This window comes from Methylobacterium soli, assembly GCF_008806385.1.
Classification (GTDB): domain Bacteria; phylum Pseudomonadota; class Alphaproteobacteria; order Rhizobiales; family Beijerinckiaceae; genus Methylobacterium; species Methylobacterium soli.
The window spans coordinates 112,155-167,609 of the sequence record NZ_VZZK01000006.1; the positions used below are offsets into that span (position 1 = coordinate 112,155).

At 71.3% G+C, this 55,455-nt stretch carries 54 protein-coding genes (2 of these 54 running past the window's edge); 29 read left to right on the top strand and 25 right to left on the bottom strand.

The window, feature by feature from the left end:
* From gmk to mutM, 4 genes are all read right to left on the bottom strand, one after another.
* Positions 1-99, bottom strand: the 5' end (the start) of a protein-coding gene (gene gmk / locus F6X53_RS07655; RefSeq protein ID WP_244965540.1) for a guanylate kinase. Its footprint begins 576 nt before the window's first position; only the first 99 of its 675 coding nucleotides appear in the window; the start codon lies at positions 97-99; its stop codon lies beyond the left edge, outside the window.
* Between the two features lie 13 nt (positions 100-112).
* Entirely contained in the window at positions 113-976 is an 864-nt protein-coding gene (locus F6X53_RS07660) for a YicC/YloC family endoribonuclease (protein ID WP_238297219.1), read from the bottom strand.
* A 108-nt stretch (positions 977-1,084) separates the two neighbouring features.
* The gene (gene mltG / locus F6X53_RS07665) at positions 1,085-2,461 is read right to left on the bottom strand and encodes an endolytic transglycosylase MltG (RefSeq protein WP_150999143.1); all 1,377 of its coding nucleotides are present in this window, start codon (positions 2,459-2,461) and stop codon (positions 1,085-1,087) included.
* Positions 2,462-2,642: 181 nt separating this feature from the next.
* The gene (gene mutM / locus F6X53_RS07670; protein ID WP_150999145.1) at positions 2,643-3,554 is read right to left on the bottom strand and encodes a bifunctional DNA-formamidopyrimidine glycosylase/DNA-(apurinic or apyrimidinic site) lyase; all 912 of its coding nucleotides are present in this window, start codon (positions 3,552-3,554) and stop codon (positions 2,643-2,645) included.
* Positions 3,555-3,756: 202 nt separating this feature from the next.
* On the opposite strand from mutM, the gene ubiE reads away from it, so the two are divergent.
* The 4 genes from ubiE to F6X53_RS07690 all read left to right on the top strand — a co-directional run bounded on the left by ubiE (position 3,757) and on the right by F6X53_RS07690 (position 9,377).
* Positions 3,757-4,530 carry a bifunctional demethylmenaquinone methyltransferase/2-methoxy-6-polyprenyl-1,4-benzoquinol methylase UbiE gene (ubiE, locus tag F6X53_RS07675; RefSeq protein ID WP_150999148.1) on the top strand — a complete coding sequence of 258 codons (774 nt, stop codon included), beginning with the start codon at positions 3,757-3,759 and terminating at the stop codon, positions 4,528-4,530.
* A 27-nt stretch (positions 4,531-4,557) separates the two neighbouring features.
* Positions 4,558-6,114 carry a 2-polyprenylphenol 6-hydroxylase gene (gene ubiB, locus F6X53_RS07680; RefSeq protein ID WP_150999150.1) on the top strand — a complete coding sequence of 519 codons (1,557 nt, stop codon included), beginning with the start codon at positions 4,558-4,560 and terminating at the stop codon, positions 6,112-6,114.
* A gap of 47 nt (positions 6,115-6,161) precedes the next feature.
* A complete protein-coding gene (locus F6X53_RS07685; protein WP_150999153.1) occupies positions 6,162-7,433 on the top strand; it encodes a phosphopantothenoylcysteine decarboxylase domain-containing protein in 1,272 nt (423 codons plus the stop codon).
* A gap of 246 nt (positions 7,434-7,679) precedes the next feature.
* Positions 7,680-9,377, top strand: coding sequence for a cache domain-containing protein (locus tag F6X53_RS07690; protein ID WP_191970738.1), 1,698 nt, complete (start codon positions 7,680-7,682; stop codon positions 9,375-9,377).
* Positions 9,378-9,392: 15 nt separating this feature from the next.
* Here the strand turns inward: F6X53_RS07690 and F6X53_RS07695 are convergent, their stop codons facing one another.
* Together F6X53_RS07695 and speB are read right to left on the bottom strand one after the other, a co-directional pair.
* Complete coding sequence (locus tag F6X53_RS07695) at positions 9,393-10,031, bottom strand: glutathione S-transferase family protein (RefSeq protein WP_150999158.1); 639 nt, start codon at positions 10,029-10,031, stop codon at positions 9,393-9,395.
* Positions 10,032-10,096: 65 nt separating this feature from the next.
* Positions 10,097-11,035, bottom strand: a complete 939-nt coding sequence (gene speB, locus F6X53_RS07700; protein ID WP_238297238.1) for an agmatinase — start codon at positions 11,033-11,035, stop codon at positions 10,097-10,099.
* Positions 11,036-11,359: 324 nt separating this feature from the next.
* Between speB and rpsT the strand changes: the two genes are divergently transcribed.
* From rpsT to F6X53_RS07755, 11 genes are all read left to right on the top strand, one after another.
* Positions 11,360-11,635, top strand: coding sequence for a 30S ribosomal protein S20 (gene rpsT / locus F6X53_RS07705; RefSeq protein WP_150999164.1), 276 nt, complete (start codon positions 11,360-11,362; stop codon positions 11,633-11,635).
* 537 nt (positions 11,636-12,172) lie between these two features.
* Positions 12,173-13,666 carry a chromosomal replication initiator protein DnaA gene (gene dnaA, locus F6X53_RS07710; protein ID WP_150999167.1) on the top strand — a complete coding sequence of 498 codons (1,494 nt, stop codon included), beginning with the start codon at positions 12,173-12,175 and terminating at the stop codon, positions 13,664-13,666.
* A gap of 216 nt (positions 13,667-13,882) precedes the next feature.
* On the top strand, positions 13,883-15,004 hold the full coding sequence (dnaN, locus tag F6X53_RS07715; RefSeq protein WP_150999169.1) for a DNA polymerase III subunit beta: 1,122 nt from the start codon (positions 13,883-13,885) through the stop codon (positions 15,002-15,004).
* A 20-nt stretch (positions 15,005-15,024) separates the two neighbouring features.
* The gene (gene recF, locus F6X53_RS07720) at positions 15,025-16,206 is read left to right on the top strand and encodes a DNA replication/repair protein RecF (protein ID WP_150999350.1); all 1,182 of its coding nucleotides are present in this window, start codon (positions 15,025-15,027) and stop codon (positions 16,204-16,206) included.
* Between the two features lie 446 nt (positions 16,207-16,652).
* Positions 16,653-17,063 (top strand): cupin domain-containing protein, encoded by a 411-nt coding sequence (locus F6X53_RS07725; RefSeq protein ID WP_150999171.1) that lies wholly within the window; start codon positions 16,653-16,655, stop codon positions 17,061-17,063.
* Positions 17,064-17,659: 596 nt separating this feature from the next.
* Entirely contained in the window at positions 17,660-19,519 is a 1,860-nt protein-coding gene (recQ, locus tag F6X53_RS07730) for a DNA helicase RecQ (RefSeq protein WP_150999172.1), read from the top strand.
* Positions 19,520-19,661: 142 nt separating this feature from the next.
* Positions 19,662-20,831 (top strand): hydrolase, encoded by a 1,170-nt coding sequence (locus tag F6X53_RS07735; RefSeq protein ID WP_150999174.1) that lies wholly within the window; start codon positions 19,662-19,664, stop codon positions 20,829-20,831.
* 163 nt (positions 20,832-20,994) lie between these two features.
* Entirely contained in the window at positions 20,995-23,220 is a 2,226-nt protein-coding gene (purL, locus tag F6X53_RS07740; RefSeq protein WP_150999175.1) for a phosphoribosylformylglycinamidine synthase subunit PurL, read from the top strand.
* Positions 23,221-23,255: 35 nt separating this feature from the next.
* Positions 23,256-23,492 (top strand): BolA family protein, encoded by a 237-nt coding sequence (locus tag F6X53_RS07745; protein WP_150999177.1) that lies wholly within the window; start codon positions 23,256-23,258, stop codon positions 23,490-23,492.
* Between the two features lie 177 nt (positions 23,493-23,669).
* On the top strand, positions 23,670-24,008 hold the full coding sequence (grxD, locus tag F6X53_RS07750; RefSeq protein ID WP_150999179.1) for a Grx4 family monothiol glutaredoxin: 339 nt from the start codon (positions 23,670-23,672) through the stop codon (positions 24,006-24,008).
* A 160-nt stretch (positions 24,009-24,168) separates the two neighbouring features.
* Positions 24,169-25,068: an NAD(P)/FAD-dependent oxidoreductase gene (locus tag F6X53_RS07755; protein ID WP_150999181.1), complete on the top strand. Its 900-nt coding sequence runs from the start codon at positions 24,169-24,171 to the stop codon at positions 25,066-25,068.
* A 117-nt stretch (positions 25,069-25,185) separates the two neighbouring features.
* Here F6X53_RS07755 and F6X53_RS07760 read toward each other — a convergent pair whose 3' ends face one another.
* Entirely contained in the window at positions 25,186-26,124 is a 939-nt protein-coding gene (locus F6X53_RS07760) for a DUF817 domain-containing protein (protein WP_238296315.1), read from the bottom strand.
* Between the two features lie 182 nt (positions 26,125-26,306).
* On the opposite strand from F6X53_RS07760, the gene F6X53_RS07765 reads away from it, so the two are divergent.
* Both F6X53_RS07765 and F6X53_RS07770 read left to right on the top strand, forming a co-directional pair.
* On the top strand, positions 26,307-27,191 hold the full coding sequence (locus F6X53_RS07765) for an SMP-30/gluconolactonase/LRE family protein (RefSeq protein WP_150999183.1): 885 nt from the start codon (positions 26,307-26,309) through the stop codon (positions 27,189-27,191).
* A 270-nt stretch (positions 27,192-27,461) separates the two neighbouring features.
* Positions 27,462-27,680 (top strand): hypothetical protein, encoded by a 219-nt coding sequence (locus F6X53_RS07770; protein ID WP_150999184.1) that lies wholly within the window; start codon positions 27,462-27,464, stop codon positions 27,678-27,680.
* Between the two features lie 27 nt (positions 27,681-27,707).
* On the opposite strand, the gene F6X53_RS07775 is transcribed toward F6X53_RS07770, so the two are convergent.
* From F6X53_RS07775 to F6X53_RS07785, 3 genes are all read right to left on the bottom strand, one after another.
* Positions 27,708-28,583 (bottom strand): hypothetical protein, encoded by an 876-nt coding sequence (locus F6X53_RS07775; protein ID WP_150999186.1) that lies wholly within the window; start codon positions 28,581-28,583, stop codon positions 27,708-27,710.
* Positions 28,584-28,681: 98 nt separating this feature from the next.
* Complete coding sequence (locus F6X53_RS07780; protein WP_373875895.1) at positions 28,682-30,757, bottom strand: M3 family metallopeptidase; 2,076 nt, start codon at positions 30,755-30,757, stop codon at positions 28,682-28,684.
* Positions 30,758-30,878: 121 nt separating this feature from the next.
* Complete coding sequence (locus F6X53_RS07785; protein WP_191970739.1) at positions 30,879-31,589, bottom strand: alpha/beta hydrolase family protein; 711 nt, start codon at positions 31,587-31,589, stop codon at positions 30,879-30,881.
* On the opposite strand from F6X53_RS07785, the gene F6X53_RS07790 reads away from it, so the two are divergent.
* The 3 genes from F6X53_RS07790 to F6X53_RS07800 all read left to right on the top strand — a co-directional run bounded on the left by F6X53_RS07790 (position 31,588) and on the right by F6X53_RS07800 (position 34,125).
* The gene (locus F6X53_RS07790; protein WP_191970740.1) at positions 31,588-32,544 is read left to right on the top strand and encodes an extensin family protein; all 957 of its coding nucleotides are present in this window, start codon (positions 31,588-31,590) and stop codon (positions 32,542-32,544) included. The genes F6X53_RS07785 and F6X53_RS07790 overlap by 2 nt on opposite strands.
* Positions 32,545-32,626: 82 nt before the next feature.
* Positions 32,627-33,760 (top strand): L,D-transpeptidase family protein, encoded by a 1,134-nt coding sequence (locus F6X53_RS07795; RefSeq protein ID WP_238296317.1) that lies wholly within the window; start codon positions 32,627-32,629, stop codon positions 33,758-33,760.
* A 110-nt stretch (positions 33,761-33,870) separates the two neighbouring features.
* Positions 33,871-34,125 (top strand): DUF6894 family protein, encoded by a 255-nt coding sequence (locus F6X53_RS07800; protein WP_150999189.1) that lies wholly within the window; start codon positions 33,871-33,873, stop codon positions 34,123-34,125.
* Here the strand turns inward: F6X53_RS07800 and F6X53_RS07805 are convergent.
* The 3 genes from F6X53_RS07805 to F6X53_RS07815 form a co-directional block, all read right to left on the bottom strand.
* Entirely contained in the window at positions 34,112-34,834 is a 723-nt protein-coding gene (locus F6X53_RS07805; RefSeq protein WP_373875896.1) for an ABC transporter permease, read from the bottom strand. The two genes, F6X53_RS07800 and F6X53_RS07805, sit on opposite strands and share 14 nt — an antisense overlap.
* A complete protein-coding gene (locus F6X53_RS07810) occupies positions 34,831-35,988 on the bottom strand; it encodes an ABC transporter permease subunit (RefSeq protein ID WP_244965537.1) in 1,158 nt (385 codons plus the stop codon). The genes F6X53_RS07805 and F6X53_RS07810 overlap by 4 nt, the downstream gene beginning before the upstream one ends.
* A gap of 128 nt (positions 35,989-36,116) precedes the next feature.
* Positions 36,117-37,049, bottom strand: a complete 933-nt coding sequence (locus tag F6X53_RS07815; protein ID WP_150999191.1) for a glycine betaine ABC transporter substrate-binding protein — start codon at positions 37,047-37,049, stop codon at positions 36,117-36,119.
* A gap of 302 nt (positions 37,050-37,351) precedes the next feature.
* Between F6X53_RS07815 and F6X53_RS07820 the strand changes: the two genes are divergently transcribed.
* A complete protein-coding gene (locus F6X53_RS07820) occupies positions 37,352-37,741 on the top strand; it encodes a response regulator (RefSeq protein WP_150999192.1) in 390 nt (129 codons plus the stop codon).
* Positions 37,742-37,746: 5 nt separating this feature from the next.
* Here F6X53_RS07820 and F6X53_RS07825 read toward each other — a convergent pair whose 3' ends face one another.
* A complete protein-coding gene (locus F6X53_RS07825) occupies positions 37,747-38,139 on the bottom strand; it encodes a YraN family protein (RefSeq protein ID WP_238298475.1) in 393 nt (130 codons plus the stop codon).
* A complete protein-coding gene (gene rsmI / locus F6X53_RS07830; RefSeq protein WP_150999362.1) occupies positions 38,126-39,085 on the bottom strand; it encodes a 16S rRNA (cytidine(1402)-2'-O)-methyltransferase in 960 nt (319 codons plus the stop codon). The genes F6X53_RS07825 and rsmI overlap by 14 nt, the downstream gene beginning before the upstream one ends.
* A 142-nt stretch (positions 39,086-39,227) precedes the next feature.
* Here rsmI and F6X53_RS07835 point away from each other — a divergent pair, with 142 nt between their 5' ends.
* A complete protein-coding gene (locus tag F6X53_RS07835; RefSeq protein WP_238298473.1) occupies positions 39,228-40,457 on the top strand; it encodes a penicillin-binding protein activator in 1,230 nt (409 codons plus the stop codon).
* Between the two features lie 7 nt (positions 40,458-40,464).
* Here F6X53_RS07835 and hemW read toward each other — a convergent pair whose 3' ends face one another.
* The 4 genes from hemW to F6X53_RS07855 form a co-directional block, all read right to left on the bottom strand.
* On the bottom strand, positions 40,465-41,643 hold the full coding sequence (gene hemW, locus F6X53_RS07840; protein WP_150999196.1) for a radical SAM family heme chaperone HemW: 1,179 nt from the start codon (positions 41,641-41,643) through the stop codon (positions 40,465-40,467).
* A 65-nt stretch (positions 41,644-41,708) separates the two neighbouring features.
* Positions 41,709-42,341 carry an RdgB/HAM1 family non-canonical purine NTP pyrophosphatase gene (rdgB, locus tag F6X53_RS07845; RefSeq protein WP_150999198.1) on the bottom strand — a complete coding sequence of 211 codons (633 nt, stop codon included), beginning with the start codon at positions 42,339-42,341 and terminating at the stop codon, positions 41,709-41,711.
* On the bottom strand, positions 42,338-43,051 hold the full coding sequence (gene rph / locus F6X53_RS07850) for a ribonuclease PH (protein WP_150999199.1): 714 nt from the start codon (positions 43,049-43,051) through the stop codon (positions 42,338-42,340). Before rph ends, rdgB begins: the two co-directional genes overlap by 4 nt.
* A gap of 242 nt (positions 43,052-43,293) precedes the next feature.
* On the bottom strand, positions 43,294-43,590 hold the full coding sequence (locus tag F6X53_RS07855; protein ID WP_191970741.1) for a hypothetical protein: 297 nt from the start codon (positions 43,588-43,590) through the stop codon (positions 43,294-43,296).
* 68 nt (positions 43,591-43,658) lie between these two features.
* Between F6X53_RS07855 and F6X53_RS32230 the strand changes: the two genes are divergently transcribed.
* The gene (locus F6X53_RS32230) at positions 43,659-43,826 is read left to right on the top strand and encodes a hypothetical protein (protein WP_191970742.1); all 168 of its coding nucleotides are present in this window, start codon (positions 43,659-43,661) and stop codon (positions 43,824-43,826) included.
* Positions 43,827-43,861: 35 nt separating this feature from the next.
* Complete coding sequence (gene hrcA / locus F6X53_RS07860) at positions 43,862-44,959, top strand: heat-inducible transcriptional repressor HrcA (RefSeq protein WP_150999201.1); 1,098 nt, start codon at positions 43,862-43,864, stop codon at positions 44,957-44,959.
* Positions 44,960-44,998: 39 nt separating this feature from the next.
* On the opposite strand, the gene F6X53_RS07865 is transcribed toward hrcA, so the two are convergent.
* On the bottom strand, positions 44,999-45,868 hold the full coding sequence (locus F6X53_RS07865; protein WP_150999203.1) for a DUF1236 domain-containing protein: 870 nt from the start codon (positions 45,866-45,868) through the stop codon (positions 44,999-45,001).
* A gap of 220 nt (positions 45,869-46,088) precedes the next feature.
* Between F6X53_RS07865 and F6X53_RS07870 the strand changes: the two genes are divergently transcribed.
* Both F6X53_RS07870 and F6X53_RS07875 read left to right on the top strand, forming a co-directional pair.
* On the top strand, positions 46,089-46,976 hold the full coding sequence (locus tag F6X53_RS07870) for an alpha/beta fold hydrolase (RefSeq protein WP_150999205.1): 888 nt from the start codon (positions 46,089-46,091) through the stop codon (positions 46,974-46,976).
* A 125-nt stretch (positions 46,977-47,101) separates the two neighbouring features.
* Entirely contained in the window at positions 47,102-48,457 is a 1,356-nt protein-coding gene (locus tag F6X53_RS07875) for an MFS family transporter (protein ID WP_150999206.1), read from the top strand.
* Between the two features lie 57 nt (positions 48,458-48,514).
* On the opposite strand, the gene F6X53_RS07880 is transcribed toward F6X53_RS07875, so the two are convergent.
* Positions 48,515-49,063 carry a superoxide dismutase family protein gene (locus tag F6X53_RS07880; RefSeq protein ID WP_150999208.1) on the bottom strand — a complete coding sequence of 183 codons (549 nt, stop codon included), beginning with the start codon at positions 49,061-49,063 and terminating at the stop codon, positions 48,515-48,517.
* Positions 49,064-49,173: 110 nt separating this feature from the next.
* Between F6X53_RS07880 and F6X53_RS07885 the strand changes: the two genes are divergently transcribed.
* The 3 genes from F6X53_RS07885 (at position 49,174) to F6X53_RS07895 (ending at position 51,586) form a co-directional block, all read left to right on the top strand.
* On the top strand, positions 49,174-49,944 hold the full coding sequence (locus F6X53_RS07885; RefSeq protein WP_150999210.1) for a TlyA family RNA methyltransferase: 771 nt from the start codon (positions 49,174-49,176) through the stop codon (positions 49,942-49,944).
* Positions 49,922-51,238 (top strand): class I SAM-dependent RNA methyltransferase, encoded by a 1,317-nt coding sequence (locus tag F6X53_RS07890; RefSeq protein WP_150999212.1) that lies wholly within the window; start codon positions 49,922-49,924, stop codon positions 51,236-51,238. The genes F6X53_RS07885 and F6X53_RS07890 overlap by 23 nt, the downstream gene beginning before the upstream one ends.
* A 72-nt stretch (positions 51,239-51,310) precedes the next feature.
* The gene (locus tag F6X53_RS07895) at positions 51,311-51,586 is read left to right on the top strand and encodes a hypothetical protein (protein WP_150999214.1); all 276 of its coding nucleotides are present in this window, start codon (positions 51,311-51,313) and stop codon (positions 51,584-51,586) included.
* A 3-nt stretch (positions 51,587-51,589) separates the two neighbouring features.
* Here F6X53_RS07895 and F6X53_RS07900 read toward each other — a convergent pair whose 3' ends face one another.
* From F6X53_RS07900 to F6X53_RS07915, 4 genes are all read right to left on the bottom strand, one after another.
* Positions 51,590-52,354, bottom strand: a complete 765-nt coding sequence (locus F6X53_RS07900) for an SOS response-associated peptidase (RefSeq protein ID WP_150999216.1) — start codon at positions 52,352-52,354, stop codon at positions 51,590-51,592.
* A gap of 68 nt (positions 52,355-52,422) precedes the next feature.
* A complete protein-coding gene (locus F6X53_RS07905; RefSeq protein ID WP_150999218.1) occupies positions 52,423-53,511 on the bottom strand; it encodes a sensor histidine kinase in 1,089 nt (362 codons plus the stop codon).
* Positions 53,508-55,016: an ATPase domain-containing protein gene (locus F6X53_RS07910; RefSeq protein WP_150999220.1), complete on the bottom strand. Its 1,509-nt coding sequence runs from the start codon at positions 55,014-55,016 to the stop codon at positions 53,508-53,510. Before F6X53_RS07910 ends, F6X53_RS07905 begins: the two co-directional genes overlap by 4 nt.
* 194 nt (positions 55,017-55,210) lie before the next feature.
* Positions 55,211-55,455, bottom strand: partial view of a magnesium transporter CorA family protein gene (locus F6X53_RS07915; protein WP_150999221.1) — the 3' portion only. 760 nt of this gene lie beyond the right edge of the window; only the last 245 of its 1,005 coding nucleotides appear in the window; its start codon lies off the right edge, out of view; its stop codon occupies positions 55,211-55,213.

The following is a 55,455-nucleotide window of genomic DNA, read 5'->3' on the forward strand; positions in this document are numbered from 1 at the left end:
CAGCGTCGTCTTGCCGGCGCCCGAGGGCGAGGACAGGATCAAGATCAGGCCGCGCCGACCGACCGGGTCACGGGGCGCTGCGTTCGTGCCGGTCATCATCGTGTCCAAGGGCCTACTCGACGTTCTGAACCTGCTCGCGGAATTGCTCCACGACGGCCTTCAAGTCGAGTCCGATCCGCGACAGGCTGACATCGTTGGCCTTCGCGCACAGGGTATTGGCCTCGCGCCCGAGTTCCTGGGCCAGGAAGTCGAGGCGCCGGCCGACGGCGCCGCCGGTCGCGATCAGCTCGCGCGCGGCGGCGAGATGTGCCCTCAGGCGATCGAGCTCCTCGCGGACATCGGCCTTGGCGGCAAGCAGCACCGCCTCCTGGTGCAGCCGGTCCGGGTCGAAGGTGCTGGCCTCCATCAGGGTCGCGACCGTAGCGGCGAGGCGGGCGCGCACGGCCTCCGGCTTGCGGGCGGGGCAATCCTCCGCCGCGTGGGTCAACTCGGCCATCGCCCGGAGCTGGCCGGAGATGATCTCCTGCAACTGGCGCCCCTCGGCCCGGCGCGCCTCCACGAGATCGGTCACCAGAAGCACGACGCCCTCGGCAAGGTCGCGGGCGAGGGAATCGGTCTCGGCGGAGACGTCCTCGTCGGCCTCGATCACGCCGCGCACGCCGAGCAGCCCGTCCATGGTGGCGGGCGCGAGGCCCTCGGGACGGGGAACCCGCGCCACCGCCTCGGCCAGGGACGCGAGCAGCGCCTCGTTCACCCGGATGCGCGCCGCGGTCTCGGGCCTCGTCAGGGCGAGGGAGACCTGGCACTGGCCGCGGGTCAGCGTCTTCTGCAGCGTCGTGCGGGCGACCTCGCCGGCGGCATCGCTGCCGCTCGGCACCCGCACGCGCACGTCGAGCCCGCGCCCGTTGACGCTGCGGACCTCCCAGGCCCATTGCACCGGGCCGGTCGCGCCGGCGGCTCGGGCGAACCCGGTCATGCTCGCGATCATGGTCAGATACGTGCTCCCGCCCCTCAGGGCTTCGATCGCGCCCCCGCCGGGGCGCGTCGCCCTCGATCATCGCGCCCCGGATGGGGCGCATCGCCCTCACGGCTGCTTCAGGACCGGCACGGTCTTGGCCGAGTTGAGGTCGAAGGTCTTGTTCTTCAGCGGGTCGAGCTTGGTGCCTTCCGACGCGTCGAAGGCCCGCGACCGGCCGCCGGGCTGGCCGGCGCCGCCGTCGAGCGCGAAGGCCGCGTTGGATCCGGGCGCGTAGGCCGAGGCGCGGCCGGGCGTCGCGCCCGCATCCACCGGCTCGACCTTGTCGACGCCGTTGCCGTCCGGCGCCGGGCTCTGGCGGGCCCGCTCGACCTGGCGCCAGCGCGCGACGTTCTTCTGGTGGCCTTCGAGGCTGTCCGCGAAGGCGTGCCCGCCGGTGCCGTCGGCCACGAAGAAGAGATCCTTGGTGCGCGACGGGTTGGCGACGGCTTCCAGCGCGGCGCGGCCCGGATTGGCGATCGGGCCCGGGGGCAGGCCCTCGATCACGTAGGTGTTGTAGGGGGTGGGGCGCTCGATCTCGGAGCGCTGGATGCCGCGCCCGAGGGTGCCCCGGCCGCCGACGAGCCCGTACACGATGGTCGGGTCCGATTGCAGCTTCATGCGCTTGTTGAGGCGGTTCACGAAGACGCCGGCGACCCGTGGGCGCTCGTCGGCGCGGCCCGTCTCCTTCTCGACGATGGAGGCGAGGGTGACCATCTCGGCGGGGGTGCGCACCGGGACCTCGGCGCTGCGGCGCAGCCAGATCTGGTTCAGGACCTCGCGCTGCTTGGCGCGCATCAGGTTGACGATCTGCTGGCGAGTGGCGCCGCGCTCGAACTTGTAGGTGTCGGGCAGGAGTGAGCCCTCGGGCGGGATCTCGCCGATCTCGCCGGTGAGAATGTCGTTCTCGTTGAGGCGCCCGACGATCTGCTCGCTCGTCAGGCCCTCCGGGAAGGTGATGGCGTGCTGGACCTGGCGCCCGGTCGTCACCGTGTCGATGGCCTCGCCGATGCTCGCATGGGCCTTGAAACTGTACTCGCCGGCCTTGAGGGGCGGCTTGCCGCCGAAGCGGGCGGCGAGCTCGAACAGGCCGGTATGGGCGATCACGCCCTCGCGCTGCAGGATCTCGGCGATCTCGCTGGTGCCGCTGCGGGTCGGGATGACCACGACCTTGTCGGCCCCGAGCGGGCCCGGCTCCTGCACCTGCCGCTGGAACAGCGTCAGGCCGATCATGGCGCCGATGGCGAGCACCACCGCGAAGGTGAGGAGGCCGCTGATCGTGGCGAGCAGGCCGCCGCGCTCGCGGACGGGCTCCTCGGGCGGCGGCAGGGCGGCGGTGGGCTTGATCGCCTCGCCGGGCGAACGCGGCGACAGGCGGTTCGGGAGGGCCGGCTCGTCCGAGGTGATCGGCGTCGGCGCGGGCGTCTTGCGTCTGCGGAAGAACATCGAAATCCTGCTCGGGCTCGCGCTCCCTGACCTGGGCCCGTTCGTCGGCCCTTCTGCCCGTCGCCGGACGCGGCGCCAGGACGGAGAGGTCAGGATGGCACGGTTGCCTGCGCGTGTCAGGTGATCGCGCGGAGGGGCGACCCTAGCCGGATTTGTGGCGAAAATGCCGTGAGGCGCGACCTCAGCGTGCGGAGATGCGCCCCGGCGCGGGCTGGCAGGCGGCGCAGTAGAAGGTCGAGCGTCCGGATTGCACGATCCGGGCGACGGTGCCGTCGCAGCCGGGCCGGGTGCAGGCGGCGCCGCTGCGGTCATAGACCCGGAAGGCGTGCTGGAAGGCGCCGGCGCTGCCATCCGGGTGGGCGTAGTCGCGCAGGGTCGAGCCGCCCGCCGCCACCGCCTCGGTGAGGACCTCCGCGATCACCCGGGCGAGGAGCCGCGCCTTCGGGGTCGGCTTGCCGTCGGTGCGGGCGAGCGCCCCGGCGGGGGTCTCCGGATGAAGTCCGGCCCGGTGCAGCGCCTCGCAGACATAGATGTTGCCGAGCCCCGCGATCAGGCGCTGGTCGAGGAGCGCGCTCTTCAGCGGGGTGATCTTGTGGCGGAACAGGCGCGCGATGGTCTCGCCGGTCAGCGCCTCGCCGAGGGGCTCGATCCCCATCCCGGCGAAGTGCCGGCAGGCGGCGAGTCCCTCCGTCGGGACGAGGTCCATGAAGCCGAAGCGGCGCACGTCGTTGTAGGTCACGGTGGCCCCGCTCCCCATCGCCATCACGACGTGGTCGTGCTTGGGCTGGCCGAGAGCGCCCTCGAGGTAGAAATCTCCTGGGGACAGATTCCGGCCGTCCGGGAGCTTCACGTCGAAGCGCCCGCTCATGCCGAGATGCATGATCAGGGTCTCGCCGGAATCGAGGGCGGCCGTGAGATACTTGGCGCGGCGCGCCAGCGCCGTCACGGCCCGGCCCTCCAGCCGCTCGGCGAAACGATCCGGGAACGGAAATCGCAGGTTCGGCCGCCGGAGCGTGACGCGGGAAAAGCGCGCGCCCACGAGGGCGGGCGCGAGCCCGCGCCGCACGGTCTCGACCTCGGGAAGTTCGGGCATGGTCACCGGTTCGCGTGGGTCTCTCGGCCCTGCATATCGGGGCGGAGGGGCGGCCGGGCAATCCGGGCGCGTCGTCGCGCCGGGCGGGCCGATCGCCGGACGAGGACGGGCCGATGGTTGAACGCGCCCGGGCCTGCGGGTTTGGACGCATGGCGGTTTGCGCGCGCCTTCGCTATGGAGGCCGGGCAAAAGGTGGATCTGCATGAGCGCTGGCGAGCGGCCTTCGAACGACGACACGACGAATTTCGGCTTCGAGCGCGTGGCGCTCGCCGAGAAGCAGGGGCGCGTCGACGACGTGTTCCGGTCGGTCGCGAAGCGCTACGACCTGATGAACGACCTGATGTCGGCGGGCCTGCACCGGGCCTGGAAGGCGCAGCTCATCGCCATACTGCGCCCGCCGCAGGCCCGCGCCTTTCGGCATCTCGATGTCGCCGGCGGCACCGGCGACATCGCCTTCCGGGCCCTCGCGGCGGGCGGCGCGGGCACCCATGTCACGGTCCTGGACATCAACGAGGCGATGCTGCGGGTCGGTGCCGAGCGGGCCGGCCACCGCTTCGACGGCCGGATCGACTTCGTCACCGGCAATGCCGAGACCCTGCCGCTGCCCGCCGCCACGTTCGACGCCTACACGATCGCCTTCGGCATCCGGAACGTGCCCCGGATCGACGCGGCCCTGGCCGAGGCGCACCGGGTGCTCAAGCCCGGCGGGCGCTTCCTCTGCCTCGAATTCTCGAAGGTGGACCTGCCCCTCCTCGACAAGATCTACGACGCCTATTCCTTCCACGTGATCCCGCGCCTCGGCGCCCGGGTGGCGGGGGATGCCGATTCCTACCGCTACCTCGTGGAATCGATCCGCCAGTTCCCGACGCCCGGCGCCTTCGCGGGCATGATCGAGGCGGCGGGCTTCCGCCACGTGACGCACCGGCTGCTCTCGGGCGGGATCGTGGCGATCCATTCCGGCTGGAAGGTCTCCTGATGGCCGCGGCCGGGGAGGCGTGACTCCGTGCTCGGCGCGATCATCCACCTCCTGCGGGGCGTCCATGTCGGCTTCGTGCTGGCGCGCGAGGGCGGCCTCGCCTTCGTGGACCCGTCGCAGCTGCCGCCGCACCTGCGCTTCGCCCTCCGGATCGGCCGCCTCCTGGAGCGCCCGGGCCTCGGCGACGGGGCCGCGCGCCTCTCGAAGGCGCTGACCCGGCTCGGCCCCTCCTACGTGAAGTTCGGGCAGTTCCTGGCGACGCGCCCCGACCTCGTCGGAATGGCCGCCGCGATCGACCTGGAGAAGTTGCAGGACCGGGTTCCGCCCTTTCCGCAGGGGCAGGCGATCCGGGTGGTCGAGACCGCCTTCGGCCAGCCGCTGCGAAGCCTGTTCGCCTCCTTCAGCGAGCCGGTCGCCGCCGCCTCGATCGCCCAGGTCCACCGGGCGACGGTGATCGATCCGGACGGCACGCAGCGCGCCCTGGCGGTGAAGATCATGCGGCCCGGCGTGCGCGAGCGCTTCCAGCGGGATCTCCAGGCCATGCGCTTCATGGCGCGGGTGGTCCACGCCCTCTCGCCCCAGGCGGAGCGCCTGCGCCCGCGCGAGGTGGTCGAGATCCTGGCCCGCTCGGTGATGATGGAGATGGATTTCCGGCTCGAGGCGGCCGCCATGTCCGAGCTCGCCCAGAACACCCGGGACGACACCGATTTCCGCGTCCCCCGCCCCGAATGGGAGCTGACCGGGCGCGACGTGCTCTCCAGCGAGTGGATCGAGGGCATCCGCCTGTCCGACCGCGCCGCGATCGTGGCGGCCGGCCACGATTCGCGCCTGCTCGGGCGGACCGTGATCCAGTCCTTCCTGCGCCAGGCCATCCGGGACGGCTTCTTCCACGCCGACATGCATCCCGGGAACCTGTTCGTGGACGCGCAAGGGCGCCTCGTCGCGGTGGATTTCGGCATCATGGGCCGGCTCGGGGTGAAGGAGCGCCGCTTCCTCGCCGAGATCCTGCTCGGCTTCATCCTGCGCGACTACAAGCGCGTCGCGCAGGTGCATTTCGAGGCCGGCTACGTGCCCCGGCACCATTCCGTCGACGATTTCGCCCAGGCGATCCGGGCGATCGGCGAGCCGATCCACCAGCGCCGCGCCGACGAGATCTCGATGGCCAAGGTGCTCACCCTGCTCTTCGACGTCACCGCCCTGTTCGACATGAGCACGCGCACCGAACTCGTGATGCTGCAGAAGACCATGGTGGTGGTCGAGGGCGTCGCCCGCTCCCTCGACCCGCAGCTCGACATGTGGACTGGCGCCGAGCCGGTGGTGCGGAGCTGGATCACCCGCAACCTGGGGCCGATCGGCCGGATCGAGGGGGCCGGCCGGGCGGCCCTCACCATCGCGGATGTCGTTACCGACATCCCGGACCTCGCCGTGCGCCTGAAGCGCATCATGATCCGCCTCGACGAGGCCGGGACCGGCGACGCGCACCGGATCGAGAACTTCGCCCGGCAGGAGCGTCGCCGGGCGATCTGGTCGACGCTGGCACTCTGGGGCATCGCCATCGGTGCGCTCGTGATGGCGTTCCGCTAGGATAACGGCGCCCTTTCAGGATGACGGCGCCCTTTCAGGATGACGGTATGGATCGTCCCCTCGCCCACCGCCGCATCCTCCTCGTCATCGGCGGGGGCATCGCGGCCTACAAGTCCCTCGACCTGATCCGCCGCCTGCGCGCGCGCGGCGCCGCGGTGCGCCCGCTTCTCACCAAGGGCGCCCAGGAATTCGTGACGCCCCTCGCGGCCGCCGCGCTCGCGGGCGAGCGGGCCCATACGGACCTGTTCGACCGGGAGGACGAGGCCGATATCGGCCATATCAAGCTCGCGCGGGACGCCGACGCCGTGGTGGTGGCGCCCGCGACCGCCAACCTGATGGGCCGCATGGCCGGCGGGCTTGCCTCCGACCTCGCCTCCACGGTCCTGCTCGCCACGACGCTGCCGATCCTGATCGCGCCCGCCATGAACGTGCGGATGTGGCAGCACCCCGCCACCCGCCGGAACCTCGCGCTCCTCCAGGGCGACGGCGTGCGGGTGGTCGGCCCGAACGAGGGGGCGATGGCGGAGGCCGAGTTCGGCCCCGGCCGCATGGCCGAGCCCGGCGAGATCGCCGACGCGGTCGCGGCGATGCTGGCCGAGACGGAGGCGCAGGCCGCGGCGAAGCCCGCGGGCTTCGGCTTCCTTGCCGGGCGGGGGCCGGGCGGTTCGCTCGCGGGCCGTCGGGTGCTCGTCACGTCCGGGCCGACGCACGAGCCGATCGACCCCGTGCGCTACATCGCCAATCGCTCCTCGGGCCGGCAGGGCCACGCCATCGCGGAGGCTGCCGCCGCGGCGGGCGCCGCCGTGACGCTGGTCTCGGGGCCGGTCTCGCTGCCCGACCCGCCGGGCGTGGCGGTGGTGCGGGTCGAGACCGCGCGGGAGATGCTGGCGGCGGTCGAGGCGGCGCTGCCGGCCGAGGTCGCGATCTTCACCGCCGCCGTCGCGGATTTCCGACCCGCGGAGGCACGCGGCTCCAAGATCAAGAAGGACGGCGCGGCGCCCGCCCCCCTCGGCCTCGTCGAGAACCCGGACATCCTGGCCACGATCGCGGGGCGCGCGTCCGGCCGCCCGGCCTTGGTGGTCGGGTTCGCGGCCGAGACCGATACGGTGATCGACCACGCCCGCGCCAAGATCGCCCGCAAGGGCTGCGACCTCCTCGTCGCCAACGACGTCTCGCCCGCGGGCGGCGTGATGGGCGGGACGCGCAACACGGTCCACCTCGTGTCCCGCGACGGCTCCGTCGAGACCTGGCCGACCCTCGACAAGGACGAGGTCGGGCGACGCCTGGTCGAGCGCTTCGCCCGGATGCTCGCCGGCTGAGGGACCGGAAGGCTTGAATTGGGGGCTTTACCGGGCACGGCCGGAGGATGACGGCCCGTGCTCGTCTGTCTCGGAAGGTCGGCCTCGGCGAGCCGCGCGCCGTGAGGTCTTCGGCCGTCACGATTGAACAAAAAGTGATCTGAATTCAATCCGGATCATCGGCTGTTAACGACCTTTTGCTGGAATTGGCATGTTGGCTCGCGCCGCTGGGGCGGCCGGATGCAGATTTCGCGTCAGGATCGATCGATGAAACTCGGACTCGGCGTGAAGATCCACGCCATCACGGTCGCGGCCCTGATCGGGGTTCTCGCCATCATCGGCCTCGCCTCCCACGGGCTCTACCGCGAGATCACGGCGGCGCGGGCGACCCGGACCCAGCAGGCGGTCGAGGTGGCCCGCGGCGTGCTCACGCATTTCGAGGGAGAGGCCCGGGCCGGCCGGATGCCGGAGGCCGAGGCGCGCCGCGCCGCGCTCGCCGTCCTCAAGGGTTTGCGCTTCGCCGGCGAGGAATATTTCTACGTCATCGACGAGACGCACCGGATGGTGATGCACCCGATCAAGCCGGCGCTCGAGGGCAAGGACATGAGCGGCTTCGCCGATCCGGCCGGAACCCGCCTCTTCGTCGACATGGGCGACGTCGTGCGACGCGACGGCGCGGGCTTCGTCTCCTACCTGTGGCCGAAGCCCGGCGCCGAGGAGCCGGTCGGCAAGATCTCCTACGTGGCCGGCTTCAAGCCCTGGGGCCTGATCATCGGCACCGGCGTCTACACCGACGACACCCTGGCCTACCTGCGCGGCACGCTGATCACGCTTCTCGCCGGCATGGCGGCCGTGCTGGTCCTGATCGGGCTCGTCGCGGCGGCGATCGGCCGCCACGTGGCGGGGCCGGCCCTCGGTCTCGCCGAGACCATGGACCGCCTCGCCAAGGGCGACCGCGCCATCGCGGTCCCGGGGCTCGCGCGCGGCGACGAGATCGGCACCATGGCGCGCGCCCTCGACGTCTTCCGGCGCGACGCGATCCGCACGGCGGAACTCGAGACCGAGGCCCGCGCCCTGACCGACGCGCGATCCGTGCAGGCCCGGCACGTCGAGAGCGGCGTCGAGACCTTCCGCACCGTGATCCAGGACGCCCTGACGACGCTCGGGCGCGATACGGGCGCGATGCAAACGACGGCCCGCACCCTGTCCGGCATCGCCGCCAACTCGGCCTCAGAGGCGAAGGCCGCGATGTCCGAATCCGTGAGCACGGCCGGCCACGTCACCGCGGTGGCGGGGGCGACCGAGGAATTGTCGAGCTCGATCCGGGAGATCGCCCGGCAGGTCGGCGGGGCCGCGGAGGTGGTGCGCCGGGGCGCCGCCATGGCGGGGCGCTCGGCCGAGCAGGTCGAGACCCTGAACCAGGCCGCCGGCCGGATCGGGGCCGTGGTCGCCGCGGTCCAGGCCATCGCGAGTCAGACGAACCTGCTGGCGCTCAACGCCACCATCGAGGCGGCGCGCGCGGGCGAGGCGGGGCGCGGCTTCGCGGTGGTCGCCGCCGAGGTGAAGGGCCTCGCGGCCCAGACGGCGCAGGCCACCGAGGAGATCGTCGGCTACGTGGCGGAGATCCAGGCCTCGACCCGCACCGCCGTGGAGGGCATCCACGATCTCGCCGCCGTGATGGCCGAGATCGACGGCGTCACGGTGGCGGTGGCCGATGCCGTCGGCCAGCAGGACGGGGCGACGCGCGAGATCGCCGGCAGCATCGGGGCGGCGGCGGCCGGCACCGAGGCTCTCGCGGCGGCGATGCGGATCTCGACCCGGGCCGCCGGTGAGACCAGCGAGGCCGCGGGCTCCGTCCTCACCGTCTCGGAGAGCCTCGCGGCCCAGACTCGGCGCATCGAGACCGAGGTACAGGACTTCCTCGCCGCGCTTCGCGCCGGCTCCGCGGAGCGGCGCGCCGCCTGAGGCCGGGGTGGCGCGTCAGGCCGCGGCGGCGGCCTCGTGCTCGGCGGCGAGGCGGGTCTCCGCCTCGGAGACCCGCTGGACCGACGGACGCTCGCGGATGCGCGCCACGTAGGCCGCGATGGTGGGATCCTCGGGGATCAGCTTGAAGCCCGTGGTCCAGCCGAGCGCCGAGCCCCACAGGATGTCGGCCGCCGAGAACCGCTCGCCCAGGAGGTAGGGGCCGGGCTTCAGCGCCGCGATCACCTGCGCCAGCACCGTGTCGAAATCCCCGTAGGCCGACATGGCCCGGGGCCCGGGTGCCCGCTCCAGCGCGCGGTCGATCACGGCGGGCTCGAAGCAGGAACCGTAGAAGATCATCCAGCGCAGGTAGGGCCCGCGCAGCGGATCGCCGGGCGCGGGCGCGAGGCCGGCTTCGGGGAAAAGGTCGGCGAGGTAGAGATAGACGGCGGCCTGCTCGGTCACGAGCGCCTCGCCGTGCCGGATCGCCGGCACCTTCCCCATCGGGTTGACGGCGAGGTAGCCGGGCTCCCGGTGCGCGCCGGCCTTCATGTTCAGCGCCTCCATCCGGTGCGGCGCCCGCAACTCCTCCAGCAGGATGCGCACGCCCGTCGAGCGGGTGTTCGGGGCGTGGTAGAAAATGATCTCGGGTTGCATCTCGATCTCTCGATTCTCGGGTTCGGAGGTCTGGCCGGCAGGCTTGTGGCCGGCGGGCCGGAGGGTCAAGCGGCGCGGCGCTCCGCGACGGCATCGGCCAAGAGGCACAGGATCTCGAAGGCGAGGCTGCCGCCGGCCAGGGCCGTGATCCCGGCGGCGTCGAGGGGAGGCGCCACCTCGACGAGATCCGCCCCGACGAGATCGAGGCCCCGCAGGGAGCGCACGAGATGGAGCGCCTCCCGCGTGGTGAAGCCGCCGATCTCGGGCGTGCCGGTCCCGGGGGCGTAGGCCGGATCGAGGGCGTCGATGTCGAAGCTCAGATAGGTCGGATGCGCGCCCACGATCGCCCGCGCTTCGGCCACGATCTCCGGCAGCCCGCGCACCAGCGTCTCCTCCATGGTGATGACGCGCAGGCCCTGGCCGCAGGCCCAGTCGCGCTCGTCCGCCGCATCGATGCTGCCGCGGATGCCGATCTGCACGCTGCGGCGCGGGTCGAGCACGCCGTCCTCGATCGCCCGGCGGAACGGCGTGCCGTGGGTGAGCCGCGTGCCCCCGTACTGGCTGTCGTCGGTGTCGCTGTGCGCGTCGATATGGATGAGGCCAAGCGGCCGCCCCGCTCCGAGAGCCCGCAGAACCGGATAGGTCACGAGGTGGTCGCCCCCGATCGAGAGGGGCACGATGCCGCCTGTCCTGAGCCCCGCGTGAAAGGCCTCGATGCGCCGGCAGGTCTCGGCGGCGTCGATCGGGTTGACCGGCACGTCCCCGAGATCGGCGCAGGCCGCGAGCGCGTAGGGCGCGATGCCGCTGGCCGGGTTGAGCATCCGGGTGCCGGTGGAGGCCTCCCGCACGGCGCGGGGGCCGAGCCGGGCGCCCGGCCGGTTGGTGGTGGCGCCGTCGAAGGGAATGCCGACCAGCCCGATCTCGATGGTTCCGGCGGCCTCCTCCGGCGTCAGGACCGGGAGCCGCATGAAGCTCGGCACGCCGGAGAAGCGCGGGCTGAGCATCCCGGAGGCCGGGCGATAGCGGGCGATGCGCGCCGCGTCCGTCTCGCTGACCCTGTGCGGCACGCGCCCCTCCCGGCTCTTGGTCCCTGCGAATGCTTCGCCGCCCGCGATCATCCGGGCGGGTTCCGGCGAGATCAAGCGCGCCGGACGCCACCGCTTTTGCCTGCGTTGACGACTCACGGCCGCGCGACTATAGAACCGGCTCCGCCGAGGGCTCGCGCTTGATCGCGAACCCTCGGCTTCGCCATTGCCTGATAACCTGCACGCGTTGACCGACCACGGCCGAGAGGCCCATCGGTATCGCCAGACGAGACGAGGATGCCCATGGCCAACACCGTGTCGGCCAAGAAAATGACCCGCAAGATCGCCAAGCGTACCGCGATCAACCGCTCGCGCCGCTCGCGGATGCGTACCTTTGTCCGCAAGGTCGAGGAGGCGATCGCCACCGGCGACCAAGCCAACGCCCTGACGGCGCTCCGCGCCGCGGAGCCCGAGATCATGCGGGCCGCCCAGCACGGCATCGTGCACAAGAACAACGCGTCCCGGAAGGTCTCGCGCCTCGCCGCGCGGGTCAAGCTGCTCAGCGCCGCTGCCGCCTGAGCCCTCCGACTCACGGACGTTGACGATCGAGCCCGGCCTTCGCGCCGGGCTTTTTCGTGTCTGCATGGCCGGTGCCGCTGCGCCCTCCCCCGTCTCCACGCGCATCGGCCGGGCGCCGCCCTCGGGTGGGGCCGCGCCTTCGCGCGCCTCCGGAGGGCACGCTCCGTTAACGCTGTTCGGAAATCCGCACCGTTGCGGAGTCTAGGGGCCGAGTGTAGCTTAACAAAAACTAACCAAACTCCAGCAACGGCGATGTTTGCGACAGGCGATGGCGAATCGTTTGCAAGATCAGCGGCGTGCCTCGACTCGCGTTCTCGATTCTCCCAGGCGTCAGCTCCCTATTTCGGCTATCCCCGCAAGTCCCACTGTTAGGAGAACCGTAGCGAATTGTTGATAGGGTCGATCGATCGGCAAAAGCCCGCTGTCGAGGGGTTGACTCTGCCGAAGATTCGCGTCTCGCAAATTCCTGCGGGGCCGCAAGCTTAGTGTGCGTACGCTCCGATTGGCGGATTCCGTCCTCGGTGCGAGGAGAGCGAAATGCAAGTCGACGGAAGCTTGGCGGACGGCGGCGGAAACAACGGCAACGGCACGAGCGCCGCCGAGACGGCGGCGGCCTGGGCGCGGGTGAAGCGCCGGCTGCGCGCGGAGCTCGGCGAGGACGTGTTCGCGAGCTGGTTCGCCCGCCTCGAACTCGAGGACGTCTCCGCCGGAATCGCCCGCCTCACGGTCCCCACCCGCTTTCTCAAGAGCTGGATCGAATCCCATTACCTCGACCGCGTGCTGAACACCTTCCGCAGCGAGGTCGAGGCGGTGTCGCGCATCGAGGTCGGCGTGCGCGGGCCGGCGGCCCCGGCGCGCCCCGTGGCGAGCCCGGTCAAGACGCATCCCGCCAGCGGCCCCCTCGCCCGCCTGCACGCGGCCGGTTCTCAGACGCCCGTCCCGGCCGCCCTGGCGGAGCCGGAGAATGCGACGCGCGGGGAGGGCGGCGACCTCAACGGCGCTCCGCTCGATGTCCGGCTGACCTTCACGAGCTTCGTGGTCGGGCGCTCGAACGCCCTGGCCCACGCGGCGGCCGAGCGCGTCGCCCGCCATGACGGCGAGGGCGCGCTCTACAACCCGCTCTACTTCCACGCGGGCGTGGGCCTGGGCAAGACGCACCTGCTGCACGGGATCGGCCACGCCGCCCGCGAGGCCGGGCGCCGGGTGATCTACCTCACCGCCGACCGCTTCATGTACGGCTTCGTCAACGCCCTGAAGACCCAGAACGCGCTGGCCTTCAAGGAGCGGCTGCGGGCGATCGACCTCCTGATCCTCGACGACGTCCAGTTCATCCAGGGCAAGTCGATCCAGGCCGAGTTCGGCCACACCATCAACGCGCTGATCGATGCCGGCCGTCAGGTCGTGGTCGCCTCCGACCGGCCGCCGACGGAGCTCGAAGCCCTCGACGAGCGCGTGCGCTCGCGCCTGGCCGGCGGCCTCGTCGTCGAGATCGGCAGCCTCGACGAACAGCTGCGCGCCTCGATCCTCTCGGCCCGGCTGGCGGCGGTGCGGGCCTCGCACCCGAATTTCGAGGTCTCGCCGACGGTCGCGGCCTATGTCGCCAAGGCGATCACGGCGAATGGGCGCGACCTCGAAGGCGCGGTGAACCGGCTCCTGGCCCACGCGACCCTGACGGGCGCCACCGTGACGATGGAGACCGCCGAGACCGCGATCCGCGACCTCGTGAAGAACCGCGAGCCGAAGCGCATCAAGATCGAGGACATCCAGAAGCTGGTGGCCTCCCGCTACAACGTCTCGCGCTCCGACATCCTGTCCGAGCGGCGCACCGCCGCGGTCGTAAAGCCGCGCCAGATCGCCATGTACCTCTCGAAGGTGCTGACCCTGCGCTCCCTTCCCGAGATCGGCCGCCGCTTCGGCGGGCGCGATCACACGACCGTGCTGCACGCGGTCCGCAAGATCGAGAAGCAGATCGGCGAGGACGCGGTGCTCGGCGATGAGGTCGAGCTGCTGAAGCGCATGCTGCAGGATTGAGAGCGGCGGCCGCGCCCTTGGCGGGCATCGGAACTCTCGCTCGGGCGGGGGCCCCAATCGCGTCTTGGGGGTCCGCCCAGGTCGTCGCGCGGCCGCGATAGCACGGGAGCCGGGCGATCGGCCGCTTGCCATCCTGGCGGCCGTTCGCCAAGCTGTCCGGCCCCGATCCAGGCTGCCGGCCGCGGCAGGATTTTTCGAAGACCAGAGTATTTTGCGATGAGAGTCACTGTCGAGCGCGCGGCCCTCCTTCGGTCGCTCGGCCACGTGCACCGCGTCGTCGAGCGGCGCAACACGATCCCGATCCTCTCGAACGTGCTCCTGCGCGCGGGCGAGGCCGGCCTCCAGCTCAAGGCAACCGACCTCGACATCGAGGTGACGGAGACGATCCCGGCCGACGTGGTCGATGCGGGCGCCACCACGGTGCCGGCCCACGTCATCTACGACATCGTCCGCAAGCTCCCGGACGGGGCCCAGGTTTCCCTGGAAACGGGCGCCGATTCCGGCCAGATGACGATCCGCTCCGGCCGCTCGCGCTTCTCCCTCGGGGCGCTGCCCGAGGGTGATTTCCCGGACCTCGCCGCGGGCGAGCTGCCGAACGGCTTTTCCCTGCCCGCCGCGGACCTGAAGCGCCTCATCGACAAGACCCAGTTCGCGATCTCGACCGAGGAGACGCGCTACTACCTCAACGGCATCTACCTGCACACGATCGAGGTCGAGGGCAGCCTCAAGATGCGGGCGGTCGCCACCGACGGGCACCGCCTCGCCCGGGTCGAGATGGACGCGCCCGACGGCAGCCGCGGCATGCCGGGCATCATCGTGCCGCGCAAGGCGGTGGCGGAGATCCAGAAGCTCGTGGATGACGGGGGCGAGAGCGTCGCGATCGAGCTGTCGCCGGCCAAGATCCGCCTGCAATTCGCCAGCGGCGTCACCCTGATCTCGAAGCTGATCGACGGCACCTTTCCGGATTACCAGCGCGTCATCCCGACCGGCAACGACAAGCGCCTCACGGTCGAGCGCGACCCCTTCGCCAAGGCGGTGGACCGGGTCTCGACGATCTCGTCGGAGCGCGGCCGCGCCGTGAAGCTCGGGCTGCAGGAAGGGCGCCTCGCGCTCTCGGTGAACAACCCGGATTCGGGCAGCGCCACCGAGGAGCTCGACGTCGATTACGAGGCCGCCGGCCTCGATATCGGCTTCAACGCCCGCTACCTCCTCGACATCACGAGCCAGCTCGAGGGCGACACCGCCCTGTTCAAGCTCGCCGATCCGGGCTCGCCCACCGTGATCCAGGACCGTGAGGGGGCGTCTGCCCTCTACGTCCTGATGCCGATGCGGGTGTGAGCGGGGCCGAGGCTTCGCCGATCCCGTCCGGGCCGGATCCCGAGACAGACCTCCCGGCGGGCGGACAGCGCCTGAGCCGGCTGATCGCGCGCGACTTCCGCAACCATGCGGAACTCGATCTCGCGATCGGCCGGCGCTTCGTCGCGCTCGTCGGCGAGAACGGGGCCGGCAAGACCAATCTGCTCGAGGCGATCTCCCTGTTCTCGCCGGGCCGGGGCCTCCGGCGCGCGGACTTTGCCACGATGGCGCGCGTCGGCGGCCCCGGGGGCTTCGCCGTCTCGCTGACGCTGGCGCGCGACGAATCCGAGCATCGCCTCGGTACCGGCTGCGAGCCGCCGGGCTACGAGGCGCGCGCGAGCCGCCTCTGCCGGATCGACGGCGCCACCGTGCCCTCGCCCGTGGCCTTCGCGGAGTTCCTGCGGATCGTCTGGCTGACCCCCGATTTCGACGGGCTGTTCCGGGGCCCGGCCGGCGACCGCCGCCGCTTCCTCGACCGTCTGGTCCTCGCGGTGGATGCCGCCCATGGCAGCCGCGTCAGCGCCATGGAGCGGGCCCTGCGCTCGCGCAACCGCCTCCTGGAGGAGCGGCCGGGGGATTCGCAATGGCTCGACGCGATCGAGCGGGAGGTGGCCGAGCTCGGCGTCGCCGTGGCGCTCGCCCGCCGCGAGACGGTGGAGCGCCTCGACCGGCTCATCGCCGAGACCCGCGACGATGCCGAGCCCTTCCCCTGGGCGAGCCTGCGCCTCGAAGGGGATCTCGACGACCTCGTGGCGGTGTGGCCGGCGATCGAGGCGGAGGACCGCTTCCGCCTCGCCCTGCGCCAGGGCCGGCACCGCGACCGGGCGGCGGGGCGGACCCTGACGGGGCCGCAGACCACCGACCTCGTGGTGCGCCACGGGCCCAAGGACGTGCCGGCCGCGACCGCGTCGACGGGCGAGCAGAAGGCCCTGCTGATCGGGCTGGTGCTCGCCCATGCCCGCCTCGTCCAGGCCATGAGCGGCATCGCGCCCGTGATCCTCCTCGACGAGGTCGCGGCCCATCTCGACCCGCGCCGCCGCACCGGCCTGTTCGATGCGCTGGAGGCGCTGCCGGGCCAGGTCTGGATGACGGGGGCGGACCCGGCGCTGTTCGCGGAGCTGAGCGGGCGCGCCGATGTGGTACGGGTCGCGGATGGGCGGATCGTGCCGCCCGCCGCCCCCTGAACCGCGGGGCCGGCGCCGTCCAGGTCATCGCGGCACGCTAGGGTTCCGGACCCATGAGGCCGGTGCGCCCGGCCGCACTCTGGTTCAGGCTCTCGTGCGAGGAGCCCAGGGATCAGTTGTGACGACGGACGATCGGTTCGCGAAGATCGCGCCGCATCGCCGCACGCGACAGCGGCTCGGCCATCGACTCCCGCTCTGCACTCTGCCTTGACACCCCTCCGATACTGCTCGTGAGTACGGAATGCTGCCCGAATCTTGGATAGTCTGATAATTTGCTGCGCTGCGCGATAATACTGATAATATACTGTACAGTCGAAAAAGCGTTCATTGATGCAGGGTGGAGCCGGATATCGCTGTGTCGAGCTGGCTGAGGCGGCCATGATCGATTGTGGCTGGACTTTTCTAGGTTCAATGGCGCTGCGGCACGCACGAGGGAAGGAGGGCGCATGTTAAGCAGGCGAATGTTCACCGGTTGCGCGATCTGCGCAGCGATTGGATTCGTGGCGGATGACGCTTCGGCGCAGACGCCGAGTGGGATAAAGCGAACGATCACTGCGCGGATCGACGGTCCGGTCGAGGGATACGAGACGCTGGAAGTGATCGTCGATCTCGAGCCGGATTTTGTCCTTGGCTGGCACACCCATCCAGGCACCGAGGCGGGCTATACACTCGAGGGCGCCGGCGAATTGCTCATCAAGGGCGAAGCGACGAAGATGATAAAACCCGGCTTTTCCTGGATAACGGCGCCGGAAACCCCGCACACGCTGAAGAATGGATCGCAGGCAACCAAGCTGTTCGTCACATTCACGGTCCAGAAGGGAAAGCCTCTGGCGACTCCCGTTCCAGCGCCGACGTGAGCGCCCCCGTGATGGGTCCGGAGCCCGGAGCGCTTCGCTGAGGTGGTTGCCGGTTTGGCGCAGGTGAGCGCGTCGAAGGCTTGAGGTCGTTCCCGCTCGCGACGCGATCGGAAAACGGCTCTCGGGGAACGCCGCGCGGATGCCTGTCCGGGAGAGGTCGCATCCGACGAAGGGCAGCGGCTCGTCATCGGCCTGCGCGCAGGCATCGGCGCAGCGCGGCCCCTGCTGAGTCGGATGGCCCTGGCCGTCGCGGCGGAACGCCGCGAGCGCCCCGGTGCTTTCCGGCTCGGCGACGGCCACAATCCTGATATGCGACCATGCCAGAAACTCCTGGACCTGCGCGCCCGAATCCGCGACGGACTGCGCCGTCTCTCGCGAGAGGGCGTGCCCGCGCCCCCGGTGCGTCGGCGAGGGCCGTTCGAACCGCTTCCGTCCCGCTCACCCGCGCGACGGATTCCAGCGTGTCGGTCGGCCCCTTGACCGTGTCGCCGCGGGTGTCAGGACCCAGGGTGACCGCCCGTGTGTCGACAAAATTGCGTGAGGTCGACACGAGCGCCCTTCAACCCGTCACGCCGCCGGATAGTCCTGAGATTCCCATGACCTCACGCCTCGACGAGGCCCGCGCCGCCCTCCGGAAAACCTTCGGGTACGATGATTTCCGGCCCGGTCAGGCCGAGGTGATCGGCAGCGTCCTCGACGGCGCGGACGTGTTCGCCGTGATGCCCACGGGCTCGGGCAAGTCGATGACCTACCAGCTGCCGGCGCTGGTGGAGGATTCATTGACGGTGGTCGTGTCGCCGCTGATCGCCCTGATGCACGATCAGGTGCAGCAGATGCTCGGCTTCGGCCTGGCGGCCGCCACCCTCAACTCGACGGTGCCGGAGGCGGCCTCGCGCGAGACCTGGCGGCGCATCCGCTCGGGCGATCTGCGGCTGCTCTTCGTCTCCCCGGAGCGGCTGCTGATGGAGGGCTGCATGGATGCCCTGCGCAGCGCCGGCGTGCGCCGCCTCGCCGTGGACGAGGCGCATTGCGTCTCGCAATGGGGGCATGATTTCCGGCCCGAATACCGGGATATCGCCCGCGCCCGCGAGGCCCTCGGCAACGTTCAGGTGCTGGCGCTGACCGCGACCGCCGACAAGGCGACGCGGGCCGACATCGCCGAGCGGCTGTTTCCGGCGGGCCGCGAGACGCGGACCTTCGTCCATTCCTTCGACCGCCCGAACATCCGCCTGACCTTCGTGCCGAAGGACAACCCGACCCGGCAGATCGAGCGGTTCCTGAAGCACCGCCGCTCCGAGAGCGGGATCATCTACTGCTCCTCGCGCAAGCGCACCGAGCAGCTGGCCGAGAGCCTCGCGCGCGACGGCTTCAACGCCCTGCCCTACCATGCCGGCCTCGACCAGGGCACGCGGATGAGGAACCAGGACACCTTCCTGCAGGAGGACGGAGTCGTGATGACCGCGACGGTCGCCTTCGGGATGGGCATCAACAAGCCTGACGTGCGCTTCGTCTGCCACGCGGACATGCCCTCGAATGTCGAGGGCTATTACCAGGAGATCGGCCGCGCCGGCCGCGACGGGCTGCCCGCCGACACGCTGACGATCTACGGGCTCGACGACATGGCCCTGCGCCGCCGCCAGATCGACGAGAAGGAGGTGCCGGACGAGCGCCGCCGCGTCGAGCGGCGCAAGCTCGAGGCGATGATCGCCCTGTGCGAGGGCGCGACCTGCCGGCGCCAATCCCTGCTGGGCTATTTCGGCGAGACGAGCGAGCCGTGCGGCCGCTGCGACCTCTGCCGCGGCGGCGTCTCGCTCATCGACGGCACCGTCCCGGCCCAGAAGGTGCTCTCCGCCATCGTGCGCACCGGCCAGCGCTTCGGCGCCGCCTATATCTGCGACGTCGTCGGCGGCAAGGAATCGGACTCGATCCGCCGCAACGGCCATGCCGGCCTGAAGACCTTCGGGGTCGGCGCCGACAAGCCCGTGGCGGCCTGGCGCGCCATCTTGCGCCAGCTCTTCGCCGCCGGCGCGGTGGCGGAGAACGGCGACGGCTATGGCGGCCTCGCCATGACCGAGAAGGGCGAGGCGATCCTGTTCGGGCGCGAGCCGATCCGGTTCCGGCCGGACCCGGAGCCCCGGGCCGCCGAGCCGCGCGAGCGCCGCCGCACCGCCGCCCGCGACGACGAGGCGCTGGCCCTGAGCGAGGCGGACGAGGCCCTGTTCCAGCATCTGCGGGGCCTGCGCGCCACGATCGCGCGGGCCGAGGGCATCGCGGCCTTCATGGTTTTCCCCGACCGCACCCTGATCGAGATGGCCCGCGCCAAGCCCGTCGACCTCTGGGCCCTGCGGAGTGTGCACGGCGTCGGCGAGCGCAAGCGCGAGGCCTATGGCGAGCGCTTCGTCGCCGCGATCGCGGATTTCCTGTCGCGGCCCCCGGAGGCGCAGGCCGCCCGCTGAACGCTTTTTCCTCGTCTGCGCGGGGCGGCGTCGTGTAGGGACGCTTTCACGCTCCGAATCACTCCGACGCCCCCAACCGCACGGCTCCGTCATCTCGAACACAAGCGATTCCCGCCAAGGCAAGGGCCGGCAGGTCTTCTACATGCCGGGGTTCGACCCGCGCCCGCCCGAGACCTATTGGGGCCTGTTCCGCCGCGAGAGCCGGATCACCGCCGGGCGCCGCGGCCACGCCATCGCGGTCAGCGACCCGGCGCGCGCGGAGGACGGCCTCAGCCTGGATTGGACCATCGACTTCGACGGGGCGCGCACGCGCTACAGCCTCCTGCGCTGGGACGACATCGTGGGGGCGCGCTTCCCGCGCTCGAACTGGCGCCGCCTGCGCGACGTCCCGGCCCTGTGGTGGCGGCTCCGGCGCGTCGGCTATATCCGCCGCTTCCAGCAGGAGGCGCGGCGCTTCGCGACCGTCATCCTCGGCGTGCACTGGATCTTCCTCGCCCTGGTGGCCCTCAGCCTCGGGCTGGCGACCGGCGCCATGCTGGCACTGCCGCAGGCGGCCCGTCCCTGGTCGCTCCTGGCGATTCCCCCAGTGGCCTACGCGATCCTCGGCCTGATCATGGCGCTGACGCGGGGCAAGCCGCTCTACGTGGCGCATCTCGTCGACGACACTACCTTCACGCATGATCACGCGAGCGGGGCCGAGATGCGCATGCATGGGCGGCTCGACGCCTTCGCGGAGGGCATCCGCGCCGCCGAGGCGAGCGCGTCCGAGCTCGTGCTGATCGGGCATTCCTCGTCGAGCTTCCTGGCCATCGAGGCCCTCGACCGGATCCTCGCCATCGATCCCGAATTCGGCCGGCGCGGCACGCCCGTCTCCCTCGTGACCATCGGCAGCGTGATCCCCTGGATCGCCCTCGACCCGCAGGCGGGCCAGGTCCGGCGCGCCCTCGCGCGGGTGGCGGAAGCCGGCGCGATCGGCTGGCTCGACGTGCGGGCCGACTGGGACTGGCTGTCGATCCACCTGCGCGACCCGCTGATCGCCTCCGGCATCCCCTCGCCCGGCCCCGATCGCCCGGCCGTGATCCGCGTGCGCATCCAGGACCTGATCGATGCCGAGCTCCTCGCCCGGCGCAAATGGAACCTGTTCCAGATGCATTTCCAGTTGTTGATGTCGAGCCGCGATCCGGCCGCCTTCGACTACATCGTCTTCGTGGCCGGCCCGGAGCCGATCCACGCGATGATCGCGCGGACCTGCCGTCCGGGCACGGCGCAGGAGGCGCCCATCCTGGAAGCGGCCGCCTCGACCTTGAGCTGAGCGCCCGCAATCCATACCCTATGCGGGGAGCGGCGCGATCGATTGTTGCCAGCGCGGGCGCTTCCGCACTAGAGCCGTCGCAACTGCGGCCATCGACGCCGGGGCGGATGCCTTGTGCCCCGTCTCGCGCCGGACAGGCCCGACCCTCCGCCGAGACTGCTGCATGTTCCAGAACGATGTGCCCATCACCCCCGAGCTCGTGCAGCAGCACGGATTGACGCCGGACGAGTACGAGCGCTTCCGCGGCCTGATCGGGCGCGACCCCACGCTCACCGAGCTCGGCATCGTCTCGGCGATGTGGAACGAGCACTGCTCCTACAAATCCTCCCGCAAGCACCTGCGCGGCCTGCCGACCTCGGCGCCCTGGGTGATCCAGGGGCCGGGCGAGAACGCGGGCGTCATCGATATCGGCGACGGGCTGGCCTGCGTCTTCAAGATGGAGAGCCACAACCACCCGAGCTTCATCGAGCCCTACCAGGGCGCGGCGACCGGGGTCGGCGGCATCCTGCGCGACGTGTTCACCATGGGGGCCCGGCCGATCGCGGCGCTCAACGCGCTCCGCTTCGGCTCACCGGATCATCCCCGCACCCGTCACCTCGTCTCGGGCGTGGTCGCGGGCATCGGCGGCTACGGCAATTCCTTCGGCGTGCCCACGGTCGGGGGCGCGGTCGGCTTCCACCCGCGCTACGACGGCAACATCCTGGTCAACGCCATGGCGGTGGGCCTCGCCCGGACCGACGCGATCTTCTACGCCGCCGCGAACGGCGTCGGGAACCCGATCGTCTATCTCGGCTCGAAGACCGGCCGCGACGGCATTCACGGCGCCACCATGGCCTCGGCCGAGTTCGACGAGGCCTCGGAATCGAAGCGTCCCACCGTCCAGGTCGGCGATCCCTTCGCGGAGAAGCTCCTGCTCGAAGCCTGCCTGGAGCTGATGGCCTCGGGCGCCGTCATCGCGATCCAGGACATGGGCGCGGCGGGGCTGACCTGCTCGGCCGTGGAGATGGGCGCCAAGGGCGATCTCGGGGTGGAGCTCCACATCGAGAAGGTGCCGGCCCGCGAGGAGGGCATGACCCCCTACGAGATGATGCTCTCGGAGAGCCAGGAGCGCATGCTCATGGTGCTCAAGCCCGGCATGGAGCGGGAGGCCGAGGCTATCTTCGTGAAGTGGGGCCTCGATTTCGCGATCATCGGGCACACCACCGACACGCTGCGCTTCGTCGTCAAGCACCATGGCGCGACGGTCGCGGACTTGCCGATCAAGGAACTCGGCGACGAGGCCCCCCTCTACGATCGGCCGCACCGCTCCAACACCCACCGCCCCGTCCTGAGCGCCGCCGACGTGCCGGCGCCGGCCTCGCTGACGGACGCGCTGAAGCGCCTCGTCGGCTCGCCGGAGCTGTCCTCGAAGCGCTGGGTCTACGAGCAATACGACCACTTCATCCTCGGCAACACCGTGCAGAAGCCGGGCGGCGACGCCGCCCTGGTGCGGGTCGAGGACGGGCCGAAGGGTCTTGCCCTGACGGCCGACGTGACGCCGCGCTACTGCGAGGCGGATCCGGTCGAGGGCGGCCGTCAGGCGGTGGCCGAGGCGTGGCGCAACATCACGGCGGTGGGCGGCCGGCCCCTGGCCATCACGGACAACCTCAACTTCGGCAATCCCGAGAAGCCCGAGGTGATGGGCCAGCTCGTCGGCTGCCTGCAGGGCATCGGCGAGGCCTGCAAGGCCCTCGACTTCCCGGTCGTGTCCGGCAACGTCTCCCTCTACAACGAGACCAACGGCATCGGCATCCTGCCGACCCCGACCATCGGCGGCGTCGGCGTGCTCGACGACGTCGAGCGCCACGCCACCATCGCGCTGAAGCGCGAGGGCGACGCCCTGGTCCTCGTCGGCGCGACCGACGGCTGGCTCGGCCAATCGGTCTATCTCGCGGTGATCGAGGGCCGCGAGGAGGGCGCGCCCCCGCCGGTCGATCTCGGGATCGAGCGCCGCAACGGCGATTTCGTGCGCGGGCTGATCACTTCCGGGCTCGTCGACACCGTGCACGACCTCTCGGACGGAGGCCTCGCGGTCGCCCTCGCGGAGATGGCCATGGCGGGCCATATCGGCGCGGCCCTGCCCGAGGTCCCGGTCGATCTCCCGGCCCACGCCTACCTGTTCGGCGAGGACCAGGGCCGCTACCTCCTGGCGGTGGATGCCGAGACGGTGACCGACATCCTCTACAGCGCCGCCGCGCAGGGCATCGACGCGGCGGTCGTCGGCATCACCGGCACCGATCATTTGACCCTGCCGGGCGGGCAGACCATATCGGTCGAGGAGTTGCGCCGCGCCCACGAGGATTGGTTCCCCACCTACATGGCGAGCCAGCCGGCCGGCGTGGCGGCCTGAGCCGCCCTCCCCCGAGATGCTGCAGGAGTGACACGATGCCGATGGATGCGCGCGAGATCGAGACGATGATCCGCGAGGCGCTGCCCGACGCCCAGGTGGAGATCCGGGATCTCGCCGGCGACGGCGACCATTACGCCGCCACCGTTCTGTCGTCGGCCTTCAAGGGCAAGACGCGGGTGGCCCAGCACCAGATGGTCTACGGGGCGCTCCAGGGGCGGATGGGGGGCGTGCTCCACGCGCTTGCGCTGACGACGGGCGTCCCGCAGGATTAGGCTCCCGCCGGATCGCGAGGAGCTTGCGCCTGATGGACCAGCCGACGCTCGACGACGACCACGCGGCGCCGCCGCGCGACCACGCGCAGGGGCCTGGCCGTCGCGAATGCCCGGCCGCGGTGTTGAAAAAGACCGGCGACCATCCCTAAATCAAGCGCATCGAGCAAGGACGAGACCATGACCGACGTCAACGCAGCCATCGAGACCGAGATCAAGTCGCAGGACGTGGTCGTGTTCATGAAGGGCACGCCGCAATTCCCCATGTGCGGCTTCTCGGGCCAGGTGGTCCAGATCCTCAATCACCTCGGGGTGCCGTTCAAGGGCGTGAACGTCCTCGACGACATGGCGATCCGCGACGGCATCAAGGCCTATTCGAACTGGCCGACCATCCCGCAGATCTACGTGAAGGGCGAGTTCGTCGGCGGCTGCGACATCACCCGCGAGATGTTCCAGTCGGGCGAGCTGCAGCAATTCCTGTCCGAGAAGGGCGTGCCGCTGAAGACTGCAGCAGCCTGATGCGGGCAGCCTGATCCGGGCGGAATCCCGGATCCCGGGATCTTCGGAAATGGGCGCCGCGGGCGCCCTTTTTCGTGGGATCCGGGAAACGATCGGGCTCACCGGCGCTTGCCTCGTTCAGGAGGCCCGCTCGCGGGCCCGGTCTCGGGGGATCGCTGCCATGCGCGACGTCATCATCGTGGGCGGTGGCCCGGCCGGCCTCAACGCGGCGCTGATCCTCGGGCGCTGTCGGCGCAACGTCCTCCTCTGCGACAAGGGTGAGCCCCGCAACGCCGTCACGCCGCGCACCTGGGGCGTCTTCACGCGGGACGGGACGCCCCCCTTCGAGCTGCGGGCGGCGGCGCAGGCGGATCTCGACCGCTACCCCACGGTCGAGCGGCGCGACATCGCCGTCGTGAGCGCTCGCCGGGACGGGGACGGGTTCGCGGTGCGGCTGTCCGACGGGACCAGCGAGCGCGCCCGTCGCCTGATCCTGGCGACCGGTCTCCACCAGGAGCCGCCCGAGATCGCGGGCTTTGCCGAGCACTGGGGCACGGGCGTCCATTCCTGCCCCTATTGCGATGGCTACGAGGCGCGCGACGAGCCCCTCGTCGCCTACGCGCATGGGCCGGCCGCGAAGGGCTTCGCCCTGGAGCTGACGGCCTGGAGCCGCGACGTCACGCTCTGCACGGACGGGAACCCCACCGACCTGTCCGACGCGGATTGCGACCGCCTCGCGCGCCACGGCGTCCGAATCGTCACGGACCGGGTGCGGCGCCTCCACGGCGACGGGACGCGCCCGACGCATCTCGAACTCGCCGAGGGCGGCACGCTGCCCTGCCGCGCCGTGTTCCTGATGCCCGCCGCGTGCCAGCCCTCGGACCTCATCCGCGAGCTCGGCTGCGACCTCACCCCGAAAGGCATCGTGCCGACCCGCGACTACGAGAAGACGAACGTGCCGGGCCTGTTCGTGGCGGGTGATGCCTCGCGCCGGGTCCAGTTCGCCGTCGTGGCCGCCGCCGAGGGCGCGATGGCGGCGTTCGCGGTGAACACGGAGCTTCTGAGCGAGGACACGCGCTGAGCCTCACGCCGCCGGGCGGCCGGCGCGCATCGGATGCCCGACCCGGATGGGCGGCAGCATCGCAGGGCGAACCCCGCGAGGACCACGAACGCCCTCGCAGCGAGGTCTGGCCGCGGATCACGGCCGGCCGGCGCTCCTCCGGGCGCTGTGGAAGATCGAGATGCCGTTCACCCAGGCGACCAGCGTGTACGAGATGATCATCAGGAGAAACCACGAGGTCAGCTTCGAGAACGGGACGAGCGACCATCGCAGCCTCTGGCTGGGGTACAGCCAGGTGCCCGTTGCCGTGCCGATATTCTCCGCGAACCAGATGAACAGCGCGACCAGGGTGAGCCCGAGGAGGAGCGGCATGCGGCGGTGGGTGCGCCAGACCTTGAAGTAGACCGTCGTCCTGGCGAAGAGCAGGATTGCGGCCAGGATCAACCCGACGCGGATGTCCAGCACGCGGTGATTGGTCAGGAAATTCACGTAGGTCGCCGCCGACAGCGCGGCGAGTGCCGCGAGCGGGGGGTGCAGCGTGAACCGGAAGTCGAAGAGGCGCCAAACCCGGGCGAGGTAGCTTCCGACGGCCGCGTACATGAAGCCGGTGAAGAGGGGCACGCCGCCGATGCGGAAGAGGCTCGCCTCCGGATAGACCCAACTTCCGATTGCTGTCTTGTGAACCTCCATGATCGTTCCGATGACGTGGAAGATCAGGATGACCTTGGCCTCGTCCAGGGTTTCGAGCCGCAGCCAGAGCATGAGGACCTGGATGGCAATCGCCGTGAGGAACAGGAAATCATAACGCGTCAGCGGCGCGCCGACCGGGTAGGCCCAATAGGTGAGGATGAGGAAACCGAGGAGAATGGCCCCGAACAGGCAGGCCCAGGCCTGCTTCACCCCGAATCTCAGGAATTCGTAGGCCGCCAGGGTGAGCGGCCCGCGGGCTGCCGCCGCGGCTCCGAGACGCGCATCCGCCTCGATGTAGCGGGCGAGCGGCGGCCATGCCGCGGCGGCGCTCTCCTGCGTACCGCGCCGAGGGTTCCTGGCTCGCTGATACTTGTCTGGCTCGATCACGCACACGCTCTCCCGCGGTACGCTCTCGCACAGGGCCTGCGGGATCGCCACGAAAGGCTGCGCGCCCGGCCTCTTTCCGCGTTCGGGCGGGTCCGCTCGGGGACAGCCCGCGGGGTCGCGCGTTGATCTTCGCCCGATCCTTCGAGGGCGCCCCACTCGTGTCACCCAGGATGCCCGCACGCATGACCCCTCCCGTCCATCCGCACACGCCCCGCGTCGCGATCGCCTGCGGCTGCGAACTCGGCGAGGAGATCCTCTGGGATCCCCGCTCCGACACGCTGGTCTGGGTCGATATCGAGAACCCGGCGGTCTGGCGCCATCGCCCCGAGACCGACGCGACGCGGCGCCTGGCGCTCGATGAGACCATCAGCTTCGCCGTGCTGACCCCCGACCCGGACGTGGTGCTGGCGGGATTTCGCTCCGGCGTCGCGCTCCTCAACCTCGAGACCGGCGCCCGGACATCCCTGGTGCGGCCCGATCCCCATCCGCCGAACAACCGCCTCAACAGCGGCGCCGTCGGACCGGACGGTGCCCTCTGGTTCAGCAGCATGGACGATGCGGAGACGCAGCCCACCGGCGGCTTCCACCGCTGGGACGGCACCACCCTGACGGATTTCGGCGGATCGGCGGCGGTCACCAACGGTCCGGTGCTCAGCCCCGATGGAGGCCTGGTCTACTCGATCGACACCGCCAGCAACGTGGTGCGGGTGCACGATTACGACGGCACCCGGCTGGGCGAACCTCGCCCGCTGATCGTGTTCGAGGCGGGCTGGGGCAAGCCGGATGGGATCACGGTCGATGCCGAGGGGCATCTCTGGATCTGCCACTACGCGGGCTCGCGCATCACCCGCTTCACGCCGGACGGCCGCATCGAGCGCATCCTGCCGGTGCCGACCGCCCTGGTGACGAAATGCGCCTTCGCCGGTCCTGACCTCACCACCCTCTACATCACCACCTGCCGGCGCGGGCGGGATCCGGCCATCGACCCGATGGCGGGCCATGTCTTCGTGGTGGAGACCGATATCCGGGGAGAGGCGGGGCGCATCTTCCGCGGGGCGGGCCTCTGAGGCCGAGGCCGTGACGCGTCGGAGCCCGCGCTGGATTTGGCCAGGCGCGATGCGAACACTGAGTCGGCGCCCAGGGCGACTTCGCCCCCATCGTAACGGGAAGTCTGCGTGCGCTTTCGCACCGCCGCCCCGGGTAACCGGTGTAATGATTGATTATCGATGAACGGGCGACGACTTTCGGAACTTGTTCCGCTTATCCCCGTTATTCGCATATGGCCGAGGTTGCCCGGCCATCCCGAACTCTCTCGCCACGCCGGTGCGAGGCCATTCATGCCCGTGTTCGACGCCAAGAATCTGGATTGCGAGTTCGAGGGGCAGGCCCTGCTTGCCGCCATCCTTCACCCGACGCGCGCCGAGCAGGTGCGGGCCCGGATCAACGGGCGCCGCCGCACCATGCAGCCCGCGACCATGACCGACGCGACCACGATCGAGCCGCGCTTCCCCGTGCGCGCCGACGAGTTCGCCTCGACGCCGGTCCCCACGACCTGAGCGGGCCCGGGTTCCGGGCGCCCGCTCTCACCAGGATTGCGGCGTGATCACGCCCTGGCGGGTGACCACCACCCATTGACGGCCCCGGCGCTCGACGGCCTCGACGCGCCCGACGCCCGGCACCGTATCCCCCGGCCCGACCTCGACGAGGCGGCGGCGGCGGTCTTCCAGGATGGCCGTCCCGTCATAGACGTCGCGCACGGCCCAGTTCTCGACCGGGGCGGGCTTCGCCTTGGCGTCGTTGATGCTCCCGGTCTGGCTGGGCTCGGGCTTCGGTGCCGCGACGGGTGTCGGCGCGGGCGCGGCCGCGACGGGCTGAGGGGCCGCCACCGGCTGAGGCGCCGGCGCTGGCGCGCTCGCGGCGCGCTTCTCGACCTGCGTCGTCAGAGCCGCGAGGCGGGCGCCCTGCTCGCGCTCGGCCTGGTCGACGCGCTCCCCGATCCCGGTCAGCTTCGCCGTGAGAATCTGTTCGAGCTTCGCCAAGCGCTCGGTGACGCCGCTATTGCTGGATTTCAGCTCGTTGCGGCGCCCCTCGCTCGCATCGCGAAGGCCCGCGAGGGTCTTACCAAGGCGCTCGATCTCGGTGTTCAGGCGCGAGGCCTCGAGACGATTGGCCTCGAGCCCCGCATTCACCTCCGCGAAGGCGCTCACGGAGCGATCGCCGCGGGGGACCGTCAGCGCCGTCGCGCCCGCGCCGAGCATCAGCCCGACGGCAAGGGTGCCGGCGATGAGGCCGCCGAGGCGCGCATCCAGCGCGAAGGCCGGCTTTCGCGCCGGGACGGGCGTCGCCGGTTTCTCCAGCTCGCGGGCGCCGCTGACGGCGGCCTTCAGCAGCGCCTCCGGCGACATTGCGGATGGCGCGGTCGCCTTGGTCTCGGCGTTCGCCTCGATGCCCTTCGTCATGGCTGTCGTCCTGGCCGATGCTCTCGCGAAATGATCCCCGAAAGCATGGGGTAAGGACGTTTGTTTACCGAAAGGTTACCGTGTCGGCGGATTTCCCGTCAGGCCGCGAGGCCGCGCTTGCGCAGGAGCGGATCGATGCTCGGCAGCCGTCCGCGGAAACCCGTATAGGCCTCGCGCGCGTCCCGCAGGTTGCCGGCCCCGTAGACGAATTTGCGCAGGCGCGCGGCGGTCTCCGGGTCGAAGATGTCGCCGGCCTCCCGGAACGCGTCGAAGGCGTCCGCGTCGAGCACCTCCGACCAGAGATAGCTGTAATAGCCCGCCGCGTAGCTCTCGCCCGCGAAGATGTGGGCGAAGTGCGGCGCGCGGTGCCGCATGTTGATCTCGGCCGGCATCGCGATGCGCCTGAGCGCCTCGGCCTCGAAGGCAGGCACGTCGAGACCGTCCTCCCCCGCGGCCGAGAGGTGGAGCGTCATGTCGACGATGGCCGAGGCCGTGTATTCCACCGTGGAGAAGCCCTGGTTGAAGGTGCGGGCGGCGAGAAGCTTGCCCAGCAGTGCCTCCGGCATCGGCTCGCCGCTGCGGTGATGGCGCGCATGGCGGCGCAGCACCTCCGGCTGCTCCAGCCAATGCTCGTAGAGCTGCGAGGGCAGCTCGACGAAGTCCCCCGACACCGCCGTGCCCGACAGGAGCGGATAGGTCACGTCCGACAGGAGCCCGTGCAGGGCATGGCCGAACTCGTGGAACAGCGTCCGGGCATCGTCGAAGGACAGGAGCGAGGCCTCGCCCTCGGGCGCGCGGGCGAAGTTCATCACGTTGACGATGATCGGCGTGACGGTGCCGTTCAGCCGCTCCTGCGAGCGGAAGGCGCTCATCCAGGCGCCGCTGCGCTTCGAGGGCCGCGCGAAGTAATCGCCCAGGAACAAGCCCACCTCGGAGCCGTCGGCGTTGCTCACCCGCCAGACGCGCACGTCCGGGTGGTAGCGCGGGACGTCGGTCAGCTCGTCGAAGCGCAGGCCGAACAGGCGGCTCGCCGTGTCGAACGCGGCCGCGATGACGCCGTCGAGGGGCAGGTAGGCCTTGATCTCGCTCTCGTCGAGGTCGTGCTCGGCCCGCCGCAGCTTCTCGGCGTAGTGGCGCCAATCATGGGCCTGGAGGGCGAAATTGTCCCCCTCCCGCTGCACGATCGCCTGGAGGCGCTCGCGCTCGGCGATGGCCCGGTGATGGGCCGGCGTCCAGACGTTGCGCAGCAATTCCATCGCGGCGTCGGGCGAGCCCGCCATGGTGTCGGCGAGCTTGAAATGCGCGAAGCTCTCGTAGCCGAGGAGGCGCGCACGCTCGGCGCGCAACGCCACGATCTCCGCGATGAGGCCGCGGTTGTCGGTCGGCCCACCCATCTCGCCGCGCCGGATCCAGGCCTCATAGGCCTTCTCGCGCAGGTCGCGTCGGGTGGAGAAGACCAGGAACGGCTCGATCAGCGAGCGCGACAGGGTGATGACATGGGTGTGCGCGCCGCCCCGCTCCTGGGCGGCGCTCGCGGCGGCGGCCACCAGGAAGGGCGGCAGGCCGGCGAGGTCCGCCTCGCCCGTCAGCGGCAGGGTGAAACTGCTCTCGTCGGCGAGCAGGTTCTGGCCGAACTGGGTGCCGAGCTCGGCCATGCGGGCGCCGATCTCGGCGATGCGGGCCTTCGCCTCCTCCCCGAGATCGGCGCCGGCCCGGCGGAAGCGCGTGCGGTAGCGTTCGAGGACGCGGTGCTCCTCCTCGCTCAAGGGCTCCCGCGTCGGGTCGATGGCGGAGATGCGGGCCCAGAGCGCCGGGTTGAGGTAGATCGCGCTGCCGTGGCGGGCGAGGCGCGGCGCGATGGTGCGCTCGATCGCCTGGAGCTCCGGATTCGTGTGGCTGCCGGTCAGATTGTAGAACACCGACGCGACGCGATCGAGGGCGAGGCCCGCCCGCTCCAGGGCCGCGACGGTATCGGCGAAGCTCGGCGGCGTCGTGGCGCCGGCGATGACCGCGATCTCGGCCTCATGCGCCTTCAGGGCCGCCTCGAAGGCCGGGAGGTAATGCTCGGGGCGGATGCGCGCGAAGGGCGGCAGGCCGTGCGGCGTCTCCCAGACCGGCTCGGAGAACGGGTTGCCGGCCTCGAGGTTCGGGGTCTCGGCTTGTCCTGCCATCATGCCTGTCCTCGCATCACTGCCCTCGCCGACCGATCCGCGCGACTCTGTCCTCGAAGCCGGCGCGCCGGGCGCGTGCCGTCAAGATAGGGACGGCGCCGGACCGGCGCAAAGCGAACCGCGACTAGGAGGCGGGCGGCGCCGCAGCGGGGCGGTCAGCCGCGCCGCGCAGGTGCTCGGCGAGGAAGGCGAGGAGGCGCGCCGTCGCGTCGGCGTCGGTCGCGTCGTCGAAGGTGTGGGCCTGGGTCTCGTAGAGCGTCACGCCGCAGGTCCCGCCGGCCTCCCGCACCCGGGCCGCGAGATTCGTGGCATGGCTCGGCGGGACGATGACGTCGCGCGTGCCGTGCAAAGCGAGGACCGGCGGCAGATCGAGTCTGCGCCCGTCGAGGTGCGGCGGCAGGAAGGCCGAGCGCAGCACCAGCGCGGCGAGGCCGTTGGTCTCCGCCGCGGCCGCGAGGGCGAGCGCGCCGCCGAGCGAGCGCCCCACGAGCCCGAGCGGGCGCGCGGGGTTGGCCAGGCGGAGATGCGCGATCACGGCGCCGATTGCCTCGGACCACAGGCCGAAATGCCGGGCGATGCCGGAGAAGCCGACGCGCGTCGCGCCGGTCCGCTCGAGATAATGCGGCAACACCACCCGGTATCCGGCCGCCGCGAGGCGAGCGGCCTCGGTCCGGACCGGCCGATCGGGACCGGCCCCATGGGCATCGTGCAGCAGAATGATCGTGGGCGTTGTATCGGCGTCCTTGTGATTGAGGGCGAAGACCTCGATCGTCAGCGCGTCTCCGGCGCAGGACACCGTCTCGCGCGTGCCGGTCGGGTCGGGTGAGGGTGGCATGCGCGCGCGTCGGGTTCCGAGGATTTCCGATCGCTGGCCGATTCTGGCCAGCGTGCTCCTCCTTGCCATGGCGGGACTGCCGGGCGCGAGGGCCCAATCGGGCCATGCCGAGAAGCCGGCCGCGCTGCCGGTCCCCCCGCCCCGGCCGCCGGAGCGCCCGGAGGAGCTCAAGCCGTCCCCCGAGAAGCCCGTTTCCGAGAAGCCCGCCCCCGGGATCCCACGCCTCGAAGCCCCCCTGCCGCCGGAGCGGCCCGCGGAGCTGAAGCCGGCCGCGCCCGAGGCCGGGAAGGCGCCGGACGCCGCCCCCGCGCCATCTTCGCCCTCCCCGTCTTCGCCCGCCTTGCCCGCCACACCCCTGCCCCCGTCGCGGCCGCCGGAACTGTCCGGTGAGGCGACCCTCGCCCTCAAGGTCGCGGCCGCGGACGATACCGCCTGCCGCCGCCGCCTGACCCGCCTCGGCGTCACCTTCGAGCCCCTGCCTCCGGTCGAGAACGGCCAGTGCGGGGCGGCACGGCCGTTGCGCCTGACGGCGCTCGACGGCGTCGCGCTGCCGCAGGCGGTGACCTTGGTCTGCGGCGCGGCCGAGGCCTTGGCGCGCTGGACCACGGAGGTGCAGGTCGCGGCGGAACGGGACCTCGGCGCCCCCTTGAAGGCGCTCACCATCGGGACGTCCTACGAGTGCCGCGGCCAGAACCACGATCCGGACGCGAAGCTGAGCGAGCACGCCTTCGCCAACGGCGTCGACGTGATGAGCTTCAGCATCGGTGAGCGCGCGCCGGTCGGCGTCGGCCCCCTGCCGGAGGGCACGCCGGAAGCCCGCTTCCAGGCCGGCGTGCGCGCCAGGGCCTGCGGCTTCTTCCGCACGGTGCTGGGCCCGGGCTCCGATGCGGCCCACGCCAACCATCTCCATCTCGACGAGCGCGAGCGCAACGCCGGGCATCGCCTGTGCCAGTAGATGAGGAATTTCCCGGAACGCTCTGAGGCTTCTGGCGCTTAATCGCCCGGAGCGCTCCCGCTCCCGGAGCTTTCGCCAAGTCATGATGCGTCGCGTGTCCGTGCGGGCAGGGCTCGCCGTCCTGATCCTGGCCGGCCTGTCCGGGCCGGTTCTGGCCGAGAAGGCCAAATCGCAAGAGAGCAAGAACCAAGAGAGCAAGGCACAAGAGAGCAAGGCGCAAGCGGACAAGGCGTCCGAGGCGCCGGGCCTCGGCCGCGACGCCATCAATGCCGCCGCCCTCGACAAGGGGGGGGACCCGAAGGCCGCGTCCCGGAAGGCGCGCGCCAAGGATGACGACAAGCCCGATCCGCTCACCGTGAAGGTGCAGGTCCTCCTCGACCGCGCCCGCTTCTCCCCGGGCGCCATCGACGGGCGCGACGGCGAGAACCTGCAGGGCGCGCTCTCGGCCTTCGCGGTGGCGCAGGGCCTGCCCGAGACGAAGAGCCTGACGCCGGACGTGTTCGACAAGCTGCAGGCGACGAGCCCCGACCCGGTCGTGACCGAGTACACGATCACCGAGGACGACATGAAAGGCCCCTTCGTTGAGAAGATCCCGCCGAAGATGGAGGAGCAGGCCGACCTTCCGGCGATGGATTACACCAATCCCCGCGAGATGCTGGCCGAGCGCTTTCACATGAGCCGCGATCTCCTGAGCGCGCTCAATCCCGGCAAGCCCTTCGACAAGGCCGGCACGGTTCTGACGGTGGCGGCGGTGCCGGCGCTGGAGCGCGGCAAGGTGAAGGACCTGCCGAGGAGCCCGAAGGTCGCCCGCATCGAGGTCGATAAGGCGAGCCGGGACGTTCGCGCCTTCGACAAATCCGGCAAGCTCCTGGCCTATTACCCGGCCTCGATCGGCAGCGAGGAGAAGCCGGCGCCGGATGGGTCAGCCAAGGTGAAGGGCGTCGCCTTCGAGCCGTCCTACACCTACAACCCGAAATACAAGTTCTCGGGCGTCAAGGCGAAGTCGAAATTCTCGATCCATCCGGGCCCGAACAACCCGGTCGGGCTCGTCTGGATCGACCTCTCGATTCCCTCCTACGGCATCCACGGCACGCCGGACCCGGAGAAGGTCGGGAAGACCGAGTCGCATGGCTGCATCCGCCTCACGAACTGGGATGCGCGCGACCTCGCGCTCCATGTCGAGCGCGGGGCCAAGGTCGAGTTCAAGCCGGAATGAGGCCATCGTTCCACAACCAGGAATGATGCCGGCCGCCCGCCCCGAGCCATTCGGGCTCGGGCGGTAACCTGGGTTAATGCGGCGCGGCCGCCACCCGCCAAGGTTCCGGCATGCCGCGCTACTTCTTCGACATGCTCATCTGCGGGAACGCGTCCCGGGACCCCGAGGGGCTCGTCCTCGACGACGACCGCGCGGCGCGGGCCGCCGCCGGCGGGATCCTGCACGATCTCGCCCTCGCCACTTTGCCGAGCGGCCGGCATCAGGTCTTCGTCGCCACCGTGCGCGAGTATCGGCGCGGCCCGGTCTTTCGCACCACGATGACGATCGAGACCGAGTTGCTCGGCGCGACCATCAGCGGCGCGTGAGCGCAGCGAGGCCGAGCATCGCGGCGTCGCACAGGAAGGCGAGCGCGGCCGTGGCCGCCGCCCCCTGAACCATCGGCACCATGTTCTGGTTCTGGAGCCCGGCGACGATCGGGGTCCCGAGGGTCGCCGCCCCCGCGAGGGCACCCACCGCGGCCGTCGACACGGCGAGGACGAGGGCGGTGCGCAACGTCTCGACGATCGCGGGCGCCGCGAGCGGCATCTCGACCCGGGCGAGGATCTGCAGCGGCGTCAGACCCATGGCGGTCGCGGCCTCGCGGGCCTCCCGCGGCACGGCTTCGAGGGCGCCGACGGTGCCGCGCAGCACCGGCATCACGCCGTAGCACAGGAGCGCCAGCAGGGTCGGGGGGCCGCCGAAGCCGAGGATCGGCAGGGCGAGCGCCACCACGACCACGGGGGGCACCGCCTGCGCGGCCGCCGCCAGCGTGTCGATCCCGCCGCGCAAGGGCGCGCCCCCGTCCCGGGTCGCGGCGATGCCGAGGCCCAGTCCGGCGAGCGCGACCAGGACGAGGCCCCCGCCGGCGAGGACGAGGTGATGCAGCGCGAGCGCCGCCAGGTAATCGAGGCCGAGCGCCCGGCGCGGCGCTTCGCCGAGCCAGCCGACGAGGCTCTGGGCGACGCGCGGATGCGAGAGGATCATCAGGACGAGGCCCGCCGCCGCCGGCCCGAGAATGGGGCGCCACCGGCTCACGCGGCATGCCGTCGAACAGCGCGCTCGACACGGCTGAGGCCGCTCTCGACCGCGAGCGACAGGCCGATCACCGGGATCGCCCCGAGGAGGATCAGGTCGGGCGCGAACTGCGCCATCCCGTCGAACACGACCTGACCGAGCCCGCCCGCGCCGACGAGGGCCCCGAGGGTCGCGAGCCCGATGCTCTGAACGGCGGCGACGCGCAACGCCCCGATCAGGATCGGCGCGCCGATGGGGAGCCGGACCCGCGCCAGGACCTGCCCCGGCGTCAGGCCGAGCGCCGTCGCCGCATCGAGCGTCGCGGCGTCGGGCGCGCGCAGGGCCAGCCTCAGCCCGCGCCAGAGCGGCAGGAGCAGGTAGGCGGCGATGCCGACAAGCGCCGGGAAGGGCCCGAGCGCGCTGAGACCCGCCGCGCGCAGAACCGGAACGGCGTGGAGCAGGCCGGAGGCGAGGGCCACGAGGCCGCCGAGGAGGGCCACCGCCGGCACCACCTGAATGCCGCCCACCAGCATCTCGACGAAACCCTGCCCGCGGCGCCAGAGCGCCAGCAACCCGGCGCCGAGAACCCCGAGGACGAGGGCCCCGCCCGAGAGCAGCGCGTGCTGGAGAATCGCGTCCAGGACCGTGTCGCGGCGGGCGCGCAACTCCACCGCGAGGGACAGCCCGTCGAAGGCGCCCGCGCGGCCGGCGACGATGAGGAACAGGAGCACGGCGCCGATGCTGAAGGGGCCGAGCCAGGACCGGCCGGCGCGCGCGACCGCGATCGCCAGCGCGACCGCCAGGAACGCGAAGGCCAGCCACGCGCCGGCCGCGAGGCTCGCGCGCGCCGCCGGCGGCTCGCCGGAGATCAGGTCCGCGGCCGTGGCGCCGAGCCCGAGGGCGAGGAGCGCGACGGCGGTGAGGAGCAGCGTCACGGCGCCGGCCCCGCCGAGATTCGCGCGGCGTCCGCCGAAGATCAGCACCGCCGCCACGACGAGACCCGCCGCCGCGTGGATCTCCATGCCGAAATTCCCCTCCGCGAAGACGGGATCGCCGACGACGAGGCGATTGGCGGCAAGGCGCAGCAGGGGCAGGCCGTAGAGGGATGCCAGGAATGCGATGGCCGCCAGGATCGCGCCGATCCGGCCCGAATCGGTGCCCCGGGCCGTCCGCACCCGCGGATCTGAAGACAGGCCCTGCGCCAAACGATCCTCGCCTCAACCTGCCGTCGCAGCCCTGGCGGAACGCGCAAGGGTCCCGACCGGTCCCGAAGCGCGGATCGCTCGATCGCGGCGCGTCCGTCTCATCGGATATGCCCGCTCGCGCGCAGATAGTCCCGCGCGACGGTCTCGGCGATCTCACCCTCGACCGAGATGCGGGCATTGAGGCGCCGCAGGGTCGCGGCGTCGAACCCCGCGAAGACCGGGCCGAGCTTGGCCGAGATCGTCGGGAAGCGGGCGAGGGTCCCGGCCCGGATCACCGGCGCGACCTCGTAGACGATCTGGGCGCCCTTCGGGTCGCTCATCACGGTGAGATCGAGGGCATTGAGCGCCCCGTCCGTGCCGTAGACCATCCCGGCATTGACGCCGCTGATGCCCTGGGCGGCCGCGCGCGCCGTGACGGCGGTGTCGCCGCCGGGCAGGCTGATGATCCGGTCCATCGGGAGCGTGAACGCGTACGCCGCCTCGAAGGACGGGAGCGCCGCCGGGCTCTCCACGAACTCGGCGGAGGCCGCAAGCAGGATCAGACCGCGCCGGACCGCCCCGGCGAAATCCGCCATGCTCGCCAGATTCTCGCGCCGCGCCAGAGCGCCCTGCACGGCGATCAACCAGGTGTTGTTGGCAGGCGCCCGCTGCAGCCAGACCAGGCCGCGCGCCGCATCCTCATCGCGGATCTTCGCGTAGGCGCGCGCCGCGTCCTTCCAGGCCGGATCGGTCTCGGAGCCGGTGAAGAAGGCGCCGTTGCCGGTATATTCGGGGTAGATGTCGACATCGCCCGCGAGCAGAGCCGAGCGCACGATCAAGGTCGGCCCGAGGCCGAGCCGGCGCTCGACCGGGATGCCGAGATCCTCGAGGCAGAGCGCGATCATGCTGCCTGTGAGTGCGCCCTCGGTATCGCTCTTCGAGGCGACGATCACGGGCGCGAGGCCGGGCTGAGCCCGGGCCGCACCCGACCCCGCGAGCCAGCCGAGGCTCCCCAGCGCCTGCCTGCGGGTCACTCCGGATCGAGGCGCCATGAGGCCGATCTCCGGTTGAACTTGATGAACGGGATGCAAGCGTGCCGCACTTTGCCGGGAAAATGTATCATGGCGTAACATCGGGGCTCGAAGCTGTGCATCCGGACGGCTCGCGGCGCTTGACACGCTTCCTTTTACGGGCGACGGCTCGCAATGTCCTGGCGCGGCCGCAAGGCCGGGTCGGGGTGGCGTCTCTGGTGCCGCCCGGACTGGTCGCCCCTCGGGCGGCGATCCTCCACAAGACTGATCCTCCAAAGGCAGCGTTCCGGCACCGGAACGGATCCAAGGGAAGACCATCCGGCGTGAGTGCGGAAGCGAACGACGAACTGCTGAACGGGGCACGGGTTCTCGTCGTCGAGGACGAGGCCGCGATCTCGATGCTGCTCGAGGACATGCTGCTCGATTTCGGCTGCACCGTGGTCGGTCCGGCCGCACGCCTCTCGACGGCGCTCGAGATGGCCGAGGCCGAGACCTTCGAGGTCGCCATCCTCGACGTGAACGTCGCGGGCGAGCCGATCTACCCGGTGGCCGAGGCCATCGCGAGGCGCGACCTGCCGCTGGTGTTCTCCACCGGCTACGGCGGCGCCGGCATCCGCGAGCCGTTCCGCGACCGCCCGGTGGTGCAGAAGCCCTTCAGCCAAGCGGACCTCAAGCGCACCCTGATCTCCGCGATCAGCGCCGCCCGGGGCTGATCCGCCTAAACGCCCTCGATCGGGAAGGCGTCGACGAGGTGCATCGGCCAGGCGCGGGGCGCCAGGAAGACCGCATCCGCCCGAAGCGTGAGACCCGCATGGGCCGGGTGCCGCCCGAGCCAGGCCCGCACCGCCCCTGAGAAGCGGCGGCGCTTCACAGCCCCGATCGCCTCCTGCGCCGCCACCAGCGTCGGGCGTGCCTTCACCTCGACGAACACGAGGGTCGCGCCGCGGCGCACGATCAGGTCGATCTCGCCGCCGCCCGCCGAGAACCGCAGGGCCAGGGGCCGATACCCCTTCAGCATCAGCGCCGCGAGGGCGAGCCACTCGCTGCGGCGCCCGTGGCGATAGCTCGCCCGGCGGCGCGCCGCCGCGTCGCCGCGCTCAACCTTCGGCATCGCCGCGCCGGGCGAGCGCGAGGGCGCGGGCATAGACGACGCGGCGGGGCTGCCCGGTCTCGTCGGCGACGAGGCTCGCCGCGTCCTTGATCGAGTGGCGGGCGAGCGCCGCCTCGATCGCCGCGTCGAGGCCCGCATCCTGCGCCTCGGTGACCCCCTCCTCGGGATTCGTCCCGATCACCACCACGACCTCGCCCTTCGGTGCGCCCTCCTCCGCGAAGGTCTCGGCGAGGCTGCCGAGGGTGCCGCGCCGGATGGTCTCGTAGAGCTTGGTCAATTCGCGCGCCACCGCGGCGGGGCGCGCGGCGCCGAGCACCGCGGCGGCGTCGGCCAGCATCTCGGGGAGGCGGTGGGGGGATTCGAACAGAACGAGCGTGCCCGGCACGGTCCCGAGCGCCGCGAGGCGGGTGCGGCGCGCCCCGCTCTTCTGCGGCAGGAACCCCTCGAAGAAGAAGCGGTCCGTCGGCAGGCCCGCGGCGACGATCGCGGTCATCACCGCCGAGGGGCCGGGGATCGGCGTCACCGAGATCCCGGCCTCGATCGCCGCCTGGACGAGCTTGAAGCCCGGGTCCGAGACCAGCGGGGTACCGGCATCCGAGACCAGCGCCAGCGCCTCACCGGCCTGCATCCGCGCCACCATCCGCTCGCGCACGGCGGCGTTCGAGTGGTCGTGATAGGCGACGAGCGGCGTCGTGATCCCGTAATGCATCAGCAGGGTCCGGGTGACGCGGGTGTCCTCGGCCAGCACCGCGTCGGCGGCGGCGAGCGTCGCGAGCGCCCGGAAGGAAACGTCGCGCAGGTTGCCGATCGGGGTCGCCACCACGTGCAGTCCGGCGGTGAGGGGTTCGGCCTCCGCGGCGAGCCCGAAGGCCGTGAAGGTCGCGCTCGGCTTCGCCCCGCTCGGGTCGGGGCGGCGCTTGTTGGGTCTGTCGATTCGCTGCGTCATCGCCGGGACATTGGCACGCCGCGGCGCCTGGCGGAATTTCGCAACGGTCATCCACGACCTCGTCCACCCCCTGTTTCTGCGCGTTTACTTTTCGGGCTCAGACTTTATCCCTTCCTGAACGGGGTCGGGACGGAGATCAGGGATGGCGCGAGCACGCTCGTTGCACGCACGCATGGCGCGTTGCGGCGCGGCCCTGATGCTGACGGCAAGCCTCGGCGCCTGCATCGGCGGCCCGGACGGTCCCCGCACGACCCGCTCGGCGCCGTCGCCCCAGGCCGATCTCGGACCCGCCGGCGAGGCGCCGGAAGCGGGAATCGCCGGGACGCGGATCGGCACCGGCAGCGTGAAGGTCGCGCTCGTGGTGCCCCTCACCGGCCAGGGCGCTGCGCTCGGCTCCGCGATGCGCAACGCCGCGGAACTCGCCATGCAGGAATTCCAGCAGCCGGACCTGCAGATCCTGGTGAAGGACGATCGCGGCTCGCCGGATGGGGCGCGCGAGGCGGCGCAGGCCGGCCTCGCCGAAGGGGCGGAACTCGTGCTCGGGCCGCTGTTTGCCGCCAACGTGCAGGCCGCTTCGTTGCCGGCCCGCAATGCCGGCAAGCCCGTCATCGCGTTCTCGACCGACGCGAACGTGGCGGCCCGGGGCGTCTACCTCCTGAGCTTCCTGCCGCAGGCGGAGGTCGACCGCATCGTCGACGAGGCGGTCACGTCCGGCCGGCGCTCCTTCGCGGCCCTGATCCCGGAGAACACCTACGGCAACGCCGTGGAAGCCCAGTTCCGCGAGGCTGTCGCCCGCAAGGGCGCGCGCCTCGCCGCCATCGAGCGCTACGCCCCCGGGGCGCCGGGTCCGGCGATCCAGCGGATGGCGGGCGTCATCACGGGCCCGGCGGCGCAGGCGGATGCCCTGTTCCTGCCCGAGCCGCCGGAAGGTCTCGCCATCGTCGCCGCGGCGCTGACCAAGGCCGGCTTCTCGCCCGGCCGCGTGCGCCCACTCGGCACGGCGGTCTGGAACGAGCCGCGGGTCTTTGCCCTCCCGGCCCTCCAGGGCGGCTGGTTCGCGGCGGCCGATGCGGGCGGCTTCGGCAATTTCGCGGGCCGTTATCAGGCCCGCTTCGGCACCAGCCCGCCGCGCGTCGCCTCGCTCGCCTACGACGCGGTCTCGCTCGCGGCGGCGCTGAGCCGGCAATACGGCACCCAGCGCTTCGCCGAGGCCACGCTCACGAATCCGGCCGGCTTCTCGGGCATCGACGGCACCTTCCGGTTCCGGCCCGAGGGGCTGAGCGACCGCTCGCTGGCCATCTTCGAGATCCGCAACAACGCCGCGACCGTGGTCAGCCCGGCCCCGCGCACCCTGGCGAAATCCGGCACCTGAGGCCGCCTCAGGCCGCGAGCTCGGCCACCACGGCGTTGAGCACGGGGGCCCCCCGCGGCGTCGCGGCGAGGCGACCGTCGGGCCGCCGCGCCACGAGCCCATCCTCCAGCAGGGCCGCGAGGCGCGCCGGATCGAGTGGGCGGCCCTTGAGGGCCGCGTAGCGGTCCGGGTCGATGCCCTCCGCCAGGCGCAGGCCCATCACCAGGAACTCGTCGCCCTGGTCGGCCGGGCTCAGCGCCTCCGTCTCGACGATGCCGTGCCCCTCGGCCTCGACCCGGGCGAGCCACGCCTCGGGAGCCCGCTCGGTGACGGTGCCGAGCCGGCCGGATTCCGTGACCAGGCGGCCATGCGCGCCGGGGCCGATCCCCGCATATTCACCGTAGCGCCAGTAGAGCAGGTTGTGGCGCGACTGGGCGCCCGGGCGCGCGTGATTCGAGATCTCGTAGGCCGGCAGGCCCGCGCGGGCGCAGGTTTCCTGCGTCACGTCGTAGAGCGCGCGCGCCGTCTCCTCGTCGGGCGGCACGAGCTTGCCGGCCGCGGCCAGCCCGTGGAAGGGCGTGCCGGGCTCGATGGTGAGCTGATACAGCGACAGGTGCTCGGCCGCCCGCGCGATCGCCTCGGCGAGTTCCCCGGCCCAGGCGGCGGGGGTCTGGTGCGGACGGGCGTAGATCAGGTCGAAGGAGTAGCGCTCGAAATGGGCCGCGGCGACGCGCACCGCCGCCATCGCCTCGTCCGCCGTGTGCAGGCGCCCGAGGCTCTTGAGCGCGGCGTCGTCGAGGGCCTGGACACCGAGGGAGACCCGATTGATGCCGGCCGTCCGGTAGCCCTGGAAACGGCCGGCCTCGACGCTCGTCGGGTTCGCCTCGAGGGTGATCTCCACATCCCGCGTCGTGCCCCAGGCCCCCGCGATCGCGTCGAGCAGGCCCGCCACCGTCGCGGGCTGCATCAGGGACGGCGTGCCCCCGCCCAGGAACACGCTCGACACGGTGCGGCCCGGGGTGCGGGCGGCCACATGCGCGATCTCGGTCCGGAAGGCCTGCAGGAAGCGGGCCTCGTCCACGGGCGCCCGGCGCACATGGCTGTTGAAGTCGCAATAGGGGCACTTCGCAGCGCAGAAGGGCCAATGGAGATAGACCCCGAAGCCCGCGTCGCGGGTCGGATGGTCCGGGCCGGTGGGTTCACTCATGCGGCGGATGTGCGCGCGGGCGCCCGGTTTGGCAATGCCGGACGGCGCGGAGCCGGGAATCGGGCTCAGCCCGGGCGACGCAGGCAGGCGGACGCGAGCGTTACGAAGGCGCGGGCCCGGTGCGAGAGGGCGTTGCCGCTCTGCCAATCGACGCCGTGCTTCTCCTCGGACGAGATCTCCCCGAAGGTGCGCTCGAAGCCGTCCGGCCGGAACATCGGGTCGTAGCCGAAGCCGGCCTGGCCCCGCGGCTCCACGAGGTCGCCGAAGACGCGGCCCTCGAACAGCTCCGTGTGGCCGTCCGGCCAGGCGATCACGAGGGCGGAGACGAAATGCGCGCGCCGGCTCGTCGCGCCGCGCTTGTCGAGTTCGGATGCGATCCGCGCCATGGCGCCGGAAAAGTCCTTGGACGGGCCGGCCCAGCGGGCCGAGAACAGGCCCGGCGCCCCATCGAGCGCGTCGACGCAGAGCCCGGAATCGTCCGCGAAGGCCGGCAGGCCCGAGGCTTCGGCCGCCGCGAGCGCCTTGATGGCGGCGTTCTCGGAGAACATCGTGCCGGTCTCCTCGGGCTCGGGCAGGTTCAGCTCGCCCGCCGAGACCGCCTCGACCCCGAAGGGCGCGAGGAGCTCGCGCATCTCCACGAGCTTGCCGGCATTGTGGGTCGCGATCACGACCTTGCCGCTGAGGATGCGGTGGCTCACGCGATCACCTGCTTCTGGAGCGCGACGAGCTGTTCGACGCCGCCCTTGGCGAGGCGCAGGAGTTCCAGGAACTGGACCTCGGAGAAGGGGGCGCCCTCGGCGGTGCCCTGGATCTCGACGAGGCCGCCGGACCCCGTGATCACGAAATTGGCGTCGGTCTCGGCCGCCGAATCCTCGGCAAAATCGAGGTCGAGCACCGGCGTGCCCTTGTGGATGCCGCAGGAGATCGCCGCCACGTGCTCGCGCAGGGGATCGATCGAGATGATCGAGCGCCCGCGCATCCAGGCGAAGCAATCGTGGAGCGCCACCCAGGCGCCCGTGATGGCGGCGGTGCGGGTGCCGCCATCGGCCTGAATCACGTCGCAATCCACCGTGATCTGGCGCTCGCCGATCGCCGGCAGGTTGGTGGCCGCCCGGAGCGAGCGGCCGATCAGCCGCTGGATCTCCTGGGTGCGCCCGGAGGGCTTGCCGGAATTGACCTCGCGGCGGGTGCGCTCATGGGTGGCGCGGGGCAGCATCGAATACTCGGCCGTGACCCAGCCCTTGCCGGAGCCGCGCAGCCAGGGCGGTCCGCGCTCTTCCAGCGAGGCCGTGCACAGCACCTTGGTCTCGCCGAAGCTGACCAGGCAGGAGCCTTCGGCGTAGCGCGACACCGCGCGCTCGAGCGTGACCTTGCGCAGCTCGTCGGCCGCGCGCTTCGAGGGCCGCATCGCCACTCTCCCTGTCGGAATCCAGGGTGGGCTCTTAGGCCGAGCCGGGCGGAGCGGCAACCCGCCTCCCGGCCGGCGCCGGTGAGCGCCGGAGGCGCCAGGTGAGCGCCGGAGGCGCCAGGTGAGCGCCGGAGGCGCCAGGTGAGCGCCGGAGGCGCCAGGTGAGCGCCGGAGGCGCCAGGTGAGCGCCGGAGGCGCCAGGAGAGCGCCGCGCGGGGCGCGGCGATCCCCGGCACCGCCCCTCAGCGGTGGTGGCGATGCATGCGGTGGTGATGATGGTGGTGATGGCCGCGGCGATAATGGTGGCGATGCATCCGGTGGTGATGGCCGCGCATGTGCCGGCGATGATGCCCGACGAAGCGCCCGTGACCGGAGCCGTAGGCCGCCTCGGTGGCGCCAGCCTCAGGCGAAGCGACCTGCGTCGAGACGGCGATCGGAGCGGCCTCGGCCTGCTTCGGCGCGGCCGCGAAGGCGACACCCGCGACCGCGAGCGCCATTGCGAAAATCTTCGGCACGATCATCTTGAAACCAGAACGCATTGGAACCTGCTCCTGAAACACGGGCTCAACCCAACCGCGGCGTAAGGGGAAGTCCGCACACCGCACAGATGGCCAACGCAGATATGCTGGCATTATTCCCGCGCCTGGTGCGTTTTTCTAAGGATTTCCCTGATGGGGCAGGTTTTTTATTCATCAAGTCGGAGAGCCGGGTTTATTTGACTGCCCACGTCATCGAGACCGTCGCGTCGGGCCTGAACCGATTGATCTGGACGTGAGAGGCGGACACAATCGCCCGGCAGGAACAGAGATCGTGACAGAAACACCCCGGACCCTCTCCACGCCGCATCAATTCCAGGCGCTGGCCGCGCTCAACGACCGGGCGCGGGAGATCTTCCGCCAGATCGTCGAGAGCTATCTCTCGACCGGCGAGCCCCTGGGCTCGCGCAACCTCGCGCGCATCCTGCCGATGGCCCTGTCGCCGGCCTCGATCCGCAACGTGATGGCGGATCTCGAGCATTCCGGCCTGATCTACGCGCCCCACACCTCGGCCGGGCGGCTGCCGACCGAGCAGGGCCTGCGCTTCTTCGTCGACGCGATGCTCGAACTCGGGGATGTCGGCCAGGAGGAGCAGGCGCGGATCGAGGCCCAGATGCGGGCGGCCGCCTCGCGCCACACCTTCGATTCCGCCCTCGCCGAGGCCTCGACGCTGCTCTCGGGCATCTCGCGGGGGGCCGGCGTCGTGGTCACCACCAAGATGAACGTGCAGCTCAAGCACATCGAGTTCGTGCGCCTCGACATGAGCCGCGCCCTTGTGGTCCTCGTCTCCGACGACGGCTCGGTGGAGAACCGCGTCCTCGAATTGCCCCCGGGCCTGCCCGCGAGCGCCTTGCAGGAGGCCTCGAACTACCTCAACGCGAGGCTGCAGCAGGGCCGCACCCTCGGGACCCTCCGGGCCGAGATCGAGGCCGGCCGCCAGGCGATGAAGCGGGAGCTCGACGCCCTCACGGAGCGCCTGGTCGATGCCGGGCTTGCCACCACGGTCGGGCCCTCCGATGCGCGCCAGCTCATCGTGCGGGGCCAGGCCAACCTCCTCGACGATCTGCGCGCGGTGGAGGATCTCGAACGCATCCGCCTGCTTTTCAACGACCTCGAGACGCAGAAGGACGTCATCGAGCTGCTGTCCCGCGCCGAGGGCGGCGAGGGCGTGCGGATCTTTATCGGCTCGGAGAACAAGCTGTTCTCGCTCTCGGGCTCGTCGATGATCGCGGCCCCCTTCCGGGACGGCTCGCAGCAGATCGTCGGGGTCGTCGGCGTCATCGGCCCGACGCGGCTGAACTACGCCCGCATCGTGCCGATGGTGGATTACACCGCCCGCGTGGTCTCGAAGCTCCTCGACGGCAACCGCTGAGACGGGCGGGACGGGGCTTCTGCCCGTCCCGGCATCCGGTCAGGCCGGGATGACGTCGACGATCTCGTAGGTGTCCGGATCGATGATGACGATGTCGTCCTCGACCAGGATGAATTGCAGGCCGCGATAGGCCGGCACCAGCGTCAGGATCGCCGGCGGCAGCGCGTGCAGGGTCACGGAGCGCGGCACCGCCGTGCCGACATTGAGGCGGAAATTCACGTTGCGCACCGGCGAGACACCGACGCGGGTGATCGATTGCCGGAACTCGGTGCGCTGACGCGTGTCGAGGCGAGTCGCCGCCCCCCGGGCCTCCGTGTGGCCGCCGCGCCCTGCCCCCTCGCGCCCGCCGCGCTCGTTCCGATCACCGTGATCGCCATGGTCGCCGCGCCCGCCTTGGTCGCCGCGGCCCCCTTGGTCGCCACGGCCGCCCCGCTCTCCGCGCTCGGTGCCACCCTCGCGTCCGCCGCGCTCGCCCGCGCCCCGCTGCTCACCTGCACCCCGTTGCTCACCTGCACCCCGCTGCTCGCCGGGCTGAGCCGCGCCGCCGTCCTGGCGGCCGCCGCGGGTGCCCGCAGCCCCGCCCTCGCGACCGCCCTCCGGCGCCGCGCCGCGCTCGCCCCCGCCGCTGCGCTGGCCTCCGGCCCCCGCCCCGCCGGCGCCGCCAGCCTCGCCGCCGCGCATGCCCGCGCCGCCGGCACCACCGCCTGCGCCGCCGCCCGCGCCCATCCCGGCTCCACCTCCGCCGGCGCCGCCCCCCGCACCCACGCCGGCTCCGCCTCCGCCGGCAGCGCCGGCCCCTCCCCCGGCGCCACCGCCCGCGCCGCCGGCGCCGCCGCCCTGGGCGAAGGCTGTTGCTGCACCGGCCACCAGGAGGGCAGCCGTCACCGTGCTCCGAAAGAGCTTGCTCATGGCGTGATGTCCATTTTCCGTTGCAGGGCGGGACCTCCCAGCCCCGACACCCCCCGCAACGGCGAAGCGTTCGAAACCGTTCCGCGCATCGCTCACCGAGCCACAACCCTGGCTTTCAGTCTGGAGGCGTGCCTCCGCCCTCGGACGCGGACCTCTCCGGCGGCGCGGGGCGTTGGCACCGGGCGCGTCCCTTGGGCCCGCGCGACGCGAGCCGGGAAGGATGAAGGTGAGCCGCATCAGCACCCGCGTGATCGAGGCCAACGGCCTGCGCTTCGCCGTCGACGAGGCCGGCGCGGGGCCCGACATCGCGCTCTGCCTGCACGGGTTTCCGGAGAGCCGCTTCTCCTGGCGCCATCAGCTGCCCGCGCTCGCCGATCTCGGCTGGCACGCGGTCGCGCCGGACATGCGCGGTTACGGCGACAGCGCCCGGCCGCAGGGGCGCGCGGCCTACCGGATGGAGCATCTCGTGGCGGATGCGGAGGGCCTGTTCGACGCGCTCGGCGCCCGGCGCCGCCTCCTCGTCGGGCATGATTGGGGGGCCCTCGTCGCCTGGAGCTTCGCGATCGAGCGACGCCGCCTCGACGGCCTCGTGGTGATGAACGTGCCCCATCCGGAGGTCTTCCGCCGGGTGCTGCGCCGATCCTGGCGCCAGCGCCTGCGCTCCCTCTACGTCGCGTTCTTCCAGATCCCGCGCCTGCCCGAATGGGCCCTGACCCGCGACGGAGCCGTGGCGGTGGGGCGCGCCTTCACCCGGATGGCGGTGGACAAGAGCGCCTTCCCGGAGAGCGTCCTGGCGCATTACCGGGAGAACGCCCTGAAGCCCGGCGCCATGACGGCGATGCTCGCCTATTACCGCGCGAACCTGCGCGGTCTCCTCGCGGCGCGCGCGATGCCGGTGATCGAGGTGCCGGTCCTGATGGTCTGGGGCGAGGCCGACACCGCGCTGGGCGTCGAGCTCACCGAGGGCTACGACGCGCTCGTCCGGGACTTCACCCTCCGGCGCCTGCCCGGAATCTCCCACTGGGTGCAGCAGGAGGCGCCCGAGGCGGTCAATGCCATCCTGGGCGAATGGCTCCCGGCGCGGGGCCTCACGCCCGGAGCGCCGTGACAGTCCCGGGCCGCCGCCCCGCCCCAAGCCGCGTCGGGCCTTGTTGAATGCAATCCGGGATGGCTAAACCTGACCGATCGAGAAAACCGGCCGCAGGCCGACCCAACAGGCTCAAGGGAAACGCCATGTCCGACTCGATCGGAATCGCACCGTCCGCCGAGGACGACGCCGCAGACCGACGTCGCCGGATCATGGCGATCGTCGGATCCTCCTCCGGCAACCTGGTCGAGTGGTACGACTTCTACTGCTACGCCTTCTTCGCGCTCTACTTCGCCCCGGCCTTCTTCCCGAAGGGCGACACCACGAGCCAGCTGCTGCAGACGGCGGGCATCTTCGCGGTTGGCTTCTTCATGCGCCCCATCGGCGGCTGGATCTTCGGGCGCATCGCCGACAGGCTCGGGCGCCGCACCTCGATGGTGATCTCGGTGCTGATGATGTGCGCCGGCTCGCTGGCGATCGGCATCCTGCCGACCTACGAGACCGTGGGCACGGCGGCGCCCGTCCTGCTCCTCCTCGCCCGCATGGTGCAAGGCGTCTCGGTGGGCGGCGAATACGGCACCAGCGCGACCTACATGAGCGAGGTGGCCGTCAAGGGGAAGCGGGGCTTCTACGCCTCGTTCCAGTACGTCACGCTGATCGGCGGGCAGCTCCTTGCCTCCCTCGTCCTCGTGACGCTCCAGGCCGTGATGACGGCCGACCAGCTCCGGGCCTATGGCTGGCGCATCCCGTTCTTCATCGGCGCCCTCGCGGCCGTCGTGGCGCTCTACCTGCGGCGCTCGCTCGCCGAGACGATGGAGAAGGGCGGCGACCGCGAGGAGGCCGGCACCTTCCGCGAACTGTCCAAGCACTGGCGCGCCTTCTGCGTCGTGCTCGCCTACACGGCCGGCGGCTCGCTCAGCTTCTACACCTTCACGACCTACATGCAGAAATACCTCGTCAACACCGCGCAGATGGAGAAGACCACCGCCTCGCAGACGATGACCCTGGTGCTCCTCGTCTACATGGCGATCCAGCCGATCTTCGGGGCCCTGTCCGACCGGATCGGCCGCAAGGTGAACATGCTGCTCTATAGCGGGCTCGGCACCCTGATGGTGGTGCCCCTGATGACGGCGCTCGGGACCAACAAGGACCCGTATGTCGCCTTCGGGCTGATCACCCTCGGCCTCGTGGTGATCAGCTTCTACACGGGCATCAGCGGCATCGTGAAGGCGGAGCTGTTCCCCACCAAGGTGCGGGCGCTCGGCGTCGGGCTCTCCTACGCGCTGGCCAACGCCACCTTCGGGGGCACGGCCGAGTATGTCGCCCTCTGGTTCAAGGATGCGGGCTCCGAGAGCACCTTCTTCTGGTACGTCACGGGTTTGCTCGCCGTCGCCTTCGTGGCCTCGGTGATCATGCCGAACCCGAAACGCCACGGCTATCTCGACGGCGACGGGACCGTCGAGGAAGCCCTCGGCGCCAAGCCGAAGCTGGCGCATGCCTGAGCCGGCCCCGCGGCCCCTCCCGCCTCCGGCGCGGAGAGGCCGCCTGGCTGCCGATCGCTACTTGATCACCGCGCAGGCGATGCGCGCCCCGGCGCCGCCGATCGGCTGGGCCGAATGGTCGTCCGCGTTGGCGTGGATGATCAGCGCCGAGCCGTCCCCGTCCTTGAGGCCGCCCTCGCCGGTCAGCGGCGTCTCGCTCGAGACCTCGGCATTCACCGAGCCGTCCGCATTGGCGTAGACGTTCGGCAGGTCGCCCTCGTCCGGCCCGTCCGGGTTCAGGAGCCCGTGCTTGCTCTGGTCGTGATTGACGTGGGCCTTCGACTTCTCGAACTTCTCGATGTCCGAGCAATCCCCCACCGCGTGGAAATGGATGCCGTGCCAGCCGGGCGGCAGGCCGCCGGCCTGGATCGCGAGGCGCATCACCAGCGAGTTCGCGCCGTCCCGGATCATGATCTTGCCGATGGGCTCGTTCTTGTTGTTCCGAATCTCGCTCTCGAAGGTCTGCGGCGCAGCAGGCGCAGCAGGCGCGGCAGGCGCCTCGGCCTTCTGGGCCAAGGCGGGGGTCACGCTCGCGAGAACCGCGAGAATCGGCAATAGGCGTGTCATGTGATGGCTCTCCTCTCCACGCTGGGGTAGTTAGGCGCCGCAAACGCCCTTCGACAGGGCTTGACCGTACACGATCGCGCCTCGGCGCACGCGCAGGGACATCCGGGGACATGACGCGGGAGCGGCTCAGGGCCGATCGCCTCCTGGTGGAGCGGGGCTTCTACGAGAGCCGCGCGCGGGCGCAGGCCGCCATCGCGGCCGGCCTCGTCAGCGCGGATGGCCGGCCCGTCGTGCGGGCCTCCGATGCCCTCGCGCCCGAGGCCGCGATCGTGGCCGGCCAGCCCCACCCCTTCGTCTCGCGCGGCGGCCTCAAGCTGAGCGCGGCGCTCGACGCCTTCGGGTTCGACCCCGCCGGCCGGGTCTGCCTCGACGTCGGCGCCTCGACGGGCGGCTTCACCGATGTCCTGCTGCGGCGGGGCGCCGCCCATGTCCACGCCGTCGATGTCGGGCGCGGGCAGCTCCACGCCTCGCTGGCGCGCGACCCGCGGGTGACGAGCCTGGAGGGGACGGATGTGCGCCACCTCGACCGGGCGGCGTTGCGCGAGCCCCCGAGCCTCGCGGCGATCGATGTCAGCTTCATCGCGCTTCGCCTCGTGCTGCCCGCCGTCGCGGCCCTGCTGGCGCCGGGTGCCGCCCTCGCGGCGCTGATCAAGCCGCAATTCGAGGCCGGGCGCGAACGGGTCGGGCGCGGCGGGATCGTGCGGGACGAGGCGGTCCACGCGGAGGTCTGCGAGGCCGTGGCGGGCTGCCTTTCCGGCCTCGGCTTCACGATCGTCGGCCTCCATCCCTCGCCGGTCACGGGCGGCGACGGCAACCGCGAATTCCTGATCGGCGCGACGGCGGGCCCCGCGCGCGCACATGTTGGACACCCCGATGCCTGAGACAGAGACCGTCACGATCCGCCGCCTCGGTGCCCGGGGCGATGGCCTCGCGGCGGACGGCACGGCGGTGGCCTACGCGCTGCCGGGCGAGCGCGTCACGATCGCGCGCGAGGGCACGCGCGGCGACCTCGTGTCGATCGAGGAGGCCTCCCCCGACCGGATCGCGCCCTTCTGCCCCTACTTCACCCGCTGCGGGGGCTGCGCGGTGCAGCACCTCGCGCCCGAGCCCTACGCCGCCTGGAAACGGGGCCTCCTGGCCCAGGCCCTGGCGCAGGCCGGCCTGCCGGCAAACCTTGAGCCGATGCGCGACGCACGCGGCGCGGGACGGCGGCGGATCACCCTGCATGTCCGCGCGGTCGAGGGCCGGGCGGAGGCCGGGCTGATGGCCGCCCGCAGCCACGCCCTCGTGGCGATCGACCATTGCCCGATCACCGTGCCGGCCCTGCATCCGGCGCCCGCGATCGCGCGGGCGCTGAGCGCCCCCCTCGGCCATGGCCGCAAGCCCCTCGACGTTGCCGTGACGGCCAGCGAATCCGGCCTCGACGTCGACCTGCGCGGTCACGGCCCCGTGAGCGAGGGCGTGCGGGCGGCGCTCGTGCGCCTCGCGGGCGACCTCGACCTCGCGCGGCTCTCACTCCACGGCGATGTCGTGGTGGAGCGCCGCCCCGTCCAGATCCCCTCGGGCGAGGGCCGGATCCCGGCCGCGGAGCCCCCGTCCGGTCAGGGCCCGCGCGCAGGTCTAGACCACCTTCTGCCCCCGCCCGGGGGCTTCCTGCAGGCGACGGCGGCAGGTGAGGAGACGCTCACCGCGCTCGTCCTCGCGGCCCTCGACCGCAAGGTGAGGCGGGTCGCCGACCTGTTCGCCGGCTGCGGGCCCTTCACCCTCGCCCTCGCACGCGCGCACGAGGTCCACGCCGTCGAGGGCGAGGCCGGCGCGCTCGCCGGGCTCGACCGCGCGGTGCGGTCCCGATCGGGGCTTCGTCGGGTCACGACGGAACGCCGCGACCTGTTCCGCCGCCCCATGCTCGCGCATGAGCTGAACGCCTTCGACGCCGTCGTGTTCGACCCGCCGCGCGCGGGCGCGCAGGCCCAGGCGAAGCAGCTGGCCGAGTCGAGGGTGCCGCTCGTCGTTGGCGTCGCCTGCGAGACCGGCACCTTCGCGCGCGACGCCGCGATCCTGGTGGCGGGAGGTTACCGGCTGGAACAGGTCACGCCGGTCGACCAGTTCGCCTATGCGCCCCATATCGAGATGGTGGGTGTGTTTCGCCGCGAGGCGTCGCGCAAGCGGCGCTAGGACGCGCGGGCGTACGACATCGCACGAGAACTTCTCGGCCGCTGCCGCGTTAGGCGGGCGTCGGAGGGCACCATGCCAGCATCTCGTCTCCTGTCCGCGGCCGTCCTGGCCTGCCTGTTCGCGCCGCTTCCGGCCCTCGCCCAGCAGGATCTGCGCGGCGCGGCCGACCAGACCGGGACGGGCGGCGGCCCGACCTCGACCGTGACGGCGCCCTACACGAATTCGCTGGGGGTCACGAAGCCGCCGGGCACCTCTCTCGGCGCCGGCGAGGTGCCGACGCCCTCCGTGGAGCGGCGCGAGCGGAATCAAGCCGACAAGATCGAGGGCAGCATCTGCCGCGGCTGCTGAGCCTCAGAACAGGGAGCCCTGCGCGTCCTCGTCGCTGGAGAGCGGCCGGTCCGCGCGCGGGATATCCGGCACCGGGGGCGCGGGCTGCGGCCGGCCGACCGGCACGATCAGGTCCGCGCCGTCGTTGCGCGCATCGTTGACCCGGGCGCTCACGGGATCGAGCCTCAGCCACGCATCCGGGCAGGGCCGGCACAGGGCCGCCGCCTCCGCCGCGTCGACCGCCCGCGTGTCGAGCCAGGGGGCGATCGTCTCCGGCGCCAGGATCGCGGGCATCCGGTCGTGGACCGCCGCCATGGTGCCGTTGGCGCCCGTGGTGACGATGGCGGCGGTATCGATCTCCGACCCGTCCGCGCCGATCCAGTTCTCCCACAGGCCGGCCAGCGCCATCGGGGCGCCGTCCGCGCGGCTGATCTTGAACGGCGTCTTCACGGCCGCGCGCCCGGTCCCCTCGCGGCGCCACTCGTAGAAGCCGTCGGCGAGGAAGATGCAGCGGCGGTGCCGCAGGGCGCCCCGGAAGGTCGGCTTCTCCTGAACGGTCTCGACCCGGGCGTTGATGACGAGGGGGAACCCCTTCGGATCCTTGAGCCAGCTCGGCCAGAAGCCCCAGCGCATCAGCCGGAAGTGAAGCGCGCCGACCTCGGAGAGCACCACCGCCACCGGCTGCGTCGGCGCCACATTGTAGCGGGCCGGAAAATTCGGCTGCTCCGGGTAATCGAAGAATGCCCGGAAAATCTCCGGCGCCTGCGCGATGAAGAAGCGTCCGCACATGCTCCGTCTCCTCCGCTGTCCCGGGCGCATCCAGCCGCCCAAGGCTCGCCGCGCGGGCTTCTGCCGGCTCAGCTGATCGGCGCGTCCACGGTGCAGACGACGCCGCTCGGCGCGAAGCTGATCTTGACGGAGCCGTCGAGGTCGCGGGCGAGGTTGCGCTCGATCAGCCGCGAGCCGAAGCCCCGGCGTTTCGGCGCCTTGACGGTCGGACCGCCCTCCTCGCACCAGCGAAAGGCCAGGCGCGGCGGCGTGACCCCGTTCGTCACGCTCCAGTCGATGACGACGCCCCCGTCGGCATTCGAGAGCGCCCCGTACTTGACCGCGTTGGTGGCGAGTTCCTGGATCGCCATGGCGATGGCGAGCGACATCCGCGGGCACAGGCGCACGCCGGGCCCGTCGATGCGGAAGCGCTCGCTGCCCCGGCCGCGATAGGGGGCGATCGCCTGGGTCACGACCTCGATCAGGTCGGCGCCCTCCCAGTTCTCGCGGGTGAGCACGTCGTGGGCGCGCGAGAGCGCGAGGAGCCGGGTTTCGAGGGAGGCGTAGGCCTCGTCGTTGGAATCGGCGTTGCGCAGGGTCTGGATCGCGATCGACTGCACGGTCGCCAGGGTGTTCTTCACCCGGTGGTTCAACTCGTCGATGAGCAGGCGCTGGTGCTCGGCGCCGCGCTGCTCGGCGTGGAGCGCGGCCTTGAGGCGGCTCTCGCCGTCGCGCAAAGCCTCCAGCCGCGAGCGAGCCTCGTACTGGCGGCGGCGGCCGCGCAACGCCGTGCGCGCCACACTGACCAGCGTGGTCGAGTGGAACGGCCGCTCCAGGAAGATGACGTTTCCGAGGATCTCCGACAGCCGAGCCGCGGCCGGGTTCCGCTCAGGCCCGCCGCTTCGTCCGGTGAGCAGGATGAAGGGCATGTCGGACCAGGGCGGCTGCCTCTCGACCCAGTGGCTGATCTGGGTGAGATCGGCGGTCCGCACCGCCTCCTCGGTGAGAAGCGCGGTGCCGGCCCCCTCGATCAAACCCTGATGCAGGTCCGGCAGGTCGCCGCAGGTGACCGAGAGGATCTGAGCCTCGCGGAGCAGGGATGAGGCGATCGACGCGTCGCGTCCCTGCGGCGCCAGGATCAGCACGCGCTCGGAGAATGGGTTGTTGGGTGCCGTCACGGAGATTGTCCGGTCAGGACCGTTCCGAGATCGTCCTCGCTGCCCACGAAGGTCGGGATGCCGCGCAGGACCCCCTGGAAGCCCGCGAGCGGCGCCCCGATGCTGAGGCCGCCCGTGCTGATCCGATATTCGCGGATCGTGTCCTCGTGCGAGCCCGCGCGCTTCTTGACCACCGAGATCGCCCTCCGGACCCGGCCGACCGCCTCGAAATAGCGCAGGAGGATCACCGTATCGGCGAGGTAGGTGACGTCGACGGGCGATTGCATGTCGCCGACGAGCCCGTGCTGGGCCACCGTCAGGAAGGTCGTGGCGCCCTGCCGGTTCAGGTATTGCAGCAGCTCGTGCACGTGCAGCACGAGGGAGTTCTCCTCCGGCATGGCCGCCCTGTAGCCGTTGAGGCTGTCGATCACCACGGTCTTCACCGCGTGCTCGTCGATGAGGGCGCGCACCCTGTGGGCGAACTCGCCGGGAGACAGCTCGGCCGCGTCGACCTGCTCGATCAGCAACAGCCCCGATTCGCGCAGGCCCTCGAGATCCAAGCCGAGCTGCCGGGTGCGCTCGAACAGGAGGCCGAGCTCCTCGTCGAACACGAACATCGCGGCGCGCTCGTTGCGCGCGCAGGCCGCCAACACGTACTGGACCGCGAAAAGCGACTTGCCGGTGCCGGCCGGTCCGAGGATCAGGGTGCTCGAGCCCTTCTCGATGCCACCGCCGAGGAGCGTGTCGAGGGACGCGATCCCGCTGGCGAGGCGGTGGCGTTCGAAACCGGTCTTGTGCTCCAGCGAGACGAGGCGCGGGAAGATCCGCACACCGCCGCGCTCGATCGCGTAATCGTGGTACCCGCCGCGGAAATGTTGGCCGCGATACTTGATCACCCGCATCCGGCGGCGCTGGGCGCCGTAATCGGGCGCCAGCTCCTCCAGGCGGACCACCCCGTGCGCGACGCTGTGGACGGTCTTGTCCATCGCATCCGCCGTGAGGTCGTCGAGCATCAGCACGGTGGTATCGTGCCGCGCGAAATAGTGCTTGAGGGCGAGGATCTGGCGCCGGTAGCGCAGGGACGAGCCGGCGAGCAGGCGGATCTCCGACAGGCTGTCGAGCACGATGCGGGTCGGCTTGACCCGGTCCACCGCGTCGAAGATCTGCCGCGTCGTCTCACCGAGCTCGAGGTCGGAGGAGTACAGCAGGGTCTGCTGCTGGTTGGCATCGAGCAGGCTCTCGGGCGGGATCACCTCGAAGATCGTCACGCTCTCGTCGAGGCTCCACCCGTGCGAGGCGGCCCCGTCGCGCAGTTCCTCGTCGGTCTCCGACAGCGTGATGTAGAGGGTCTTCTCGCCGAGCCGCGCGCCGTCGAGCAGGAATTGCAGCGCCACCGTCGTCTTGCCGGTGCCGGGGCTGCCTTCCAGCAGGTAGAAGCGGTTGCGCACGAGGCCACCGCCGAGCACGTCGTCGAGTCCGGCGATCCCGGTCTTCGCCTTGTCGGAAACGCCGGAAGTCGCTGTCATCAAGGTCGGTCTCGGTCAGGATAATGGCCGCGTCGCTGGGAACCCCGGGTCCGAACGGCCAAGGTCCGCCTCGGGTTCCTGACGCACCCGAAAGAGCATGCCGCGGGACAGACGTCTGTACTCGCAGCGTCAGGACGTGCCAAGCGCCGGACGGGCACCGGTGCGCCGGCGTGCCAGCCGGGCGGGCCGCAGGATCACAGCCATTTCTTCCAGCGGAAGAAGGCGTAGGGCAGCACGGCGGCGACGATCATCATCAGCACCGCCATCGGGTAGCCGAAATGCCAATCGAGTTCGGGCATCGTCTTGAAGTTCATGCCGTAGATCGAGGCGATCAGCGTCGGCGGCATGAACACCACCGCCATGACGGAGAACAGCTTGATGATGTTGTTCTGCTCAAGGTTGACGAGGCCGAGCGTCGCGTCGAGCAGGAACTGGATCT

Coding starts and splice junctions, on each gene's coding strand:
- hemW (WP_150999196.1), bottom strand. CDS start 41,643: ATGAGTGAACCCACCGGCCCGGACCATCCGACCCGCGACGCGGGCTTC.
- F6X53_RS07870 (WP_150999205.1), top strand. CDS start 46,089: ATGAAGGTGAGCCGCATCAGCACCCGCGTGATCGAGGCCAACGGCCTG.
- rsmI (WP_150999362.1), bottom strand. CDS start 39,085: ATGACGCAGCGAATCGACAGACCCAACAAGCGCCGCCCCGACCCGAGC.
- F6X53_RS32230 (WP_191970742.1), top strand. CDS start 43,659: ATGGCCAACGCAGATATGCTGGCATTATTCCCGCGCCTGGTGCGTTTT.
- dnaN (WP_150999169.1), top strand. CDS start 13,883: ATGAGAGTCACTGTCGAGCGCGCGGCCCTCCTTCGGTCGCTCGGCCAC.
- mutM (WP_150999145.1), bottom strand. CDS start 3,554: ATGCCCGAACTTCCCGAGGTCGAGACCGTGCGGCGCGGGCTCGCGCCC.
- F6X53_RS07785 (WP_191970739.1), bottom strand. CDS start 31,589: ATGCCACCCTCACCCGACCCGACCGGCACGCGCGAGACGGTGTCCTGC.
- F6X53_RS07865 (WP_150999203.1), bottom strand. CDS start 45,868: ATGAGCAAGCTCTTTCGGAGCACGGTGACGGCTGCCCTCCTGGTGGCC.
- grxD (WP_150999179.1), top strand. CDS start 23,670: ATGACCGACGTCAACGCAGCCATCGAGACCGAGATCAAGTCGCAGGAC.
- F6X53_RS07825 (WP_238298475.1), bottom strand. CDS start 38,139: ATGCCGAAGGTTGAGCGCGGCGACGCGGCGGCGCGCCGCCGGGCGAGC.
- F6X53_RS07895 (WP_150999214.1), top strand. CDS start 51,311: ATGCCAGCATCTCGTCTCCTGTCCGCGGCCGTCCTGGCCTGCCTGTTC.
- rpsT (WP_150999164.1), top strand. CDS start 11,360: ATGGCCAACACCGTGTCGGCCAAGAAAATGACCCGCAAGATCGCCAAG.
- F6X53_RS07880 (WP_150999208.1), bottom strand. CDS start 49,063: ATGACACGCCTATTGCCGATTCTCGCGGTTCTCGCGAGCGTGACCCCC.
- F6X53_RS07875 (WP_150999206.1), top strand. CDS start 47,102: ATGTCCGACTCGATCGGAATCGCACCGTCCGCCGAGGACGACGCCGCA.
- F6X53_RS07735 (WP_150999174.1), top strand. CDS start 19,662: ATGCCGGGGTTCGACCCGCGCCCGCCCGAGACCTATTGGGGCCTGTTC.
- recQ (WP_150999172.1), top strand. CDS start 17,660: ATGACCTCACGCCTCGACGAGGCCCGCGCCGCCCTCCGGAAAACCTTC.
- mltG (WP_150999143.1), bottom strand. CDS start 2,461: ATGTTCTTCCGCAGACGCAAGACGCCCGCGCCGACGCCGATCACCTCG.
- F6X53_RS07795 (WP_238296317.1), top strand. CDS start 32,627: ATGATGCGTCGCGTGTCCGTGCGGGCAGGGCTCGCCGTCCTGATCCTG.
- F6X53_RS07790 (WP_191970740.1), top strand. CDS start 31,588: ATGCGCGCGCGTCGGGTTCCGAGGATTTCCGATCGCTGGCCGATTCTG.
- F6X53_RS07725 (WP_150999171.1), top strand. CDS start 16,653: ATGTTAAGCAGGCGAATGTTCACCGGTTGCGCGATCTGCGCAGCGATT.
- F6X53_RS07890 (WP_150999212.1), top strand. CDS start 49,922: ATGTTGGACACCCCGATGCCTGAGACAGAGACCGTCACGATCCGCCGC.
- F6X53_RS07910 (WP_150999220.1), bottom strand. CDS start 55,016: ATGACAGCGACTTCCGGCGTTTCCGACAAGGCGAAGACCGGGATCGCC.
- F6X53_RS07690 (WP_191970738.1), top strand. CDS start 7,680: ATGAAACTCGGACTCGGCGTGAAGATCCACGCCATCACGGTCGCGGCC.
- F6X53_RS07765 (WP_150999183.1), top strand. CDS start 26,307: ATGACCCCTCCCGTCCATCCGCACACGCCCCGCGTCGCGATCGCCTGC.
- F6X53_RS07855 (WP_191970741.1), bottom strand. CDS start 43,590: ATGCGTTCTGGTTTCAAGATGATCGTGCCGAAGATTTTCGCAATGGCG.
- rph (WP_150999199.1), bottom strand. CDS start 43,051: ATGCGGCCCTCGAAGCGCGCGGCCGACGAGCTGCGCAAGGTCACGCTC.
- F6X53_RS07800 (WP_150999189.1), top strand. CDS start 33,871: ATGCCGCGCTACTTCTTCGACATGCTCATCTGCGGGAACGCGTCCCGG.
- dnaA (WP_150999167.1), top strand. CDS start 12,173: ATGCAAGTCGACGGAAGCTTGGCGGACGGCGGCGGAAACAACGGCAAC.
- F6X53_RS07835 (WP_238298473.1), top strand. CDS start 39,228: ATGGCGCGAGCACGCTCGTTGCACGCACGCATGGCGCGTTGCGGCGCG.
- F6X53_RS07685 (WP_150999153.1), top strand. CDS start 6,162: ATGGATCGTCCCCTCGCCCACCGCCGCATCCTCCTCGTCATCGGCGGG.
- F6X53_RS07745 (WP_150999177.1), top strand. CDS start 23,256: ATGCCGATGGATGCGCGCGAGATCGAGACGATGATCCGCGAGGCGCTG.
- ubiE (WP_150999148.1), top strand. CDS start 3,757: ATGAGCGCTGGCGAGCGGCCTTCGAACGACGACACGACGAATTTCGGC.
- F6X53_RS07780 (WP_373875895.1), bottom strand. CDS start 30,757: ATGATGGCAGGACAAGCCGAGACCCCGAACCTCGAGGCCGGCAACCCG.
- F6X53_RS07770 (WP_150999184.1), top strand. CDS start 27,462: ATGCCCGTGTTCGACGCCAAGAATCTGGATTGCGAGTTCGAGGGGCAG.
- speB (WP_238297238.1), bottom strand. CDS start 11,035: ATGCTCAGCCCGCGCTTCTCCGGCGTGCCGAGCTTCATGCGGCTCCCG.
- F6X53_RS07660 (WP_238297219.1), bottom strand. CDS start 976: ATGACCGGGTTCGCCCGAGCCGCCGGCGCGACCGGCCCGGTGCAATGG.
- F6X53_RS07900 (WP_150999216.1), bottom strand. CDS start 52,354: ATGTGCGGACGCTTCTTCATCGCGCAGGCGCCGGAGATTTTCCGGGCA.
- F6X53_RS07815 (WP_150999191.1), bottom strand. CDS start 37,049: ATGGCGCCTCGATCCGGAGTGACCCGCAGGCAGGCGCTGGGGAGCCTC.
- F6X53_RS07885 (WP_150999210.1), top strand. CDS start 49,174: ATGACGCGGGAGCGGCTCAGGGCCGATCGCCTCCTGGTGGAGCGGGGC.
- F6X53_RS07695 (WP_150999158.1), bottom strand. CDS start 10,031: ATGCAACCCGAGATCATTTTCTACCACGCCCCGAACACCCGCTCGACG.
- purL (WP_150999175.1), top strand. CDS start 20,995: ATGTTCCAGAACGATGTGCCCATCACCCCCGAGCTCGTGCAGCAGCAC.
- F6X53_RS07755 (WP_150999181.1), top strand. CDS start 24,169: ATGCGCGACGTCATCATCGTGGGCGGTGGCCCGGCCGGCCTCAACGCG.
- F6X53_RS07775 (WP_150999186.1), bottom strand. CDS start 28,583: ATGACGAAGGGCATCGAGGCGAACGCCGAGACCAAGGCGACCGCGCCA.